A 56,206-nucleotide genomic window follows, 5' to 3' on the forward strand; every position below is an offset into this window, starting at 1 on the left:
GCCGCAGGAAGATCAAATCCCCCGCCAACCTCATGATCACCGGGAGGGGCCGCCGAAACCGGGAGGGGCCGCCGAAACCGGGAGGGGCCGCCGAAACCGGGAGGGCGCTGAAGACGCCGCTGGCCGGTGACCCAACAAGGGGCACCGGCCAGCAAGACGAACACCCGCTCGAACCCGGCCCACGTCAGGTTTCCGGGGAGCCCCGCCCGCGGAGGGATCAAGCCTGACCGCCCGGAGCGGGTGGGGCTCCCCGGAAAACCCAAGGCCGGGACCGATAAATCACACCCCCTTCGGGTGCCACACCGTCTTCGTTTCCAGCAGGCTCGTCATCCGGGCCAGACCGGGGGTGACCGACCAGTCGTGGTCGGCCGGGGCGGGCCGGAGCACCCGCTTCAGGTTCTCCGCCGCCTTGACCTCCAGGTCGGCCGCCAACTCGGCGTCGGTCACCCCGCTGAGGTCGATCGCGTTGACGTCCATGTGTGCGGCGAGCGTCGGCGCGGTCTCGGTGATGCGGCCGGTGAGGATGTTCACCACTCCGCCGGGCAGGTCGGAGGTGGCGAGCACCTCGGCCAGCGTCACCGCCGCCAGCGGCTCGGTCGCCGACGCCGCCACCACCACCGTGTTGCCGGTGACGATCGCCGGGGCGATCACGCTGACCAGGCCGAGCAGCGCCGGGCGCTCCGGCGCGACCACCGCGACCACGCCGGTCGGCTCGGGCGCGGAGATGTTGAAGTACGGGCCGGCGACCGGGTTGGCGCCGCCGTACACCTGGGCGAGCTTGTCGGCCCAGCCGGCGTACCAGACCCAGCGGTCCACCGCTGCGTCCACCTCGTCGCCGGGCACGCCGAGGGCGACGAACTGCTCGCGGCGGCCCTCCAGCATCTCGGCGGCCCGGTAGAGGATCTGACCCCGGTTGTACGCGGTCGCCCCGGCCCAGCCCTTCACGGCGGCGCGGGCGGCGACCACCGCGTCCCGGGCGTCCTTGCGGGAGGCCAGTGACACATTCGAGGACTGCACGAGATACGACCGTCCCGACTCGCTGCGCGGGAACTTCCCGCCGATGAAGAGCTTGTACGTCTTGCGTACGGCGACCCGCTCAGACATTGAGGTACCCCTCCAGCCCGTGCCGGCCGCCCTCGCGACCGTAGCCCGACTCCTTGTAGCCGCCGAACGGCGAGGTGGGGTCGAACTTGTTGAACGTGTTGGCCCAGACGACACCGGCGCGCAGCCGGTCGGCCATCCACAGGATCCGGGAACCCTTGTCGGTCCAGATCCCCGCCGAGAGCCCGTACGGCGTGTTGTTGGCCTTCTCCACGGCCTCGGCCGGGGTGCGGAAGGTGAGCACCGACAGCACCGGGCCGAAGATCTCCTCGCGGGCGATCCGGTGCGCCTGGGTGACGCCGGTGAAGATGGTCGGCGCGAACCAGAAGCCGCGGTCGGGCAGCTCGCACGGCGGCGACCAACGCTCGGCGCCCTCGGCCGAGCCGGCGTCGGACAGCTCGCGGATCCGCTCCAACTGGGCGGCGGAGTTGATCGCGCCGATGTCGGTGTTCTTGTCCAGCGGGTCGCCGACCCGAAGCTGGGCCATCCGCCGCTTCAGGGACTCCAGCACCCGGTCGGCCACGTTCTCCTGAACCAGCAGGCGGGAGCCGGCGCAGCAGACGTGCCCCTGGTTGAAGAAGATGCCGTTGACGATCCCCTCGACCGCCTGGTCGATCGGCGCGTCGTCGAAGACGATGTTGGCGGCCTTGCCGCCCAGCTCCAGCGTGAGCTTCTTGCGGGTGCCGGCGACCGACCGGGCGATGGCCCGCCCGACCTCGGTGGAGCCGGTGAAGGCGACCTTGTCCACGCCGGGGTGCTCGACCAGCGCGCGGCCGGTGTCACCGGCGCCGGTGATGATGTTGACCACGCCGGCGGGCAGCTCGGCCTGCTGGCAGATCTCGGCGAAGAGCAGCGCCGTCAGCGGGGTGGTCTCGGCCGGCTTCAGCACCACCGTGTTGCCGGCGGCCAGCGCCGGGGCGATCTTCCAGGCCAGCATCAGCAGCGGGAAGTTCCACGGGATGACCTGCGCGGCGACCCCGACCGGCTTCGGGTCGACGCCGAAGCCCGCGTGCTCCAGCTTGTCGGCCCAGCCGGCGTAGTAGAAGAAGTGCGCGGCGACCAGCGGCAGGTCGACGTCGCGGGACTCCTTGATCGGCTTGCCGTTGTCCAGCGACTCGAGCACGGCCAGCTCGCGGGAACGCTCCTGGATGAGCCGGGCGATCCGGAACAGGTACTTGGCCCGGTCCCGGCCCGGCATCGGACCCCAGACCTTCTCGTACGCCTTCCGGGCGGCGCGCACCGCGCGCTCCACGTCCTGGGCGCCGGCCTCGGCGACCTCGGCCAGCACCTCCTCGGAGGCGGGGTTGATCGACTTGAAGCTGCCACCGTCGGCGGGATCGACGAACGCACCGTCGATGAACAGCCCGTACGAGGGTTTGAGGTCCACCACCGAGCGGGACTCGGGGGCGGGTGCGTATTCGAACATCGGCTATCAGTCCAGGGTGAAGTAGTCGGGACCGGAGTAGGTGCCGGTCGTCAGCTTGGTGCGCTGCATCAGCAGGTCGTTGAGCAGGCTGGACGCGCCGAAGCGGAACCAGTCCGGGTCGAGCCAGTCCGCGCCGACGGTTTCGTTGACCATCACCAGGTACTTGATCGCGTCCTTGGTGGTCTTGATGCCGCCGGCCGGCTTCACGCCGACCTGCCGCCCGGTGGCGGCCCGGAAGTCGCGGACCGCCTCCAGCATCACCAGGCTCACCGGCAGCGTCGCGGCGACCGGGACCTTGCCGGTGGAGGTCTTGATGAAGTCGCCGCCGGCCAGCATTGCCAGCCAGGAGGCCCGGCGCACGTTGTCGTAGGTGGCCAGCTCGCCGGTCTCCAGGATCACCTTGAGGTGGGCGTCGCCGGAGGCTTCCTTGGTGGCCACGATCTCGTCGTAGACCTCCTTGTAGCGGCCGGCCAGGAACGCGCCGCGGTTGATCACCATGTCGATCTCGTCGGCGCCGGCCGCGACGGCGGCCCGGGTGTCGGCGAGCTTGATCTCCAGCGGCGCCTGACCCGACGGGAAGGCGGTCGCCACGCTGGCCAGGTGCACGCCGGTGCCGCGCAGCACCTCCGCCACGTACGGGACCATCGCGGGGTAGACGCAGACGGCGCCGACGTGCGGGCAGGACGGGTCGGCCGGGTCCGGGCGTACCGCCTTCGCGGCCAGCGCGCGAACCTTGCCCGGGGTGTCCGCCCCCTCAAGGGTGGTCAGGTCCACCATCCGGATCGCGAGGTCGATCGCCTGCGCCTTGGCGGTGGTCTTGATGGAGCGGGTGCCGAGCTGCGCCGCCCGCTGCTCCGCGCCGACCTGGTCCACGCCGGGCAGGCCGTGCAGGAAGGTCCGCAGAGCGGTCTCGGATCGTCCCAGCTCGGAGAGCTCCGACCGGGCCGACGTCGTTGTCGCCGTCATGCCACGAAGTCTACGCACCGGACGGCTGCGTGATCTTGCTCACGTGGTCCCGCTGGGCCGGGGTCCGGCGTGAGCGGCGTCGCTGGTCGGACCGCACCCGCACCGCCCGACCATCGGGACCGGTAGGTTGAGCGATCGTGGATGTACACGTCATTGACCATCCCCTGGCTCAGTCTCGACTGACCGCCATGCGGGACGCGCGCACCGATTCCTCGACGTTCCGGGCGGCGCTGCACGAACTGACCACCATGCTGGTGTACGAGGCGGCGCGCTCCTTCCCCGTCGAGCGGTACCCGGTGCAGACGCCGGTCACCGGCACCGAGGGCACCCGGCTGGCCAACCCGCCGCTGCTGGTGCCGGTGCTGAGGGCCGGCCTGGGCATGGCGGACGCCGCGCTCGGCCTGCTGCCGGAGTCCTCGATGGGCTTCGTCGGCCTGGCCCGGGACGAGGAGACGTACGAGCCGCGCGCGTACATGGAGTCGCTGCCCCGGGAACTGGCCGGCCTGCCGGTGCTGGTGCTCGACCCGATGCTGGCCACCGGTGGTTCGCTCGAGCACTGCTGCCGGTTGCTGGCCGACCGGGGCTGCACCGACATCACCGTGCTCTGCGTGCTCGCCGCGCCGGTCGGCATCGAGCGGCTGGAACGCTCCGGCCTGCCGTTGCGCCTGGTCACCGCCTCGATCGACGAGGGGCTCAACGACCGGATGTTCATCGTCCCCGGCCTCGGCGACGCCGGCGACCGGCAGTTCGGCGGCATGCCCCGGTTCTGAGTCGTACACCCCGGTCGGTGCCGGGTCCGGCGGGTCCGCACACGGTGGTGCGCGGACCCGCTACCGTCTCCGGCCATGACTGGTGTTGCGCTCGCCGAGGAACTGCTGCTCCTCGCCTACGACGACACGACCGGCAAGGCGACGATGCCGCGGATCAGCCTGGACCTGGGCATGGCCGCCGCGGTGCTGGTCGAGCTGGCCCTGGCAGGCCGGATCGCGTACGCCGACGGTTCCCTGACCGTGGTCGACCCGACGCCCACCGGCGAGCGGGTCACCGATGAGGTGCTGGGCCGGATCGCCGCGGACACCCCGCACACGCCGGCCTCGTGGGTGCAGCGCCTGCGGCACGGCCTGCGGGACCGGATCCTCGGTGACCTGTGCGAGCAGGGTGTGGTCCGGGACATCGACGAGACCGAACTGGGCTTCATCCACGTGCACCGCTACCCGGTGGTGGACGCCTCCGTGGAGGCGGACAGCCGGCAGCGGCTGGCGGAGGCGCTGACCGGCGCGGCGGCGCCGGACGAGCGGACCGCCGCGTTGGCCACCCTCGTCGTGGTGCTGCGAATGGAGTCCGCCCTCGGGGTCAGCGGCGAGGCCGCCGCCGACGCCCGCCGCCGGCTGGAGGAGATCTCCACCGGCGCCGGGTTCTCCGGCGAGGTCAGCATCGACGACTCCGTGGTCCGCCCGTCGGTGGGCCTGGTCGTCGCGGCCCTCGGCCGGGCCGTCGACCAGGCCCTCGGCCCGCGCCGCTGACCGTCGGGTCGACCGACCGACCCCGCACCGTGTGTGCCCTTTGCTCTGCACCCACCGAGGCACCACCGAGCCCTGCACCCACGGAAGGCCTACCGACCGACGGTTGACTGGCGCTTCCGTGGGTGCAGAGCAAAGGGCGGACTTGGTGGTGTTGGTGGTGGTGGGTGAGTGGGTGCGGCGGGGCTCAGATGCCAAGAGCGGCGCTGACCTCGGCGCGCAGCGCGGCGACGGCCGACGCCGCTCGGGTGCGGGCAGCCGCGACGTCGCCGTCCGTGACCGGCTCCACCACCTCCAGGTACGCCTTGAGCTTCGGCTCGGTCCCGGACGGGCGGATCACCACCCGGGCCGCCCCGGTGCGCAGGATCACCACGTCCGCCTCGGGGAGCAGGTCCTGGGTGCTGTCGACCGGGTGTCCGAGCAGCGTGGTCGGGGTGGCCGCGCGGATCCGGGCCATCGCGTCGGCGATCTCCCGCAGGTCATCCACCCGGACGGAGAGCTGGTCGGTGTGGTGCACGCCGAACTCGGCGGCCAACTCGTCCAGTCGATCCGTCAGCGTGCGGCCCTGCGCCTTGAGGCCGGCGGCCAGCTCGGCCACGGTCAGCGCGGCGGTGATGCCGTCCTTGTCCCGGACGTGGTCCGGGGCGACGCAGTAGCCGAGCGCCTCCTCGTAGCCGTAGACCAGCGGCGCGCTCCCGCCACCTGCCCGGACGATCCACTTGAAACCGGTCAGCGTCTCGTCGTAGGCCAGGCCCCGTGCCGCGCACATCGCCCGCAGCAGCGACGACGAGACGATGGTGGTGGCGTACAGCCCGGTCACCCCGCGACGCATCAAATGGTCGGCGAGCAGCGCCCCGACCTCGTCGCCGCGGAGCATCCGCCAGCCTGTCGCGCCGTCGCGAACCACCACCGCGCACCGGTCCGCGTCCGGGTCGTTGGCGATGGCGAGGTCCGCGCCGGTGGAGTCGGCGAGCGCGATCAGCAGGTCCACCGCCCCCGGCTCCTCCGGGTTGGGGAAGGACACGGTGGGGAACGCCGGGTCCGGCTCGGCCTGCTCGGGCACCACCCCGGGCACCGGGAAGCCGGCCCGGGCGAAGGCGGCGGTGAGCACCGCGGCACCCACCCCGTGCAGCGGGGTGTACGCCACCGTCAGGTCCCGCGGCCCGTCCGGCGCGATCACGGCGGTGGCCCGCTCGACGTACGAGGCGACCAGGTCGTCACCGAGCACGTCACCGGGCCGGCCCAGCGGCACCTCGGTCAGCGGACCCACCGCCCGGATGGCGGCCTCGATGCCGGCGTCGGCCGGCGGGACGATCTGCGCCCCGGCGCCCAGTTCTCCGCCCAGCTCCGCGCCGAGGTAGACCTTGTAACCGTTGTCCTGCGGCGGGTTGTGGCTGGCCGTGACCATCACTCCGGCCACGGCGCCGAGCTGGCGCACCGCGTACGCCAGCACCGGGGTGGGCAGCGGGCGGGGCAGCAGCAGCGCCGGCCGGCCGGCCCCGGTGGCCACCTGGGCGGTCCGCTCGGCGAACTGGCGGGAGCCGTGCCGGGCGTCGTACCCGATCACCAGGGGACCGGTGCCGCCCTGGGCGGCGAGCCAGCCGACCAGGCCGGCGGCGGCCTGCGTGACCACGGCGAGGTTCATACCGTTCGGGCCGGCGCGCAGCGGGCCGCGCAGGCCCGCGGTGCCGAAGGTCAGCGGACCGGCGAACCGGTCCGCCAGCTCCGGCGCGCTCGTCGGCAGCCGGTCCAGCACCGCCGTCAGCTCGTCCCGGCTGGCCGGGTCGGGGTCGTCGGCGAGCCAGCGTCGGGCTTGCTCGCGAATGTCGTCGATGTCAGTGGTGTCCGCCGCCATGCCTCTTGATAGCACGGCGGCGGATCACCACTGTCGGTTCCCTCCGGCTCAGCCGTTCCCGGTGAGCTGGAACGTCCGCACCATCTCGTCGAAGATCGGCTTGCTCTCCGCGAACTTGGCGTCGTTCGAGGAGAGGTAGAACGAGTAGACCTTGCCCTCGGTGACCACGCCGCGCCAGATGCCGTGCCGCTGCGTGTCGCCCTCGCCGCAGGTGTACTCGAACTCGGCGGCCGGCTTGCCGGCCAGGTCCTTCTCGGCCATCGCGATCCGGTTGTACGGCTTGGGGCACGACTTCGCCTTCTTGAGACCGCCCTCGGCGACCTCGGCCCAGCGCATCGAGGTGGTGCTGAAATCCTCGGTGAGGACGCGCACCTTTCGGCTGCGGTCCTCCGGGTCGACGTAGTCGAAGTAGACGCCGCCGGTGGCCTTGGTCCAGCCCTTCGGCACCATGACCTCGATGCCGCGGGCCGCGTGCTCCTGCATCTCCATAGCCGGACCGGCCGCGGCGGACTGTGTGGGCTGCGCCTGCGGGGTGGTCGGGGCGGGGTCGTCGCCGCCGCTGGTCAACGCGACCACGCTGAGCAGCAGCACCAGGGCCAGCCCGCCGGCCGCGGCGAGCTGCACCTTGCGCGGCCAACCCTTGACCGTGGTGACCAGTTGGCCTCCGGTGGCGCGGACCTTGTCCAGTGCCCCGGCGCCGCCGGACGTCGCGGGCGTGGCCCAGGGCTGGCCGGTGCCGGGCACCGACCACTGGTTGCCGCCGCCGTACGTGCCGCCGATGCGCTGGGTGGCCTCCGGCGCGCCGCCGTAGCCGACCTGCTGGGTGGCGTCGGGCCGGCTGCCGTAGCTGACCCGCTGGGTGGCGTCCGGGTGTCCGCCGGCGTCCACCCGCTGGGTGGCGTCCGCCGGGCCGCCGTAGGTGCGCCCGGCGGCGGGTCGGCCGGGGACGGGCATCGCGCCGGTGGGCGTGTGCAGCGGGCCGGCCAGCGCGTCGGCGCTGGTTTCGTCGAGCCCCGTGGTGCCGGCCGCGGTGGCGGGCTGCGGGCGTTCGCCCCGGCGCAGCGACGCCAGGCGGTCGGTCAGGGACTCGCCCGGGGCCAGCATCGCCCGGCCGCCGATCTGGCTGTCCGGCTTCGGCTCCGGCGGAGCCGGCGGGGCGAAGGGCGCCGGGCGCTGCTGCACCGGGACCACGGCGTACGGGTCGGTCACCGAGTGCACGGCGGTGGCGGTGCTGCCCAGCGGGCCGGCGAGCAGCTCGCGCAGCATGGCCCGGGAGGTGTGCACGTCCAGCCGGCGGGCCGGGTCCTTCTCCAGCAGGCCCATCAGCACCCGGGTCAGCGGGCCACTGCGCTGCGGCGGGGCGGGCGGGTCCTCCACCACGGCGTGCATGGTCTCGATCGGATCACCCTTGTCGAACGGAGGCCGCCCCTCGACCGCCGTGTACAGCGTCACGCCCAGCGAGAACAGGTCGCTCGGCGGGCCGAACTCCTGACCCATGGCCCGCTCGGGCGAGATGAAGTGCGGCGAGCCGAGCACCATGCCGGGAGTGGTGAGCTGCACGTCGGTGGGCATCCGCGCGACACCGAAGTCGGTCAGCACGCAACGCCCGTCGGCGCAGATCAGCACGTTGGCCGGTTTGACGTCGCGGTGCAGCACGCCGATCGCGTGCGCGACCTCCAGCGCGCCGAGCAACGCAATGCCGATCTTGGCGACCGCGCGGGGCGCGACCGGCCCGTCCTCGATCACCATGTCGGCGAGGCTGCGGGCGTCCAGCAGCTCCATCACGATCCAGGGCCGGCCGGCCTCGGTGACCACGTCGTACACCTGCACCACCGCGGGGTGCTGGATGGCGGCGGCCGCGCGGGCCTCGCGCAGCGTGCGCTCGTACATGGCGTCGCGGTCGCTGGGGGCCAGCCCCGGGGGCAGGACGACCTCCTTCACCGCCACGTCACGGCGCAGCAGGGTGTCTGTGGCGCGCCACACCGTGCCCATGCCGCCGTTGCCCACCGAGGACCGCAGCGAGTACCGGCCACCGATGGTGGTGCCGGGCGCCGCACGTCCGTTGGCGGGACTTACCTGTCCGCCGCTCCACGTCGGGATCTGAGTCACAGAAAAGCCACCGGGGGAAATCGAGGGGGGCTGGGACACAACCCCCCTATCTTGCTGGTTCCGACGCCCGATGCGAAAGCCGACGCGACGGACGTTTATCGAAGTCAACAGAACGTGCTCTGTCCTTCACGTCCTGTCGACCGGTCGGGACGCACTGTGCGGTATCCCTCACCCGACGACACGCCCGCGCGTCCTACCATCCGGGGATGAGTGAACGGCGGTCAAGCGAGTCCGGTTTCCCGATCAAGGGCGTCTACACGGCGGCCGACCTTCCGGAGGACCTGGACTCCCGGCTGGGCGGTCCCGGCGAGTTCCCGTACACCCGGGGGGTCTACCCCACGATGTACACCTCCCGTCCGTGGACCATGCGCCAGTACGCCGGCTTCGGCACCGCCACCGAGTCCAACGCGCGGTACCACCAGTTGTTGCGGGCCGGCACGATGGGTCTCTCCGTCGCCTTCGACCTGCCGACCCAGATGGGGTACGACTCGGACGAGCCGATCGCGCACGGCGAGGTCGGCAAGGTGGGCGTGGCCATCGACTCCATCGAGGACATGCGGCTGCTCTTCGCCGACATCCCGCTGGACAAGGTCTCCACCTCGATGACCATCAACGCGCCCGGCTCGGTGCTGCTGTTGCTCTACCAGCTCGTCGCCGAGGAGAACGGGGTGCCGGGCTCGGCGCTCAACGGCACCATCCAGAACGACATCCTCAAGGAGTACATCGCCCGGGGGACGTACATCTTCCCGCCGAAGCCCTCGCTGCGCCTGGTGGCCGACACGTTCGCGTACTGCCGCAAGGAGGTGCCGAAGTGGAACACCATCTCCATCTCCGGCTACCACATGGCCGAGGCCGGCGCGACGCCCGCGCAGGAGATCGCGTTCACCCTGGCCAACGGCGTGGAGTACGTCCGGGCCGCGCTGGCCGCCGGGCTCGCGGTGGACGACTTCGCGCCCCGGCTGTCGTTCTTCTTCGTGGCCCGTACGACCCTGCTGGAGGAGGTGGCGAAGTTCCGCGCCGCCCGCAGGATCTGGGCCCGGCTGATGCGGGACGACTTCGGTGCCAAGGATCCGAAGTCGATGATGCTGCGCTTCCACACCCAGACCGCCGGCGTGCAGCTCACCGCCCAGCAGCCGGAGGTGAACCTGGTCCGGGTCGCGGTGCAGGGGCTCGGTGCGGTGCTCGGCGGCACCCAGTCGCTGCACACCAACAGCTTCGACGAGGCGATCGCGCTGCCCACCGAGAAGGCGGCCCGGCTCGCGCTGCGTACCCAGCAGGTGCTGGCGTACGAGACGGACCTGACCTCCACCGTCGACCCGTTCGCCGGCTCGTACGTGGTGGAGGCGATGACCGCCGAGATCGAGGCCGCCGCCGTCGAGCTGATGGAGCGGGTGGCCGACCACGGCTCGGCGGTGGACGCGATCGAGGCCGGGTTCCAGAAGCGCGAGATCGAGCAGTCCGCGTACCGGATCGCCCAGGAGATCGACTCGGGCGAGCGGGTGGTGGTCGGCCTCAACCGGTTCGCGGTCGACGAGGAGGAGCCGTACGAGCCGCTGCGGGTCGATCCGACGATCGAGGCGGCGCAGGCCGAGCGGCTGGCGCGGCTGCGCGCCGAGCGGGACGCCGACGCGGTGGCGCGGGCGCTCGCCGACCTGCGGGCCGCCGCCGATGGCACGGACAACGTGCTGTACCCGATGAAGGAGGCGCTGCGGGCCCGCGCCACGGTGGGTGAGGTCTGCGGGACGCTGCGCGAGGCGTGGGGGCTGTACCGGCCCACCGATCGGTTCTGATCGGCCGATCGGCCGTTCTCGCAGGTCAGGGCGGGTTTGTTCGGCTCGGGTAGAGCTACAGTCGAAAGCGGATCCCCCACCGGCCGGGCCGAGGGCGGCGTGGCCCCCGACGGTGTCCGGGGTGTGTCCACCAGGTTTGGGGGTACCCCGACCGGGTGAACGGGGACGCACACCCTGTGCGGTCACGACGGACGGGCGCGTGTGAGCGTCTTTTCCGGCTCGTTGCGGAGCGTGGTCGGCTTATTGTCGGAGTGTCAGTTCATCCCCCCGACTAATGCGACAATTCGCAACGTGGGCCCGCGAGTGGCGCCGAATTCGTGACCGCCGAGATCGGTTACGCGTTGTAGGAGGTGAGGGGCAGATGACGGCGTTCGACCGTGATCTACCTGCTGTCCCGCGCATCTCCGAGCGCCCTCAGCAGGGCATACGTGACGCTGTGCGCTCTGATCATCACCGTAACGAGGTTGCGCAGCGTCACCGCCGGAGGTCTAGGCTGTCTGCTGTCCCCGATGATCCATCCATCTCTAGTGATCGAGAATTCGACGTGACGAGTGCGTTGACGCTGCCCACCGGCAGCCAGCTGGCGTCGTCCTGGCCGGAGCTGCCGCCCGGGTCCCAGCCCCTGCCCCGCGACCTGGACCACCTCCTCGCGCTCCGGGTACCCGGGCTGATCGCCACCCGCCGTCACATCCACTCGCACCCCGAGCTCTCCGGCACCGAGTTCGAGACGGCCGCCCTGATCGCCCGGGAACTCTCACTGGCCGGGCTGAACCCGCGCCTGCTGCCCAAGGGCAACGGCGTGATCTGTGACGTCAACGGCCGCCCGGACGGACCGGTCATCGCGCTGCGCGCCGACATCGACGCCCTGCCGCTGGACGACCCCAAGGACGTGCCGTACCGGTCCACGGTGCAGGGCGTCTGCCACGCCTGCGGGCACGACGTCCACACCTCGATCCTGCTCGGCGTCGGCATGCTGCTGGCCCAGCTCGCCGACCTCGGCGAGCTGGACGGCCGGGTCCGGCTCATCTTCCAGCCGGCCGAGGAGATCCTGCCCTGCGGCTCGCTGGAGGTCATCGAGGCCGGCGGCCTGGACGACGTGGCGCAGATCTTCGCGCTGCACTGCGACCCGAACCTGCCGGTGGGTCAGGTCGGCCTGCGGGTCGGCCCGATCACCGCGGCCGCCGACAACGTCACCGTCCGGCTCAGCGGCCCGGGCGGGCACACCGCCCGCCCGCACCTGACCGTCGACCTGGTCGACGCGCTCGGCCGGCTGATCACCGAGGTGCCCGCGCTGGTCAGCCGCCGGGTGCCGGCCAACAGCGGGCTGCTGCTGGTCTTCGGCCACGCCTCGGCCGGCACCCGCTACAACGTCATCCCCTCCGAGGCGTCCGCGTCCGGCACCCTGCGGGTGATGGATCGCGACACCTGGGAACAGGCTCCCAAGATCGTGGCTCAGGTCGTCCGGGACGTGATCGCGCCGACCGGCGCGACGGTCGACCTGGAATACCTGCGCGGTCGGCCGCCGGTGTGCAACGACGCACGGGCCATCCAGGTGCTGACCGGCGCCACCGCCGCCGCGCTCGGCCCGGACGGGATCGCCGAGACGCCGCAGAGCATGGGCGGCGAGGACTTCTCCTGGTACCTGGAGTACGTCCCCGGCGCCCTCGCCCGGCTCGGCGTCGGCCGCTCCGGCCCCAACGTCGACCTGCACCGCGCGTCCTTCGACGTGGACGAGGGAGCCATCCCGGCTGGCGTACGCGTCATGGTGCAGACCGCGCTGCGGGCACTGGCGGCGGTGCGCTGACCGGAGCGACCAGCGCCGGGGCCTTCTTCCGCCGGCGCAGGACCAGCAGCAGCGCCGCCAGCGGTACGCCGAGCGCCACCAGCCAGGGCAGCAGCGCTCCCAGCACGGTGAGCAGGACGGCCAGCGAGGCGACGAACGCCTTCCAGCCGCCCTTCAACCCGTACAGGAATCCGGTCTCGGTCTTCTCCTCGGCGGCCTTCGCCGCCGGTCCGGCCAGCGACACGGTGATCGTGGAGAGGGCTGTCAGGTCGGCCAGTCGCCGCTTCTTGGCCTCCAGCGACGCCAGGTCGGCCTCGCGGCGACCCAGCTCGTTCTCCAGCGACACCAGGTCGGCGATCGAGGTGGCTCGGGCGAGCAGCCGGCGGGCGCTGTCCACCCGGGCCCGCTGACTGGCGATCCGGGCGTCGAGGTCGACGGTCTCCTCGGTGACGTCCTGGGTGCTGATCTCCCGGCTCTCCTGCTTGCCGAGCTTTGCGATCTCGTCCACCACGCCGGCGAACTTCGCTGCCGGCACCCGCAGCTGCAACTCCGCCACCGCGTCGGCCTCGGCGCTGCGCCGCTGGTCGCCGCCGATGAAGCCACCCGCCCGGGTGACCGCGGCGGTGACCTCGCGGGCGGCGGCGTCCACATCGTCCACCTGCACCCGCATGGTTCCGGTGTAGATGATGGCCCGCTGGTCGACCCGCAGGTCCGGGGCGCCGGCTCCGGCCGCCTCCGGCGCACCGGCGGCACTGTCCCTGTCCGCCGCGCCGCCGTTCGCGGCCGGCGCCTCGGCCGCCGTGCCCGCCGCGTCCTGCGCCCCGCTGTCGCCGGCACCGCACCCGGTCACCCCGAGGACCGCCACCAGTGTTGTTGCCGCCAGCAGTGCGCCGCGGCGCCGTCCCACCCGTTCGTCCATCCCCGCTCCCATCGTCGTCAGCCGGTGTGGCGATACCTCGGACGCGGCGCGCTCGTCGGCTGGTTCCGGCAGACTGCGCTGAGGACGTCACGATTCGATAATCGAGGAGTCACGATGCGGCTCACCAAGTACGCCCACTCCTGCATCCGGGTGGAGCACGACGGGGGAGTGCTCGTCGTCGACCCCGGGGTGTTCAGCGACCCGGCAGCGTTGGACGGTGCGGACGCGGTGTTGATCACCCACGAACACCCCGACCACCTCGACGTGGCGGCGGTGCACCTGCAACTCGACCGGCGACCGTTTTCGATCCACGGACCCGCCTCGCTCGCCGGCACCCTGGGCGACGCCGCCGAGGCGTTGCGTCCGGTCACCGCCGGTGAGTCGTTCACCGCCGCCGGGGTGGCCATCCGCGCCTACGGCGGGAAGCACGCGGTGATCCACCCGGACATCCCGGTCGTGGACAACCTCGGCTTCCTGATCAACGACGTGGTCTACCACCCGGGCGACGCCCTGGTGGTGCCGGAGGAGACGCCGGTCGACACGCTCTTCGCGCCGATCCACGCACCCTGGTCGAAGTTCTCCGAGGTGCTCGACTTCATCCGGGCCGTCGCCCCGCGCCGGGCGTACGCGCTGCACGACGCGTTGCTCAACGACACCGGTCTGGGCGTGCTCAACCGCCAGTACTCGGCGATGTCCGGCACCGAGTACCAGCGTCTGGAGCCCGGTAGCCGGGTGGACGTCTGAGGCCATGCCCGGCCCCTCCCCGGAGCTGGTGCAGCAGCTCTACCGCACCCCGCCGGAGCGGTTCGTGGCCGCCCGGGACGCCGCCGTGGCCGAGGCCCGCCGCGCCGGCGACCCGTCCACCGCCCGGCAGTTGGCCCGGCTGCGCCGTCCCACGGTCGCCGCCTGGCTGGTGAACCTGCTCGCCATCCACCGCCCCGAGCTGGTCGCCGACCTGGTCCAGCTCGCCGACGCGCTGCGGTCCGCCCAGCGGGAGCTGCGCGGGCCCCGGCTCCGGGAGCTGTCCGCGCAGCGCCGGGCGGTGGTCGGCGCCCTGGTCGCCGAGGTCCGCAAGCTCGCCGCGGCGGAGCCGGACGCGCCGCCGGCCGGCAAGCTGCCGTTGGCCGAGGTCGAGGCGACCCTGAACGCGGCGCTCTCCGACGCTGAGGTCGCCGAGCAGGTCCGGTCCGGGCGTCTGCTGCGGTCGGCCACCTACGCCGGCTTCGGCGAGGTGCCCCGCCCGCAGCTGCGGCTGGTCACCGGCGACGACGAGGAGCAGGCCGCGGAACGCCCGGCCCGCCGGCCCGGCGCCCAGCGGACCGGCCCCGAGGCGGCCCCCCGTACCGACCGGGCCGCGGAGCGTGCCGAGCGGGCGGCCCGGGCCGAACGGGCGCGGCAACGCCGGGCACTGGACCGGGAACTGGCCAGGGCACGGACCGACCAGGAGCGGGCGGAGGCCGAGTTGACCGAGGCGACCGGGCAGGAGCGGGACGGCGCCACAGCGCTCGACGAGATCGAGACCGAGCTGGCCGAGCTGGAGCGGCGGCGGGCGGTCGCGGAGCAGGATCTCAGCCGGGCCAAGCTGGCCCGGCGTGCGGCCGAGCGGGCCGTCACCGTGGCCCGGCGACGCGCGGGTGAGGTGGAGGCGGCGGTCGAGGCGTTGGCGGCCGAAGAGGGGGATGCGGACCCGGGCGGTGGCCCGGCAGACTGACCATCGATGGATGACGACGAGTGGCCGGGCCGCCCCGGGCCGGCGATCCCGGGTCCGGAAGCCGCCGTGGCCGGCGGATCGAGGCACCCGAGGGTGGCGCTCGGATGACACCGGAGCAGGTCGCCGCCGCCAGCAAGCCCGTCGCGCTCGACCTGGGCGACGGATTCAGCCGGTGCCCGACCACGCTGCGCCGGGCACGGCTGCTCGGCATCTCCGGCTGGGCCTTCTACATCAGCGGGCGGGCCGGCGCACTCGGCGACGTACGGGCCGAGACGGCCGCCGCGGCCCTCGGCTTCCTCGCCCCGGATGCGGTCGCCGACGGTTGGGACGCGGCCGCCCGGGTCGTCCGGCCGGCCGAGGTCGCCGCCGCGAGTCTCGCCGAGTGCTGCCGGTGGGGCGCGCAGCGGCTGGGTGCGCTGCACAGCGTCGAGCGCCTGGCCGGGCTGGTCGAGCGGTCGGTGGCGGCGGCGGACGCCAGTGGCATGCCGCTCTTCGCCGCGTGGCGGGCCATGCCGCTGCCGGATCTCTCCCCGGGCGCCCGGGCCGCCGCGGGGCTGCGGCTGCTCCGCGAACACTTCACCGGCGCCTACCTGCTGGCCGTACGCGCCGCCGGGATGACCCCGCTGGAGGCGGTGCTGGCCGGGCCGGAGGGAGAGGCCGGTGCGGTGGCCTGCGGCTGGCCGCCGCCGTACCCGCCGATCGGGCCGCTGGTGCGTCGGCGCCTCTGGGCGGAGGCGGTCACCGACCGGCTGGCCGCACCGGCGTTCGCGGCGCTCGGCCCCGCCGACGGCATCGAGCTGGTGGAGCTGCTGCACCAGACCCGCACCGACCTCACCGTCCGCTGAAGGAAGCCGGCCGAAAATGGGCGGCGCCGGCGGCGCTCGGCTGCCAGGATCACCTGCCGTGACTGTTCCCGCTGGCTGGACCCTGCGCCGGCCCACCCTCGACGACGTGCCGGCGATCCTCGCGGTGGTGCACGCCGCCGACACCTTCGCCATCGGTCATCCCGACTTCGACGCTGAGGACGTCGCCGAGTCGCTGACCGCCCCCTTCTTCGACCCGGCTCGCGACTCCTGGTTGGCGGTGGACCCGGACGACACCGTGGTGGGCTGGGCGACCGTCGACAACCCGACCGGGGTGGGCCGGGAGTTCGTCGAGGTGTACGTCGATCCGCAGCGGGCTGCCACGGTCCGCGCGCCCCTGCTGGCCCGGCAACTGGACCGGGTCGCCGAGCGGGCGGCCGAGCGGGGGCTGCCCGGACTCACCGTCCGCTGCGCGGTCTTCGAGCCGGAACGCGACTGGGAACGTGACCTGCGTGCGACCGGGTTCACCCTGGCCAAGCGGTACGTCCGGATGCGCCGCACGCTGGCCGACCTGCCCGCCGAACCGCCCCCGCCGCCCGGGGTGACGGTGCGACCGGTCCGCGCGGACGACGAGGCCGAGCTGCGGGAGTTCCACCGGATCCAGGACACCGCCTTCCGTGACACCCCGGACCACGAGCCGCTGTCGTACGAGCGGTGGCGCGCCCGGATCGGCGACCTGACCGCCTGGGACGAGTGGTTCGTCGCCGAGGTCGACGGGGTGGTGGCGGGCGCGTTGCAGTCCTCGGATCAGGCGCTCGACCAGCAGGAGGGCTTCGTGCGGAGCCTGGCGGTGCTGCCCGCGTACCGCCGAAGGGGGGTGGGCGCCGCGCTGCTGCGTCGCGCCTTCGCCCGCTACGCCGAGAAGGGCCGGCAGGCGGCGGGCCTGGGGGTGGACCTCGCGAACCCGACCGCCCCGCTGTCGCTCTATCGGGCCGTGGGCCTGCGGGAGACCCGGTGGACCGACATGTACCAGCTGGTCGTCCCGGCCGCCGGTGTGTGATTGACGACGCCGGTCGGGCCCGACGGACGGTCCGGCCGGCGGCGGTAGCAGACTGGGAGCGTGCGACAGCCTCTAGGCGGACGCGGTGCCGGTGGGGCGGGAACGCAGCTCGGTGACGTAGTCGTCCGGCGCGCCCGCCTTCTCGGCGGCGTTGGCGATCTCGGAGAGATACCACGAGGTCGGCAGGCCGCCCTCGTACCCGTCGAAGACGTAGATCCACGCGGTCACGTCGCCGTCAAGGGTGGAGACCCGGACGTGCAGTTTGCGGTACGTGCCGGCCGTCACCCCCTCGATCTCGTCGAGCTGGGCGGCGTCATACGGGTGGATGTCGTAGAGCGCCACGAAGACCCGGTCACCGGGGGACTCGACCAGGGTGCTCACCGCGCCCTCCCAGCCGATCACGTCCGCCCCGGCGAAGGTCAGCCGCCACCCCTCCAGCCAGCCGACGCCCACCATCGGCGAATGCGGGCAGTAGGCGCGCATCCGGGCGGGATCCAGGTTTGAGCCGTAGGCGGCGTGATGACCCACGGCGATGACGATAGCCCGGCTGGCGGGTGGGGGAGAATACGACTGTGCGTGTCGGGTGCGTTCGGGAGAAGAAAGTCACTGTGAGCATCGAGGAAGGGCAGACGCTGTGAGCCGGATCGTGATCATCGGCGGGGGGCCGGCCGGGTACGAGGCGGCGCTGGTCGCCGCCCAGCTCGACGCCGATGTCACCGTGGTGGAGGCCGACGGCGCGGGCGGGGCCTGCGTGCTCTCGGACTGCGTTCCCTCGAAGACCTTCATCGCCAGCTCGGGGGTGGTCACCGGCTACCGGGACACCGAGGAGTTCGGCGTGCACTCGGACGGCCTGGAGGCGGTCACCGTCGACGCGCGGGCGGTGCACGACCGGGTCAAGCGGCTGGCGCTGGCGCAGTCCGCCGACATCCACGCCAAGCTGCTCAAGGCGGGGGTCACCTTCGTGGCCGGCACCGCCCGGCTGGGCGAGGACGCTCTCGGCCACACCCACCGGGTCGTCGTCACCCCCGCCGACGGCGGGGAGGAATACTGGATCGACGCCTCCTCGGTGCTGGTGGCCACCGGCTCGACGCCCCGCCAGCTGCCCACCGCCGTGCCGGACGGCGAGCGCATCCTGACCTGGCGCCAGGTGTACGACCTGCCCGAGCTGCCCGAGCATCTGATCGTGGTCGGCTCCGGCGTGACCGGCGCCGAGTTCGCCAGCGCGTACCTGGCGATGGGGGTCCAGGTCACCCTGGTCTCCAGCCGCGACCGGGTCATGCCGCACGAGGACGCCGACGCGGCCTCGGCCATCGAGCGGGTGTTCCGCAACCGGGGCATGAGCATCCTCAACAACTCCCGGGCCGACGCGGTCCGGCGTACGGCCGACGGCGTCGAGGTGGAGCTGTCCGACGGCCGTAAGGTCGCCGGCTCGCACGCCCTGATCGCGGTCGGTTCGATCCCGAACACCGCCAACCTGGGCCTGACCGAGTACGGCGTGGAGCTGGGCCGGGGCGGCTACGTCACGGTCGACCGCGTGTCCCGGACCAACGTGCCCGGCATCTACGCCGCCGGCGACTGCACCGGTGTGCTGCTGCTGGCCAGCGTCGCCGCCATGCAGGGCCGGATCGCGATGTGGCACGCCCTCGGCGAGGCCGTCCGCCCGCTGCGGCTGCGGACCGTCGCGGCGAACGTCTTCACCGACCCGGAGCTGGCCACCGTGGGCGTCTCGCAGGACGAGGTGGACGCCGGCAAGGTGCCGGCCCGGCAGGTGATGCTGCCGCTGTCGGGCAACGCGCGGGCCAAGATGGACGACCTGTCCGACGGCTTCGTGAAGCTGTTCTGCCGCCCGGCCAGCGGCCAGGTCGTCGGCGGTGTGGTGGTGGCCCCCAAGGCCAGCGAGCTGATCCTCCCGATCACCATGGCGGTGGAGAACAACCTGACGGTCAACGAGCTGGCGCAGACCATCACCATCTACCCGAGCCTCTCCGGCTCGATCACCGAAGCGGCCCGCCAGCTCATGCTCCACGAGCTGGAGTAACGGCCCAAGGAGTGACGGGCGTCCGGGTTTGGGTTAGGGCGACGGTTACCAGGACGGCTACCTCGGTGAGGATGAGCAGGCGTTCGGCCAGGCCGATCAGCAGGCGGTCACCGGGGTAGGCGGACCAGATCATCGCGGCCGCCAGGGCCAGGCTGAGCAGGACGAGGGTGCGCAGCGTCCGGGCGGCGGGGACCAGGTCGGGGCGACGGGCGAGCAGCCAGCCGGCGGCCGGCAGCGCCAGGAAGGCGACCACCGAGGCGTACCGGTGCAGGTAGGCGGCGGTGGTCATGGCGGTGCCCGGCTCGTTCGTCGGCACCACCGCGGCCAGCAAAAGCCCGGCCACCCACGCGCCGAGCAGCAGCTCGACCGGCCGGCTGGGCCGTGGTGGCCGGGCGCGGCGCAGCCCGAGCAGCAGCGCCACGGTGGCGAGCGCGAGCACCACCATGGCGACGTCGATGACGCCGCCCCGGTCGGAGACCGCGAAATCGCTCACGGTCAGCGCCCACGGGTTGAGGTCGTCGTTGACTTCGAGATGGCCGATCACGGTCAGCAGCGCCGCCAGGGCGATCCCGCCGAGGGCGAGCAGGCCGGTGCTCCGGGTTCCAGGCATGCCTCAGCCTGTCGCCGACAAGACCCGAGCCGGATCCGGGACGGCCACCGAAATCGTCCCGGGGGACCACCCCTAGAGGCACCCGGGTGAGGGGCCGCTCGACCCTCAGTCGAGGGGAATGTCGGCCGAGGCGGCGGCTCGGGCGTGCCGTGCGCTGACCAGGGTCATCGCCCATCCGGCGGCGGCGAAGCCGGCCGCCGCCGCGGTGGCGATGATGGCCAGCCGCCAGGCCGACTCGGTCAGCGCGGTGCCACCCAGGTGGCCGACCAGCGCGCCGTAGGTGGCCCAGCCCAGCGCGGCCACCGCCTCGTAGAGCACGAACAGCCGGTACGGGTAGCGGCTACGGCCGGCTGAGAAGCAGGCCGCCATCCGACCGCCCGGCACGAACCGGCACAGCAGGATGACCAGCGGCCCGGGCTGCCGTAATCCCTGGGTGACCCGGCTGGCGACCCGTCGCGCCCGGCTCAACTCGGCGTGCCGGGGGGCCCGCCGGTCCGGTGCGCCCCGACCTAGCAGGTAGCAGGCGAGATCGCCGGCGAAGACGCCGAGCGCGCCGACGGCGATGGTGACCGGCAGGCTGAGTCCGCCGTAGACGGTGAGCGCACCGCTGGTGATCATGACGATCTGGGTGGGAATCACCGGGACGAAGGCGTCCGCGATCAGCAGACCGAGCAGCACGAGGTACGCCCACGTCGGCGATGCGACGTCTGTCAGTAGTTCGGGCACGCGTGCCACCTCGCCGGATGCGGCCGATTGGGTGTCTCGAGCCTGACGGCGTGTCCGGCGTCACGGTGGACAGCCCCACCCCGCCGTGACCGTCGACACGACTGGGCCACCCAGGTACAACGAGGCGAACGGTCCTCGGGTGACGGTTCGGCAGCCGTCCCGCGCGGCCCGCACAGGTCGGCGGATCGGCGTTCGTCGGCGTACCGTTGTCCGCGCGGCCCCAGCACCGTCGGGTCCCCCGTTCCTGACGTTCCGGGCCGCCCAGGGCCGCCGGCGGGTCCCGCGCCGGCGGCCCGCCCTTCCCTCCGCCGCGCCAAATCCGGGTGCGTCCCCGATCGCTCCAGGGGTACGGTCGCCGCATGCGCAGCGCGGTAGTGGAGACCACGACGCCGGGTGTCCCCGGCGCGCCGCTCTGACGTAACCACCGTCAACCAGGCCCCGGGGCGATCCGCCCCGAGGGCCGCGCGGCGTTCGGTGTCCAGGTCGCCTCCGGGTCGTACCCGATCCAGGAGCACGACATGATCGACCACCGCAGGCTCGGCCGGGAGCTGGACCTCTTCGTCTCCGACCCGCTGGCCGGCGCCGGCCTGCCGATCTGGCTGCCGGACGGCGCCGCCGCCCGGCACGCCGTCGAGGAGTACGTCCGTGAGCTGGAACGCCGATCCGGCCACCAGCACGTCTACTCGCCGCCGCTGGGCAAGCGCGAACTCTTCGAACTCTCCGGCCATCTCGGCTACTTCGCCGACGACATGTTCCCGCCGATGCGGCTGAGCGCCGACGACGAGTTCGTGCTCCGGCCGGCGCTCTGCCCGCACCACGCGCTGGTCTTCCGGGCCCGGGGCCGCTCCTACCGGGAGCTGCCGCTGCGGATCGCCGAGCTGGGCGGGATGTACCGCTCGGAGCGTTCCGGCGTGCTCGGCGGGCTGTCCCGGGTGCGCGCCATCTCGCTCAACGACGCGCACACCTTCTGCGCCCCGGACCAGGTGGGCGACGAGGTCGTGGAGATCCTCGGGCTGATCCGCGCCGCGCACGCCGCGCTCGGCGTCCGCCCGGCCGGCTTCCGGCTGTCGCTGCGCGGGCCGGGCGAGAAGTACGTCGGCGACGACGCGCAGTGGGCCCGCGCCGAGGAACTGCTCCGGGGTTCGCTGGCCGGGGTGCCGTACGTCGAGGCGCCGGGGGAGGCCGCCTTCTACGGCCCGAAGATCGATATCCAGATCGTCGACGCAGCCGGCCGGGAGTCGACCATCTCCACCATCCAGTTGGACTTCGACAAGCCGGAACGGTTCGACCTGTCGTACACCGACTCGGACGGCAGCCGGCGACGGCCCGTCATGGTGCACCGCAGTCTGGTCGGCAGCATGGAGCGGCTGTTCGCGTACCTCATCGAGGTGCACCAGGGCGCCTTCCCGGCCTGGTACGCGCCGGTGCAGCTGGTGCTGCTGCCGGTGGACGACGGGCAGGCCGGGGCGGCGGCCGAGCTGGCCCGACGGGCCGTCGCCGCCGGGCTGCGGGTCGAGGTCGACGTCGCCGGCTCGCTGGGCGCCCGGATCCGGGACGCGGCCCGCCGCCGCGTCCCGTACCTCGGGGTGCTCGGTTCCCGGGAGGCGGCCGACGGACGCCTCGCCCTGCGCCTCCGCGACGGCCGCACCCTGGACCCGATGCCCGCCGACGCCGCGCTCGCCCTGATCGGCGGGCAGGTCGCCGCCCGCGCGGCCGACCTGCTGCCGACGGACTGACCCACCCGCCGGTCGAGGGCGGACCGTCGTCGCTGTTCGCACGGCGATCCGCCCTAGATCGACGCGGGCTGGGGGACGGCGGTGGCGGCCGGGTCGTCGGATTCGTCGTCGACCGCGGCGCCGGTGAACTGGGAGCGGTACAGCTGGTGGTACGCGCCGTGGGCGGCGAGCAACTGCTCGTGGGTGCCCTGCTCGACGATGCGACCGTTCTCCATCATCAGGATCAGGTCGGCGTCGCGGATGGTGGAGAGCCGGTGCGCGATGACGAAGCTGGTCCGGTCCGAGCGCAGCGCCGCCATCGCCCGTTGCAGCAGCACCTCGGTGCGGGTGTCCACCGAGCTGGTCGCCTCGTCCAGGATCAGCAGGGACGGCTCGGCGAGGAACGCCCGGGCGATGGTGATGAGCTGCTTCTCGCCCGCGCTGACGTTGCTGCCCTCCTCGTCGATGACCGTGTCGTAGCCGTCCGGCAGGCTGCGGACGAACCGGTCGACGAAGGTGGCCCGGGCCGCGGCGAGGATCTCCTCCTCGGTCGCGTCCGGCCGGCCGTACGCGATGTTGTCCCGGATGGTGCCGCCGAAGAGCCAGGTGTCCTGGAGCACCATGCCGATCCGACCCCGCAGGTCGTCGCGGCGCATGGTGGTGATGTCCACCCCGTCCAGGGTGATCCGGCCGGCGTCCAGCTCGTAGAACCGCATCACCAGGTTGACCAGGGTGGTCTTGCCGGCGCCGGTCGGGCCGACGATGGCCACCGTGTGCCCCGGCTCGGCGACCAGCGACAGGTCGTCGATCAGCGGCTTGTCCGGCTCGTACCGGAACGAGACGTGCTCGAACTCGACCCGGCCGTGCGGGTCGACGACCCGGGCCGGCTGGACCGGGTCGGGGCTCTGCTCGTCGGCGTCGAGGACCGCGAAGACCCGCTCGGCCGAGGCCACTCCGGACTGGAGGAGGTTGGCCATCGAGGCGAGCTGGGTGAGCGGCTGGGTGAACTGGCGGGAGTACTGGATGAACGCCTGCACGTCGCCGAGGCTCATCGCGCCGGACGCGACGCGCAGCCCGCCGACCACCGCGATCGCCACGTAGCTGAGGTTTCCGATGAACATCATCGACGGCATGATGATCCCGGAGATGAACTGGGCGCCGAAGCTGGCCCGGAACAGCTCCTCGTTCTTGGCGTTGAACGCGGCCTCCACCTCGCGCTGCCGGCCGAAGACCTTCACCAGCTCGTGACCGGTGTAGGCCTCCTCGATCTGGCCGTTCAGCTCGCCGGTGTGCTTCCACTGGGCGATGAACTGCTGCTGGGAGCGCTTGGCGATGCGCTGGGTGACCAGCACCGACAGCGGCACCGCGACCAGGGCCACCAGGGCCAGCAGCGGCGAGATCCAGAACATCACGCCCAGCACGCCGACCACGGTCAGCAGCGAGGTGAGCAGCTGGCTGAGGGTCTGCTGGAGGCTGGTGGAGATGTTGTCGATGTCGTTGGTGACCCGACTGAGCAGTTCGCCGCGGGGCTGCCGGTCGAAGTACGGCAGCGGCAGTCGGTTGAGCTTCTCCTCCACCTCGGCGCGCAGCCGCAGCACGGTGCGCTGGACCACCCCGTTGAGCAGCCAGCCCTGCCACCACGACAGCACGCTCGCCGCCAGGTAGAGCCCGAGCGCCAGCAGCAGCACCCGGCTCAGGGCGCTGAAGTCGATGCCGACGCCGGGGATGACGTCCATCCGGGCCAGCATGTCGGCGAAGCTGTCGTTGCCGCTGGCCCGGGCCGCCGCGACGGCCTGCTCGGGGGTGGTGCCCGCCGGCAGTTGCCGGCCGATCACCCCGTTGAAGATCAGGTCGGTGGCGTGGCCGAGGATCTTCGGCCCGGCCACGCTGAACCCGACGCTCACCACGGCGAGCGTGATGATCGCGGCCAGGTGCAGCCGGTGCGAGCGGAGCCGGCCGAGCAGCCGCCGGGCGGACGGCCCGAAGTTCATCGACTTCTCGGCGGGCATCCCGGCGCCCGCCCAGGGCGGCCCGCCGCCCTGGCGTCCGGGGGGCAGCCGCTTCGGCGTGGGCTCCTCGCCGGCCGGCTTCTGCGTGGGTACGGCCGCGGTCCGCGGCTCGTCGGGCTCGCTCATGCCGGCACCTCCGTCGTCTGCTGGGAGGCCACGATCTCGGCGTACGTCGGGCAGCTCTCCAGCAACTCCTCGTGTCGTCCCACTCCGACGACCCCCCCGTCCTCAAGCACGATGATCTGGTCGGCGTCGACGATCGTGGAGACCCGCTGGGCCACGATCACCACGGCGGACTGCGCGGTGACCGGGCGCAGGGCCGCCCGCAGCCGTGCGTCGGTGCCGAGGTCGAGCGCGGAGAACGAGTCGTCGAAAAGGTAGATCTCCGGCTGCCGGACCAGCGCCCGGGCGATGGCCAGGCGCTGCCGCTGCCCGCCGGAGACGGTGCTGCCACCCTGGGCGATCGGGGCGTCCAGCCCGCCGGGCATCTGGGCCACGAAGTCCCGGGCCTGGGCGATCTCCAGTGCCGTCCACAGCTCGTCGTCGGTGGCGTCCGGGTTGCCGTAGCGCAGGTTGCTGGCGACCGTGCCGGTGAACAGGTACGGCCGCTGCGGCACCAGGCCGATGCGCCGCCACAGCTCCTCGGGCGCCAACTCCCGTACGTCCACCCCGTCGACCAGCACCGCGCCGGCGGTGACGTCGACCAGGCGGGGGATGAGCGACAGCAGGGTGGTCTTGCCCGCGCCGGTGCTGCCGATGATCGCCGTGGTGGTGCCGGGGGTCGCCCGGAAGGAGATGTCCCGCAACACCGGCTCGACCGCCCCCGGGTACTGGAAGCGCACCCCGCGCAGCTCCAGCTCGGCCCTGGTGGGCGGCTCGGCGACCGGCTCGGCGGCCGGGACCACCGAGGAGTCGGTGTCCAGCACCTCGACGATCCGCTCGGCGCAGACCGCGGCCCGCGGCACCATCATCAGCATGAAGGTGGCCATCATGACGGCCATCAGGATCTGCATCAGGTACTGGAGGAAGGCGGTGAGCGCGCCGACCTGGATCGCGCCGGCGTCCACCCGCTGCGCGCCGAACCAGAGCACCGCCACGCTGGAGACGTTCAGCACCAGCATGACCACCGGGAAGATCAGAGCCAGCAGTCGACCGGTACGCAGCGCGGTGGCGGTCAGGTCGGCGTTGGCGACGGCGAAGCGGTCCGTCTCGTACGGCTCGCGGACGAAGGCGCGCACCACGCGGATGCCGGTGATCTGCTCGCGCAGCACCCGGTTGACCGTGTCGATCCGGGTCTGCATCAGCCGGAAGCCCGGCACCATCCGACGGATGATCATGCTGAGCGCGGTGGCCAGCACCGGCACGCTGACCAGCATCAGCCAGGAGAGCCCGATGTCCTCCCGGAGCGCCATCACCACACCGCCCACGCTCATGATGGGCGCGGCGACCAGCATGGTGCAGCTCATCAGCACGAGCATCTGCACCTGCTGCACGTCGTTCGTGTTGCGGGTGATCAGCGACGGTGCGCCGAACCGGGCCACCTCGCGGGCGGAGAAGCGGTTGACGTGCCCGAACAGGGTCGCGCGGACGTCCCGGCCGAAGCCCATCGCGATCCGCGCGCCCAGGTACACCGCGGCGATCGAACAGATGATCTGGATCAGGCTGACCAGCAGCATCCAGCCGCCGATGCGCACGATGTAGTCGGTGTCGCCCCGGGCCACGCCCCGGTCGATGATGTCGGCGTTGAGGCTGGGCAGGTAGAGCGACGCCATGGTGCCCACGAACTGGAGCAGCACCACCGCCGTCAGCGGTCGCTGGTAGGTGCGCAACTGGTTGCGCAACAGTCGGATCAGCACGCCGTGTCCTTCGCTTCGGTAGGGCGTCCGGTCATCCGCGGGTCGTCCCCGCTGCCGATGACCTCGAGCAGGAAGTCCCGGATCACCTGTGCCTTCGCGGGGTCGGCGTCGACCGAGGTGAGCGGTCTTCCGGAGTGCATCAGCGTGGTGAGCGCCGCCACCCGCTCCCGGCCGGCGGGCGTGATGGCGAGCCGGACGCTGCGCCGGTCGCTGTCGTCACGCTGCCGCTCGACCAGCCCGTCGCGGGCCAGCGTGTCCACGATGCCGGTCAGGGTCGCCGGGCGCACGAAGCCCTTCTCGGCGACCTCGCGGTGGGGCAGCTCGCCGTGCCGGGCGAGCGTCATCAGGGTCACCATGCCGGCCTGGGTGAGGCCGTGCTCCTCGGCGAGGTAGCGGTTCCACCGCTGCCCGACGAGGTGCCCGGCCACGACCAGCAGTCGGCCGAGCGGCACATCCTGGAGAGTGACGAGGTCCACGGCAAGCAGGTTAGCCTCCTGATAGTCAGGGACCAAACGAAATAGCCACCGCGGTGGTTACGAACACGATCTGCAGAGCCGTGCGCTGGCCGAGCGGGGTGACCGGTCTCCCGGCCAGGGTCAGCTTCCGGCGGGCGGCCGAGACGTTGGCCGGGAACATCGCGAGCATCAGCAAACCGAGCCCGGCGGCGGCCAGGCGGGCGGTCGCGGGGATCAGCAGGCCCACCGCGCCGACCAGTTCCAGTACGCCGGTGACGGTGACCAGCAGGTCCGGGCGGGGCAGGCCGGTCGGGACCATCGCGATCAGGTCGGTGCGGCGCTGCCCGGCGAAGTGCGCGACGGCGGTCAGCGTGAACATCAGGGCCAGGCCGATCCGTAGTGCGGGGTGCCAGCCGTCGAGCGCGGTGACGCCGGCGAAGCCGGTCACGCGGGCTAGTGCGGTGCCGACCAGCAGGGCGATCAGGGGTGCCATCGAAGTCCTCCTCGTGAACTTGTCAGTGGCAAGATTGCCTCGACGAGTGCCATCTTGTCAATGGCAAGATAGGATTCGGGCATGACCGGACCGCGCGCCTACCATCACGGCGACCTGCGCCGCGCCCTGCTCGCCGCAGCTCTGGATGCCATCGAGGAGGTCGGGCCCGCCGCGCTGAGTCTGCGCGATCTCGCCCGCCGGGCCGGTGTCTCGCACGCCGCACCCGCCCACCATTTCGGCGACAAGGCGGGCCTGCTCACCGCGCTTGCCGCCCAGGGCTTCGACCTGCTGGCGCAGAAGCTGGTCAACGCGGACGACGTGCTGGAGGCCGGGGTCGCGTACGTCGACTTCGCCGTCACGCACCGCGCGTACTTCGAGGTGATGTTCCGGCCCGAGCTCTACCGGGCCGACGACGCCGAGCTGATCGCGGCCCGGGAGCGCTCCGGCGCCGCGCTCCGTTCCGGGGTGGCCACCCTGCCCACCGGAGCCGCACCCGCGGACACCGACCGGGACGCGCTCGCCGCCTGGTCGATCGCGCACGGCTTCGCCACCCTCTGGCTGGCCGGCGCGCTGCCGGAGCGGGTGGGCGACGACCCCCGCACGGCAGCCCGCGACGTCCTGCGCCGCCTAGCCCGGTAACCACCCATCCACGGCGTCGATCATGGAGTTGTGGTGGGCGATTCGCCGGTCGCTGCCCGTTCTGGGCGGCACCACAACTCCATGATCGACCCGGGTGGGGGTCACCAGCTTGTGGGGAGGGGCATTCCCTCGGTGAAGCCGGCGGCGCTCTGCACGCCGACGATCGCTCGCTCGTGGAACTGCGTGAGGTCCCGGGCGCCGGCATAGGTGAAGGCGCTGCGCACCCCGGCGATGATCTCGTCGATCAGGTCCTCGACGCCGGGCCGGGCCGGATCCAGGTACATCCGCGCCGAGGAGATGCCCTCCTCGAACACCGCCTTGCGGGCCCGGTCGTACGGGCTGTCGTCGGCGGTACGGGCGCTGACCGCCCGCGCCGAAGCCATCCCGAAGCTCTCCTTGTACCGGCGACCGTCCGCGTCGGTGTACAGGTCGCCGGGGGACTCGTAGGTGCCGGCGAACCACGAACCGATCATCACGTTCGAGGCGCCGGCGGCGAGCGCGAGCGCCACGTCACGCGGGTGCCGCACGCCGCCGTCGGCCCACACGTGCCGACCGAGGTCGCGAGCCGCCGCCGCGCAGTCGAGCACGGCGGAGAACTGCGGACGGCCCACGCCGGTCATCATCCGGGTGGTGCACATCGCACCCGGGCCGACGCCGACCTTGATGATGTCGGCGCCCGCCTCGACCAGGTCGCGTACCCCTTCGGCGGTGACCACGTTGCCGGCCGCCACCGGCACCCCCGGGTCGAGTTTGCGGACCGCCTGCAGCGCGGAGATCATCCGCGCCTGGTGGCCGTGCGCGGTGTCCACGACCAGCGTGTCCACCCCCGCCTCCAGCAGCGCGGCGGCCTTGCCCGTGACGTCCCCGTTGATCCCGACCGCCGCCGCGATGCGCAGCCGACCCCGGTCGTCCACCGCCGGCGTGTACAGCGTGGCCCGCAGCGCGCCCTGGCGGGTCAACACCCCGACCAGTCGGCCGTCGGCATCCACCACCGGGGCGAGTCGGCGCCGGCCCGCGGAGAGCCGGTCGAAACCGGTACGCGGGTCCGCGTCCGCCGGGACGGTGTGCAGCTCGGTGGACATCACGTGCCGCAACTGGGCGAACCGGTCCACGCCGATGGTGTCCGCCTCGGTGACCACGCCCAGCGGACGGCCGGCCTCGTCCACCACGATGACCGCGCCGTGCGAGCGCTTCGGCAGCAGGTGGATGGCGTCGCCCACGGTCTCGGTCGGGCCCAGGGTGATCGGCGTGTCGTAGACCAGGTGCCGCTGCTTGACCCAGCCGACGACGTTCGCCACGACCTCGATCGGGATGTCCTGCGGGATCACCGCGATCGCGCCCCGCCGGGCCACCGTCTCGGCCATCCGCCGGCCGGCGACCGCGGTCATGTTCGACACCACCAGCGGGATGGTGGTGCCGGTGCCGTCGCCGGTGGAGAGGTCGACGTCGAGCCGGGAGCCGAGGTCGGAGCGGGCCGGCGCCATGAAGACGTCGGTGTAGGTCAGGTCGTGCGCGGGGACCGCGCCGTGAAGGAACTGCACCCGGCCATCATTCCCGCTCGTGGCTCATCCAGCCGCCTGTGGTCATGGAAAACACTCCCGCCGCCGTCCTGCGCGAGCGGCGGCGCGCCCGATCAGCCCAGCAGAAGCGCCACGGCGAGCCCGGCCATCACGACGGCGATGACCGCGTCCAGCACCCGCCAGGCGGTGGCACGGGCGAGCAGCGGCGCGAGGCGCTGCGCGCCGGCGCCGAGCGCGGTGAACCAGACCACGCTGGCCAGGGCGGCCCCGGCGCCGAAGACCCAGCGGTTCGGGTGCTGCTGTGCCACCCCGCCGAGGAGCAGCACCGTGTCCAGGTAGACGTGCGGGTTCAGGTAGGTGAAGGCGGCGCAGGCGAGCAGGGTGGCCCCGAGCGTGGCCGGCGGCCGCTCGGTGGGCAACAGGGCGCCGGGGCGCAGGGCGCGGCGGGCGGCGAGCGCCGCGTAGCAGAGCAGGAACGCCGCGCCGCCCCACCGGATCGCCGTCAGCACGCCCGGCCGGCCCGTCACCAGCGTGCCGACCCCGGCGACGCCCGCCGTGATCAGCAGAGCGTCCGACACGGCGCAGGTGAGCACCACGGGTACGACGTGTTCGCGGCGCAGGCCCTGACGCAGGACGAAGGCGTTCTGGGCGCCGATGGCGACGATCAGGGCGATGGAGATCGAGAAGCCGGCGAGAGCGGAGGTGAGCACGGATCGACGCTAGGTGCGCGGGCCAGCACCAGTCCAACTAAAGTTTCTCAAGCAACATAAGCTCTGCTGATGGACGGTCTCGACTCGGCGCAGTTGCGGACGCTCGCCGCGGTGGTCGCGGAGGGCAGCTTCGAGGCGGCGGCGCGGCTGCTGCACGTCACGCCGTCGGCGGTGAGCCAGCGGATCAAGGCACTGGAGGAGACCGTCGGCCAGGTGCTGGTCCGCCGGACCCGACCGTGCGTGGCGACCGAGGCGGGACGGCCCCTGCTGCGCCTGGCCGGCCAGCTCACGCTGCTCGAACGGGAGGCGCTGGCCGATGCCCGCGGTCCGCTGTCCGGCGGCGGCCGCGTCCGGGTCGCCGTGGTGGTCAACGCGGACTCGCTGGCCACCTGGTTCCCCGCCGCCCTGGCGCGACTGCCGCAGCGGGCCGGGCTCTCCTTCGACCTGCGGCAGGACGACCAGGACCACACCGCCGAGCTGCTCCGGGACGGGTCGGTGACGGCGGCGGTGACCGCCCAGCGGGAGGCCGTGCAGGGCTGCCGGGTGCTGCGGCTCGGCGCCATGCGCTACCGCGCGTTGGCCACGCCGGAGTTCGCGGCGGCCCACTTCGCCGACGGGTTCAGCCCTTCCGCGCTGGCCGGGGCGCCGCTGGTCGTCTTCGACCGGAAGGACCGGGTGCAGCACCGCTTCATCCGGGCGGTGGCGGGCCGCCCGCTCGACCCGCCGGTGCACTACGTGCCGTCGGTGCCGGCCTTCAGCGAGGTGATCCGGCTCGGGCTGGGCTGGAGCCTGGTGCCGGAGCAGATCGCCGAGGCCGATCTGGCCGCCGGCCGCTGTGTCGACCTCGCGCCGGGCCGACACCTCGACGTCCCGCTCCACTGGCAGCACTGGCGGCTGGAGTCGGACGTGTTGAACGCCCTGACCACCGCCGTCCGCGCGGTCGCCGCCGAGACCCTCCGCTGACCGCCTGAACCGCCCGCCCGCCCGGCGCGTCGCGCCGACCGCCCGCCGGAAGGATCCGTCAGGGGACCTCCGGACAGCTCAGGCGATGGTGCAGATCGCCGCGCCGGCGGTGATCACGGCACCCACCTCGGCGGTGAGGCCGCTGACCGTGCCGGCCTTGTGGGCGTGCAGCGGCTGCTCCATCTTCATCGCCTCCAGCACCACGACCAGGTCACCCTCGGCCACGGTGTCGCCGTCCGCCACCGCGATCTTGACGATCGTGCCCTGCATCGGTGAGGTGAGCGTGTCGCCACCGACCGGTGCGCCGGCCTTGGCCCCGCCACCGCGCCGGGTCGGCTTGCGGGAGGCGGGCGCTGCGGTGGTCGTACCCCCGCCGAAGCCGGCGGGGAGGCTGACCTCCAGCCGCTTGCCACCCACCTCGACCACGACGGTGTCGCGCTCGGCCGGCGCCTCGGCGGCGCCGGCGGCGGCGGCGAACGGCGGCACGGTGTTGTGGAACTCCGTCTCGATCCACCGGGTGTGCACGGTGAACGGCTCAGCGGTGAACGCCTCGTCCCGCACCACCAGCCGGTGGAACGGCAGCGCGGTGGCCATCCCGTCGATCACCATCTCGTCCAGCGCGCGGCGGGCCCGCTCCAGCGCCTCGGTACGCGTCTCACCGGAGATGATCACCTTGGCCAGCAGCGAGTCGAAGTTGCCGCCGATCACGTCGCCGGCAGAGATGCCGGTGTCCACCCGGACACCGGGGCCGGTGGGCAGTCGCAGCGCGGTGACCGTGCCGGGGGCGGGCAGGAAGTTGCGGCCCGGGTCCTCGCCGTTGATCCGGAACTCGATCGAGTGCCCGCGCGGCGTCGGGTCCTCGGTGATGCGCAGCTTCTCGCCGTCGGCGATCCGGAACTGCTCGCGGACCAGGTCGATGCCGGCGGTCTCCTCGGTCACCGGGTGCTCGACCTGGAGCCGGGTGTTGACCTCCAGGAAGGAGATGGTGCCGTCCACGCCGACCAGGTACTCGACCGTGCCGGCGCCGTGGTAGCCGGCCTCACGGCAGATCGCCTTGGCGCTGTCGTGGATCTGTGCACGCTGGGCGTCGGTGAGGAACGGCGCGGGCGCCTCCTCGACCAGCTTCTGGTGCCGCCGCTGCAGGGAGCAGTCCCGGGTGCCGACCACGATCACGTTGCCGTGCTGGTCGGCGAGGACCTGCGCCTCGACGTGCCGGGGCTGGTCCAGGTAGCGCTCGACGAAGCACTCGCCCCGGCCGAACGCCGCGACCGCCTCCCGGGTGGCCGACTCGAACAGCTGGGGAATCTCCTCCATGGTCCGGGCCACCTTGAGACCACGCCCGCCGCCACCGAAGGCGGCCTTGATGGCGACCGGCAGCCCGTGGTCGACGGCGAACGCCATCACCTCGTCCGAGCTCTCCACCGGGTCCGGGGTGCCGGGGACCAGCGGCGCGCCGGCGCGCTGGGCGATGTGCCGCGCGGTGACCTTGTCACCCAGGTCGCGGATCGCCTGCGGGGTGGGGCCGATCCAGGTCAGCCCGGCGTCGATGACCGCCTGGGTGAAGTCGGCGTTCTCGGACAGGAAGCCGTAGCCGGGGTGCACGGCGTCGGCGCCGGCCCGGGCGGCCACGTCGAGCAGCTTGTCGATGCGCAGGTACGTCTCGGTCGCGCTGTCCCCGCCGAGCGCATACGCCTCGTCGGCGAGCGTGGCGTGCAGGGCGTCGCGGTCGGAGTCCGCGTACACCGCGACACTGTCCAGGCCGGCGTCGCGGCAGGCGCGGATCACCCGGACGGCAATCTCGCCGCGGTTGGCGATAAGTACCTTGCGCACCTTCGTGGCTCCTCCCGGCAGGTTACTGACCGGGAGTGTATCGGCCGACCTGGTGACCCTAACGATCGCTCAGTGTGGGATGCCGCACTGTCCCGCCACGGTTTAGTCAAACTTGGCTATTACGCTTGTCGGGTGTCTTCGACTCGGATGATGATCCTCGGCCTGGTGCGGTGGATGCAGCCCGTGCACGGCTACGACGTGCGCCGTGAGCTGCTGAGCTGGGGTGCCGACAAGTGGGCGAACGTGCAGCCCGGCTCGATCTACCACGCCCTGCGCAAGCTCACCGAGGAAGGCCTCATCAGAGCCGTTGCCACCGAGCAGGTCGGCGCCCGTCCGGCGCGTACGACGTACGAGGTGACGCCGGTGGGGGAGGACGAGTTCCAGACGTTGCTGCGCGGCTTCTGGTGGGGCCTGTCCGAGCCGCTGGACCCGTTCTCCGCGGCGTTCGGCTTCCTGCCGGCGCTGCCCCGCTCCGAGGCGGCGGCGGCGCTGCGGAACCGGGCCAACCTGCTGCGCGCCAACGTCGCCTCGATGCGGGCCTCGTTGGAGTCCGACTGGATCCGTAACAGCAAGCCGGTGCACGTCGGTTGGATGTTCGAACTCTGGGTGGCGCGGGCGGAGGCGGAGTTGAGCTGGTGCGAGCAGGTCGCGGACCGGGTCGAGTCCGGTGTGTCGTACCTGCCTGCTGAACTGGAGAACGCCGAGGGCTGGTCGGCCTGGAGGGAGGGTGGAGCGCCACTCGACTCCGACGCGGAATAATCAACGTTGACCAAAAAAGCTATATCGCGTTAGCCTGCTCGCGGCACAGCGGGGAGTGCGCCGTCCGGCGTCGTCCCCCTCGACGGCCGGCTGCCGCCGGCCCGGACGACCAGGAGCAGAGATGATCGAGACCAGGGGGCTGCGGAAGTCGTTCCGCTCCCGCGCGGGTCGAGAGACGAAGACGGTGGACGCCGTGCGGGGCGTCAACCTTGAGGTCGCCGAGGGCGAGATCTTCGGCTTCCTCGGCCCGAACGGCGCCGGTAAGACCACCACGCTGCGGATGCTCGCCACGCTGATCGAGCCGGACGGGGGCGAGGCCACCATCGCCGGCGCCGACCTGCGCAAGGCTCCGGCCGAGGTGCGCCGCCGGATCGGCTACGTCCCGCAGGGCGGCAGCACCTGGGACGAGTCGACCGCCCGCGAGGAACTGGTGCTGCACGCCCGGATGTACGGCATCGGCAAGGCCGACGCGCAGCGGCGCGCCGCCCGCGCGCTGGACGCCTTCCAGCTCACCGAGTACGCCGACCGCAAGTGCAAGACCTACTCCGGCGGCCAGCGCCGACGGGTGGAGATCGCGCTCGGCATCATCCACGAGCCGAGAATCGTCTTCTTGGACGAGCCGACCACCGGCCTCGACCCGCAGAGCCGCGCGCACATGTGGGACGAGATCCGGCGGCTGCGCCGGGACGGGATGACCGTCTTCATCACCACGCACTACCTGGACGAGGCCGACGCGCTCTGCGACCGGATCGCGATCATGGACAACGGCGAGGTGGTGGCGGAGGGCACTCCGGCCGAGCTCAAGCGGGAGATCTCCGGCGACGTCGTGCTGGTCGGCCTCGACCTGGCCGTCACCCCGCAGGCCGCGCAGGCGCTCGACGGCGAGCCGTACGTCAACAAGTTGGAGACCGCCGACGAGGGCGGCCTGCGCCTCTACGTCGACGAGGGCGCCACCGCCATCCCGCAGGTGCTGCGCAGGCTCGACCAGGCCGGGCTGGACCTGCGCTCGATCGAGCTGCACCGGCCCAGCCTGGACGACGTCTTCCTGACCAAGACCGGCCGCTCGCTGCGCGAGTCCTGACCATCCCGGAGACGACTCATGAAATTCGCCCGTGACACGTGGCTGATCTTCCAGCGGCAGACCCAGCTCCTGCTGCGCAACCCGGTCTGGGTCTTCGTCGGCGTGTTCCAGCCGGTGATGTACCTGCTGCTCTTCGCCCCGCTGCTCAAGCCGGCGCTGAACGCGCCCACCCAGGCCGCCGCCTACAAGATCTTCGTACCCGGTCTGCTGGTGCTGCTGGCCATCTTCGGTGGCCTGTTCCAGGGCTTCGGCCTGATCGCCGAGCTCCGCGCGGGGGTCATCGAACGCTCCCGGGTCACCCCGATCAGCCGGCTCGCCCTGCTGCTCGGCCGCTCGCTGCGCGACGTGGTCTCGCTCATCGTGCAGGCGGTCATCATCACCCTGCTGGCGCTCCTGTTCGATCTGCGGGTGTTCATCGGGGACCTGCTGCTCGCGTACCTGATGCTGGCCCTGATCGCGCTGATGACCTCGGCCGTCTCGTACGGCGTCGCGCTCAAGGTCAAGAGTGAGGACGCTCTGGCCCCGCTGATGAACACGGTGGCGCAGCCGGTGCTGCTGCTCTCCGGCATCCTGCTGCCGTTGACCTTCGCACCCGGCTGGTTGCAGGCCATCGCCGACTGGAACCCGTTCTCCTGGGCGGTCGACGGCACTCGGGCGCTGTTCGCCGGTGACCTCGGCAGCGACAAGGTCTGGCAGGGTCTGACCATCACCGCGGTGCTCGCCGCGGCGGGGGTCGTCTGGGCCGCACGCCAGTTCGCCCGCAGCGTCCGCTGAGGCTGGCTGACCGGGTTCCTACTTGATCAACACGAGTTCCTGGAAATCGGGGTGTCCTGTGTAGCGGGACACCCCGATTTCCGTGGTTCAGCGGTTGTCAGCGCACCCGGGCGAGGGTCAGACCGTCGGCGACCGGCAGCATCACCGGGTCCACCCGCACGTCGGCCAGCACCTCGTCGTTGAAGGCGGCGATGGCCCGGTCGCCGGCGTCCTGCGGCGCGATCACCCGCCCGCCGCGCAACACGTTGTCGACGGCGATGACCCCACCGGGACGCATCCGGGGCACCAGCTCCGCCCAGTAGATCGGGTAACCGGTCTTGTCCGCGTCGATGAACGCGAAGTCCAGGTGCCGCTCGTGCGGCAGCTCGCGCAGCCGGTCCCCGGCCGGACCGATCCGCAGGTCGATCCGGTCCTGCACACCCGCGCGGGCCCAGTAGCGCCGGGCGATCCCGGTGAACTCCTCGGAGATGTCGAAGCAGGTCAGCCGCCCGCCCTCGGGCAACCCGCGGGCGATCGCCAGCGACGAGAGCCCGGTGAACGTGCCGACCTCGACGGCCTGCCGCGCGTCGAGCAGCCGGGTGAGGAAGGTCAGGAACGCGGCCTGTTCCGGAGCGACCTGCATCGTGGCGTGCTCCGGCAGCACCGACCGGGTCTCCTCGGCCAGGTCCCGGATGATCTCGTCCGGCGGGGCGCCGTGCGCGACCAGGTAGGCGTGCAGCTCGTCGGTGAGCGGGATCGATTTGGTGGTCATGACCGGACGTTACCGAGCGGCTCGACCGACTGGCCGCCCGGCGCGACCTTCGTCCACAGATCCGTGATCCGCAGGTCCAGCTCGGCGAGGAGGCGGCGCAGCAGCGGCATCGACAGGCCGACCACCGTTCCCGGGTCACCCTCGATCCGCTCCACGAACGGCCCGCCCAACCCGTCGATGGTGAACGCGCCGGCCACCGCCAACGGCTCGCCACTGGCCACGTACGCGGCGATCTCGTCGTCACTGATGTCGGCGAAATGGACGGTGGTCGAGGCGACCGCCTCGGCACGCCGCCCCGCGACAACGTCGATCAGGCAATGCCCACTGTGCAGGACCCCGCTGCGCCCCCGCATCCGCAGCCAACGCCGGGTGGCGTCCGCCGAATCCGCCGGCTTGCCGAGGATCTCCCCGTCGAACCCGAGCACCGAGTCGCAGCCGATCACCAACGTCCGCTGGTCGGTCGCCGGGCTCAGCCGGGTCAGCACGGCCTGTGCCTTGAGCCGAGCCAGCTCCAGGCACAGCTCCTCGGCTCGATCGGTCACCACCAGAGACTCGTCCACCCCGCTGACCAGCACGTCCGGCTCGATGCCGGCGGCCTGGAGTAACTTGCGACGGGCAGGGCTCGCCGAGGCGAGCACGAGACGGAGCGGCAGGGAAGCAGACACCCGACCGACGTTACCGGCTGACCGTTCCCACCACGAACATCCGACCCGCACGCTCCCCGGGCGGCGCCTGGCGCTCAGCGGAGGTTGATCCACTCCACATCACCGACATCGCGCTATCCCACCCCCGCGGACACCCCCACATCGCCAAAACGGAGTCGATCACGGGCCGTCGACCGGTCACCGACTGATGCGGGGCGGCGGATCGTCGCCACGCCGCCTCCGCCGCACCAGCAGCGCCCATCCGACACCGGCAGCCACGATCACCCCGAGCGTGGCCAGGCCGCGTACCGCCGCGCCGCCGTCGTCGCCCGGCCCAGCGCCGGTCGCCGTGGTCGGGCCACCACCGGCCGGCGCGCTCGCCGACCCGAAACCCACCGGGGGTACGTCTGCCGTCAGCGCCGCCACCAGATCGATCACGCCATAGCCGTACTCGTCGTCGCGCCCGGGCGGACCCTTGTCGATGGCCGTGGCCGTCAGGCGGTGCGCGACCTCCTGCGCGGGCAGGTAGGGGTACTTGGACCTGATCAAGGCCGCCGCCCCCGCCACGATCGCCGTCGCGTCGGAGGTGCCGGTGCCTTTGCGGTACTTGCCGTTGATGCTCGTGCTGTAGATGTCGACCGCCGGCGCAACCACGTCAATCTCTGGGCCGGTCACCGAGACAGCAGCATGGTTTCCATTCCGGTCGACGCCGCCCACGGCTATAACCCCGGGGTGCCGAGCGGGGTAACCGACTGTATGTGCCCCGGGCGCGTTACCCGCCCCGGCGACCACGACCACATCAGCCAATAATGCATTCGTGACCGCCTGTTGAAGCCGAGCGCTAGCACCGCCAACGATTGAGACGCTAATGACGTCAGCGCCGTGGCTGACCCCGAACTCGATCGCCGCAGCTAGTGCGTCTGTATCGCCGTCTTGGCCGGGCGGTGAGCAGAAAATTGGCAGGACCTTCGCCTTAGGTGCTATTCCGAGGGCACCTGTGCTCCCCGTGCCATCTGCGGCGATTAAACCTGCCATGGCGGTGCCGTGGCCGTCCCGATCCTCTCGTCCATCGCCGCTGCCTCCAGCTATTACGTCTGTTCCGGCAAGGAGGTTTTTTCGCAAGTCTTGGTGGGGGGCTACGCCACTGTCGGGGACAGCAACGACTACACCATCGCCTTGACTGATTCGTTGTGCATCGGCAACCTTTAGGAAGGGCAGATGCCACTGCTCGTCATGGTCTTGGTGAGCTTGCGCTTGTGTTGCCGGTACGGCTCCTCCTGTGATTACTGCCAGAGTCACCAAAAGGAGAAGCCTGAGACGGAACCTCACCGACGGAAACCGATAGCGGGTCCAGGGTCTATTGGGCCATCGTCATCGGGCGGAAGTACTACGGGGGCTACTCCTTGCTCAGTCTCCCAAGGATGATCTGGGTCCCAGCGGCGGGGCTCGCCGGTGGTATCAAGAGAATCGTCGGGCCGTGTTCGACCCGGGGTGGCGCCCATGCTTTGGCCCGCTCCGAAACCGGGGGCGCCGCCAAGGGGAGGACCGCCGTTTACGCCGCCGAGGCTGCGCCGTGCGCCAGGCCGAGAACCTGCGCCTCCCGTCGGTGCGGTGCCAGCCCCACCGCCTCCGATGACGCCTCCGACGGGGTTGATCCGGCGTGGTGGGATCGAACCTGCACTAGGTTGACCCAGTCCTGAACCTGGTGTCCCCCCAATCAAGCCGCCAGGGGGCATCGATCGGGGCGCCGGGGAGATGCCACCGCCCTTGGCTCCGCCGGGGGCCGATCCTCCCGCTGTACTACGCGGCGCAGGCGTTTGTGGGCGTTGTGGCGCGGGGCTCGTTATTGGCCCCGCGGGTGGCAGTCCGAAGCCAGGCGCTGAATTGACAGGCCCTGGGAGGGGAGCGCGGGACACGTCCTGGATTGGTGCGATCGAACCTGCGATAGCGCTACCGAGTACGGGACCGACCCCGGTCGCAGTCGACAGCCGCTCGGGCTGATGTCCATTTGCGGAAGGTGCGCTGATTGATGCTCTTCCGGTTCCCGACATGGGTACCGGCACGATTGGAGGGATGGTAGGAGCTGCGTCTCCGGTTGTTGTGGCGACTTGTTCATCAACCCTCGGGGCCGGCCTTGGTGGAGGTTGGCGGAGGGTGGCTTGGGCTTGTTGGAGTTCGCCACTGAGGTTGAACATCATGCCCCGCGCCCGCGCGTTCAGCCCCTCCAGTTCCGCATCCGTGACCGGTGACTGCGTGACCCGGCTGCCCATGACCGCTTTCGGGTCGGCCGCCGTCGCCTCGTACGCCTGCTTCTGTTGGAGCTTGGTCGCGTACTCCTCATGGACCTTGCGAAGCTCGGCGCGGGTGGTGCCGATGGCCTGGGTGGCGGCGGAGAGCGCGGTGTAGTTGGCGGCGGCGGCGTCGTGGGTGTGCCGCACCTTGTCGATCAGCTCGTCGAGTTGGGCGAGGTAGGTGCGGGACGCGGCGCTGGTCTCGGGCGGCCACGCCTCGGCGAGGCCGCGCCGGTACTCGTGGAGCCGGCCGAGGTGGATCTGGGCCAGGTCGCAGACCTTGCGCCAGCCGGCGACCTGCTTCCAGTGGTTGGCGGTGTCGTGGTCCTGTAGGCACGCCCACATGCTGTTGACGTCCATCAGTTGCCAGTCGGTGACGCCGGAGGTGCGGCCGCTGCCCCGTTCGATCACGGCAGCACCACCGGCCGGTCGCCGTCGGGGCCGGTCGGGTCGGGCAGCATCGGCGTCGGGCCTCCGGGCAGGACGGTCCCCGGGTCGGCGAGCGCCCGTTGCACGTCCACCACGCGGGCGGCCGAGAAGGCGTCGGCGTCGGAGTACTGGGTGGCGACGCGGTCGGCGACGGCGGCCAGGTGGCCGGTGGCGCCTCGGACGGCGTACACCATGTCGGCGGTGGCCTGCTGCGTCTCGTGGTGGGCGTGCAGGAAGGTGACCAGCTCGATGAAGGCGTCGCACGGGTTGGGCAGTTGGGCGGACATGTCGTCGGCGATGTACGACAGGTGTGGCGCGTAGTTGCGTTCGACCTCTGCGGCGAGCCGGTCGGCGAACTCCCGGAGCTGGCGGATGTCGGCCTCGATGCCGCCGTAGTTGCGCAGCCAGGGGGTTGGCCGGTCCTCTTCGGGGATCATCGATCCTCCCTACCCGTCACGGCACCGTTTCCCTGAGTGAGGTTAACGGCTGGGAGCGACGCTGGCAGCCCCCGCGCGGCGGTTCGGGTCAGCGGGGCAGACCGGCGGAGCGCCATCCGCCCGGGCCGGCCGTGAGCGTCGTGCCGGCCGGTCGAGCGCTGCGCGCCCAGGCGGACGCGGCCGCCGGCGCGGGGGCGGCGGCCGGACGGGACCGGAGGACGATCGCCCCCACCAGGGCGGCCAGTTCCTCGGCGGTGGGCACGCCGCGGACGACCCGGAACAGCGGCTCTTCGGCAGACATGACGCCAGGGTACGCGCCGCGAAGTTACCGGGAACGCAGAGTGGCGTGCCGGCGGTGTGACGATCAGCGGGTCCGGGTACCGTCTCACCGATGTCGAACGCGCTTCCCCAACTCGTCGCTGACCGATACCGGCTTCTGTCGCCGCTCGGCCAGGGCGGCATGGGTCGGGTGTGGAAGGCGCGCGACGAGGTGCTGCACCGGGACGTCGCCATCAAGGAGTTGGTGCCGCCGCCCGGCCTCACCGACGAGGAGCGCCGCGAGATGCGGGAGCGCTCGCTGCGCGAGGCGCGGGCCATCGCCCGGCTCAACCACGTCAATGTGGTCCGCATCTTCGATGTTCTCCGCACCGATGGCGATCCGTGGATCGTCATGGAGTACGTGGCGTCGAAGTCGTTGCAGGACACCCTCGCCGAGGACGGACCGGTGACGCCGGCCCGCGCGGTGGAGATCGGCCTGGGCGTGCTGGGCGCCCTCAACGCGGCGCACAAGGCGGGCGTCATGCACCGCGACGTCAAGCCCGGCAACGTGCTGCTCGGTGACGACGGTCGGGTTGTGCTGACCGATTTTGGTCTCGCGACCATCCCGGGTGACCCGAACGTCACCCGCACCGGCATGGTCCTGGGTTCGCCCGCGTACATCTCTCCGGAGCGTGCCCGGGAGGGCACCGCCGGGCCGGAGGCCGACCTGTGGTCGTTGGGCGCGACGCTCTACGCGGCGGTGGAGGGCAAGTCGCCGTACGCGCGGCCGTCGGCGATCGCCACGCTGGCCGCGCTGGCCACCGAGCCGATGCCGCCGCCGAAGAACGCCGGTCCACTCAAGCCGGTGCTCAACGGCCTGCTGCGCAAGGACCCGAACGAGCGGATCAACGCCGAGGTGGCGGAGCGGCTGCTGCGGCGCGCCGGGGGCAAGCGGGCGCGCAGCATCTCGCTGCTGGATGGCGTACGCCGGCCTGGGCCGAACGGCCCGCGCGAGCCGCGCCCGCCGCTCGTGCCGGCGCCGCGACCCGCCGAGGAGCGCGCCGACCGCCCGGTGTCGCCGCCGGCTCCGCGGACCCCGCCGGTCGCCGCGGCCGAGACCTCCACGAGTGACGCCACGCCGACGGCCGTCGTGCCCTCCGGGCCGGACGCCGACCCGACCGCGCTGGTGCCGGCGCCGGCCGAGCCGACCGCCGCCATCGACCGTCCGGACACCGCCGACGCCGAGCCCACGGCGGGCGTCGCGGCAGCGTCCGGCGCAGCATCCGACGGTACGACGGACACCGACGACGAGCCGACCGAGGTCGACGGTCCGCCGGTGGCCCCGGAACAGCGCAAGCCGCCGACGCCAACGTCGGTCATGCCCCCGGTCGGCCCGGCCGGGCGCGCGGCGGTGCCGCTGTCGGAGGGTACGAAGCCGAACAACACCCGACGCAACCTGCTGATCGGGGCCCTGGTGGCCCTGCTGCTGATCGGCCTCGTGGTGATCGTGCCGAAGCTCGGCGGTGGCAACGACGAGGACACCCCGCAGGCCGAGCCGACCGGGGCTGCTGGGGCGTCGGCGCCGGCGCAGACCACGGCTCCGGCGGCGCCTCCGCCCACCAGCAGCGCTCCGAGTCCCACGCCGTCGGCAACTCCCTCGGTCGACCCGAACGCGTTGCCGCCGGGCTGGAAGCTGTACGAGGGGTCGACCTTCTCCATCCCGCTCCCGCCGGGCTGGAGCGGCGGGCAGACCAACTCGGACACGGCCATCTTCCGGCAGAACAACGGAGTGGGCGAGATGTTGGTCCAGTGGACCCCCAGCCCGAAGAAGGACGCTGTGGCCGACTGGAAGAGCATCGAGAGCGACCGCAAGAATCTGGTCAACAACTACCAGTTGGTGGGCGCCATCAGGAGCTGCAACTGGTACCGGACCTGCGCCGACTGGGAGTGGTTGGAGACTCGGGACAACACCCGCATCCACGTGCGCAACCGGGGCTTCGCGACCGCCAGCAACCGGGGCTACGCCATCCGCTGGGAGGTGGCGGAGAAGGACTGGCAGGCCAACCTCGCCAACTTCGACCAGATCGTCAAGGGATTCAAGCCCGACCGGGTGAACTGATCCACGGGATTCGCACCGGTACGAAACTGATTCGCATGACCTTCCGTCGTCCGGGGTATCTGACCTTCGACGACGGAAGGAGGTACGACATGAGTTACCGACGGAGGGACGCCCGGCCCCGGCTGGCACTGTGGATGCTCGTCGCGCTCGGCGATGCGGTCCTGCTGCTGGTCAGCGTGGGAGTCTGGGCGCTCATCGCGCTGCTCAGCGTCGTGGCCATTGCCGTCTGCGGGGTTGCTGCCTGGCGGCTGACCCGGCGGAGTGATCTGGTCCGTGAGGACGCTCCGGTCGTGGTGCCGGCGATGAGCCGACGGCGGGCCTGACCCGTACCGGTGACGTGGCGGCAGCCGGACCGATTGTCGACCGTGAGGTGACAGCCGATCCCGCTGCCGCCAACCAGCCTCCCCAGGCGGATCAGGCGGAACGGCCCGTCAGGGCGTGTTGTTGGCCAGTGCGATCAGCCGCGACCGGTCGCCGTTCCAGTAGTTGCGGTCCACGTTGCCGCTGATCCCGGAGACGGCACCGGTGCTGGTGTACTGCCAGAAGCTCCACACCGGCGCGCCGGCCGGCAGGGCACCGGGCGTGCTCGCCCAGCGGGCCAGCCAGAGCGGGTGGTTCGCCCACGGGCCGGTCCAGCTGCCGGTGCACTGGTTCCAGAAGCTGGTCGTGGTGTAGATGACCGCGTAGCGGCCGGTGCGGGAGCGGTAGGTGTTCAGGAAGTCCTGGACCCAGTTGCGCATCCCGGTGGTGCTGAGGCCGTAGCAGTAGCCGCCGGCGTACGGGTTGGCCTCCAGGTCGAGCGCTGCGGGGAGGGTCCGGCTGTCCGCCGACCAGGCGCCGCCGTTGGAGGCCAGGTAGTTGGCCTGGGTCGAGCCGGCGGAGATGTTCGGCCGGGCGAAGTGGTACGCCCCGCGGATCACCCCGGCGTTGTACGCGTTGACGTAGTTCGCGTTGAAGTTCGGGTCCTTGTAGCTGGTGCCCTCGGTGGCCTTGATGAAGGCGAACTGGATGCCGGCGTTGCGCACGCTGGTCCAGTTGATGGTGCCCTGGTAGCGGGACACGTCCACACCGGGCGTGGTGGCGGCGGCCGCCGGACCGGCGGTCGCGACCAGGGTCGCCGCCGCGGTGGCGAGGAGGGTGAGGCCGGCCGCGAGCACGCGGCGCAGCGGTGATCTGGTACGGGCCATGGCTGCCTCCAAGGACGTCGGTCTATTGACGCCCATCTTTGGAGGTAAGTGCCCTAGATCGCAAGAGTTGCTGAAGAAACTTTCATCGACGGGGGTCTGTGGGTGCTGAACGTCGCGATGGGATGGCTCAGCGTAGGGCGGCGGGGTCGAGCTGCCAGCGGAACGGCTCCACGATGGTCAGCACCTCGCCGGGCTTGGCCACCTGGTCCTCGACGTAGTGCTCGCCGTCCAGCCGGTACAGCCGCAGCGAGTGACCGTCACCGTCCTGCTCGACCAGCAGATACCAGGGGATCCGCGCGATGGCGTAGAGCTGCATCTTGACCAGCCGATCGGCGGCGGCATCACCCGGTGAGACGACCTCGCAGACCAAGAGGACCTCGGGCGCCTCCACGACCGTGCCCTCGTCGTCGGTGTCCGCCACGACCACGTCGGGGATGACGATCCGGTCGACCCCGAGCCGTACGTTGACCGCCTCGAAAACGAGGAGACTGTGCGGCCGCGCCGCTGGGCGCAGGCTGTCGACGAGGTTCCACGACACCAACTGATGCCGCTTGCTCGGGGCAGGGCTCACGATCAGGCTCCCGTCGAGCAGCTCGATCCGGTCCGGGGTCTCGCTCAGGGCGAGGTAGTCGGCCTCGGTCCAGAGCCCGACGTGGTGTCCCAGCGGTTCCGCACTCACCGGCGGCCACCTCCCGCTCCGCTCGCCACCCGATCAGTCTCACACGATACGAGCCGGTGGCCCGGGACCGACACTGAACGCCGCCGGTAGGCTCGCGCCCCATGATGTCGATCGACGGGCTGGGCGACCTGTGGGACACGCTGTTCGGCGCGCAGCCGGACCCGCCCCCGCTGCTGGTGCTGCTGACCGCGGCCGTCGCGCTGGTGGTGGTCAGCACCCGGCTGCCGTGGCGGATCGCCCGTAACGCCATCACCATTGCGCACGAGGGCGGGCACGCCCTGGTCGCCCTGCTCACCGGCCGCAAGCTGCGCGGGATCCGGTTGCACTCGGACACCTCCGGCCTGACCCTCTCGGCCGGCCGGCCCAGTGGGCCGGGCATGATCCTCACCCTGCTCGCCGGCTACGTCGCCCCGCCGCTGGTCGGGTTGGCCGGCGCCTGGCTGCTCGGCGGCAACCGGATCACCCTGCTGCTCTGGGTCGCGGTGGCGCTGCTCCTCGCCATGCTGATCATGATCCGCAACGCTTTCGGCGTGGTGTCGCTGCTGGTCACCGGCGCCGTGGTACTCGCCGTCTCCTGGTACGCCACCCCGCAGGTGCAGGCCGCGTTCGCGTACACCGGGGTGTGGTTCCTGCTGCTCGGCGGAGTGCGGCCGGTGGTCGAGCTGCAACAGCTGCGCTCACGCGGCCGGATGCCGGCCTCCGACGCCGACCAGCTCGCCGGGCTGACCCCGTTCCCGGCGTTCTTCTGGGTGCTCCTCTTCGCCCTGGTCAACCTGGCCGCTCTGGTCGCGGGCGCCCTGCTCCTGGCAGGCCCGTTCCTCACCAGCCTGGGAGCAGAATGAGTGCCATGCGATACGTGATCATCGGGGCGGGCGCGGTTGGCGGGACCATCGGTGTACGGCTGGCGGAGGCCGGCCGGGACGTGACCCTGGTGGCCCGGGGCGCGCACCTGGACGCGATCCGCGAGCGGGGTCTGACCCTGCGCCAGCCCGACGGCGAGGTCACCGCCCGGCTCGCCGCCGTGGACGGCCCCGGTGACCGCCCGCTGCCGGCCGACACGGTGCTGATCCTCACCGTGAAGTCGCAGGACACCTCGGGTGCGCTGGCCGCCTGGGTGGACGCGCCGGTGGCCGGTGGTGGTACGGCGGGCGAGCGGCTGCCGCTGGTCACCGCGCAGAACGGGGTGGCCAACGAGCGGGCCGCGCTGCGGCTCTTCGCCGACGTGCATCCGGTGTGCGTCTGGCTGCCGGCCACCCACCTCGACCCGGGCGTGGTGGTGGCCAACGGCTACCCGCACCCGGGAATGCTGCACGTCGGGCGGTACCCGGCGGACGTGGACGACACCGACCGGGCGATCGCCGCCGACCTGACCGCCGCCGGCTTCGTCGCACCGGTCCGGCAGGACGTGATGCGCTGGAAGTACGGCAAGCTGCTCGCCAACCTCGGCAACGGCCTCCAGGCGCTGCTCGGTCGGGACATCCCGGACGCGCTGGCCGAGCGGGTACGCGCCGAGGGCGTCGCCGCGCTCACCGCCGCCCGCATCGCGCACACCTCGCCGGACGAGGAGCGGGCCGAACGCGGCGACCGGGTTCAGCAGCGCGCGGTCGCGGGTGCGGACCGTTCCGGCGGCTCCACCTGGCAGAGCCTGGCCCGGGGCACCGGCTCGACCGAGGTCGACCACCTCAACGGTGAGATCGCGCTGTTGGGCCGGCTGCACGGCGTACCGACGCCGGCCAACGTGGCCGTGCAGCGCGCGGTACGCCGGGCGGTCCGCGAACGGATCGGGGCGGGCGCCTTCCCGCTCGCCGAGCTGGAGAAGATGATCGCCTGAGCGGGGCAACCGACCGCCCTGCCCGGCGCGTGTTCCCTGCGACCGACACGGGGAGGTAGCGGGTGCCGGACGTCGACGGGTTCGACGAGTTCTACCGTGGGAGCCGGCAACGGCTGCTCGGTTTCGTCTACGCGCTCACCGGTGATCGGATCGAGGCGCAGGACGCCGTGCAGGAGGCGTACATCCGGGCGTGGCAGCGCTGGTCGACGGTCAGCCGGTACGACGACCCGGAGGCGTGGGTGCGGGTCGTGGCCAGCCGGATCGCGGTCAGCCGGTGGCGCAGCCTGCGCAGTCGTGCCCGCGCGTACCTGCGGCACGGGGCCACCGAGACCGTCCCCGGCCCGGGCACCGACACCGTCGAAGTGGTCGCCGCGCTGCGCCGGCTGCCCGAGGAGCAGCGCACGGCCATCGCCCTGTACTACCTGATGGGCATGCCGGTCGCCGAGGTGGCACGGGAGACCGAGGCCCCGGTGGGCACGGTCAAGGCCCGACTCTCCCGGGGGCGTGCCGCGCTCGCCGGGCTGCTCGCCGTCTCTGATCTGGAGGAGGCTACCGATGCGTGACGACCTGGCATTCGTCGAACGGATCCACCGGGACCTGGGAGACGTGCGATGGCCCGAGCCGCAGGAGATCCGGGCCCGGGCCCGGCGGCGCAGTCGGCGGACCGGGGCACTCGCGGCGACGGCCGTGCTGGTGATCACGGGGGCATCGGCCGTCGCCGTGGTCGGCAACGGTCGTGGACCGACGCCACCCCCGGTGGCCGCCTCGGCGAGCCCGACCGCACCGGTCCGGGGCGAGATCGCCGTCGACTCGCTGCTGCAAGCGTCCGACCTGGCTCAGCCGGCGCAGGTGCGGCTCAGCCAGTCGGGGTTGGGGGAGATGGTCGTCGTCGAGGACATGCTGGGTTACTGCCGCAAGGAGCAGGGATTGGCCCCTGCCTGGCAGACGTCCCGCTGGTCGCGGGGGCTGACCATGCTCCGGAAGCCCGCGGCGGCCGCCGACGCCGGCCCCGATGACTTCCTGCTCAGTCAGGATCTGTACCGGGTGACGCCGGAGGTGGCCGGGTCGTTCTTCGGCGACCTCGACAGGCTGGTGGCTCCCTGCGCCGAGTGGCACCGGTCCGGGGCGTACGAGGTCGCGGGACGCAAGGGAACCGGGGTGGTGACAGACCAGTGGGCGGTGGTCCAGCGGGACTTCGCCGGCGACGGGTCCGCCATGCTGCGCCACACCGTGTCGCAGCCCCGTGACCAGAAGACCGGCAGCGCCATCGGTGGCGAGTCCCCGCCGACCAGCACGGCGGTGGTGCGGGTGGGTGACCTGATCACCGTGCTCACTCTGGGAGAGGACGGCCCCGAGCCGGAGCTGCGCCGCCTGGCCGTGGTGGCGGCGCGCCGGATGTGCCTCGCCGCCAACCCGTCCTGCTGACCGGAACGGGTTGGCGGATCAGGGGACCACGACCGCGTCAGAGCGGGATGTTGCCGTGCTTCTTCGGCGGAAGGGTCTCGCGCTTCGTGCGCAGGACGCGTAGCGCGCGGACGATCTGGGTCCGGGTCTCGTGCGGCGGGATGACCGAGTCGATGTATCCGCGCTCGGCGGCCACGTACGGGTTGGCCAGGGTGTCCTCGTACTCGGCGATCTTCTCGGCCCGAACCGCAGCCGGGTCCTCGGCGCCGGCCAGCTCCGAGCGGTAGAGGATGTTCACCGCGCCCTGCGCGCCCATCACCGCGATCTGCGCGGTCGGCCAGGCGAAGTTCAGGTCCGCGCCGAGATGCTTGGAGCCCATCACGTCGTACGCCCCGCCGTACGCCTTGCGGGTGATCACGGTGACCTTGGGGACGGTCGCCTCGGCGTACGCGTAGATGAGCTTGGCGCCCCGGCGGATGATGCCGTCCCACTCCTGGCCCGTGCCGGGGAGGAAGCCGGGCACGTCCACGAAGGTCAGCACCGGAATGTTGAACGCGTCGCAGGTGCGGACGAACCGGGCGGCCTTCTCGGAGGCGGCGATGTCCAGGGTGCCGGCGAAGTGCATCGGCTGGTTGGCCACCACGCCGACCGGGCGCCCCTCGACGCGGCCGTAGCCGACCACGATGTTCTGCGCGTAGAGCGGCTGGACCTCCAGGAACTCCCCGTCGTCGAGGACGTGCTCGATCACCCGGTGGATGTCGTACGGCTGGTTGGCCGAGTCCGGGATCAGCGTGTCCAGTTCGCGGTCCTCGTCGCTGATCGCCAGCTCGGCGGGAGCGTCGAGGACCACCGGCTCGTCGAGGTTGTTCGACGGCAGGTACGACAGCAGCGCCTTGACGTAGTCGACCGCGTCCTCCTCGTCGGTGGCGAGGTAGTGCGCGTTGCCGCTGCGCGAGTTGTGCGTACGCGCCCCGCCCAACTCCTCCATGCCGACGTCCTCGCCGGTCACCGTCTTGATCACGTCGGGGCCGGTGATGAACATGTGCGAGGTCTGGTCGACCATCACGGTGAAGTCGGTGACCGCCGGGGAGTAGACCGCGCCGCCGGCGCAGGGGCCCATGACCAGCGAGATCTGCGGGATGACGCCGGAGGCCCGCACGTTGCGGAAGAAGATCTCGCCGTAGAGGCCGAGCGAGACCACACCCTCCTGGATACGCGCCCCGCCGGAGTCGTTGATGCCGACCACCGGGCAGCCGATCTTCATGGCCAGGTCCATCACCTTGACGATCTTCTCGCCGAAGACCTCGCCGAGGGAGCCACCGAACACCGTGAAGTCCTGGGCGAAGACGCAGACCTGCCGGCCGTCCACCGTGCCGTAGCCGGTGACCACACCGTCGCCGTACGGCCGGTTCTTCTCCAGCCCGAAGGCTGTGGACCGGTGCCGGGCCAGCTCGTCGAGCTCGACGAAGGAGCCCTCGTCGAGCAGCATCTCGATCCGCTCGCGGGCGGTCTTCTTGCCCCGGGCGTGCTGCTTCTCGACCGCGCGCGCCGATCCGGCGTGCACCGCCTCGTCGACCCGGCGCTCCAGGTCCGCCAGCTTGCCCGCGGTGCTGTGGATGTTGGTCCCGGTCTCGGTAGTCACCCAGGGAATATAACGATGGTTCAGGCCGGCGCCGCTGTGCAGTACGCCTCAGTGCTCCTGCGACCACCGCCGTAGGCTGACGGGATGCCGGGTTCCCCGTACACCGATCTGGACCGCCCGCCGCTCTCGGCGGCCCGGCTGGGGCGCGCGTTGGTCGCGCCGCACGGCCCGTGGTCCCGGCTGGAGCTGCGGGCAGAGACCGGCTCCACCAACGCCGACGTTGCCGAGGCGGCCCGGGCCGGTGAGCCGGAGGGTCTGGTCGTGGTCGCCGAGCGGCAGACCGCCGGTCGCGGCCGGCGCGGTCGCGTCTGGCAGTCGCCGGCACGGGCCGGGATCACCACCAGCGTGCTGCTGCGGCCCGGCGAGGCCGTGCCGGACCGCGGTTGGCCGGCGGCGCCGCCCACCGGGTACGGCTGGCTGCCGCTGCTGGCCGGCGTCGCGCTGGTCGAGGCGGTGGCCCGGCTGGCGGAGCTGGAGGCCACCCTGAAGTGGCCCAACGACCTGTTGATCGGCGACGCGAAGTGCGCCGGCGTGCTGGCCGAGGGAGTGCCCGGGCGCTCGCCGGACCACCCGCCGGCGATCGTCCTGGGTATCGGGCTCAACGTGACGCTGCGCGCCGACGAGCTGCCGGTGAACCCGACCGGGCTGCCGGCGACCTCGCTGCAACTGGCCGGCGCGGCGGCCACCGACCGGGATCCGCTGCTGCGGGCGTTGCTGCGCGCGCTCGCCGACTGGTACGACCGCTGGCGCTCCGCCGGCGGGGACGCGGTGGCCAGCGGCCTCCGCGACGCCTACCTGGCGGCCTGTTCCACCGTCGGCCGTGAGGTGCGGGTCCTGCTGCCCGGCGGCGACGACCTGACCGGCACCGCCACCGGCGTGGACCCGGACGGTCAGCTCCTGGTCACCACCCCCACCGGCGACCGTGTCCTGGCCGCCGGCGACGTCCTTCACCTCCGGTGAAAGAAACGGTCCCCGGCTGACACAACCCACTCCGCGCGGCTGATCCGCCGGGGCTGTTGGACCGGTTACGGTCTGCGCGTCGGAAAAATGGCGATGGAGGTTCCCGTGGCGTTCCCCGAAGACGTGCTCACCGAGGACGAGCACGTCGTGCTGCACCTGCACCCGCACTGGAAGGCGTTGATCCGGCCGATCGCGGTGCTGGTGCTGGCCGTCGCGGCGGTGGTCGCCGGCGTGCTCCTGCTCCCGGCGGGCGGCGGTGGCTCCATCGCGCTGGCCGTGATCGGAGTGGTCGCCCTGGTCGCCGTGCTCTGGCTCGGGCTGTGGCCGTTCCTGGTCTGGCGCACCACGCACTACCTGTTCACCAACGAGCGGGTGCTGCTCCAGCAGGGTGTCTTCTCGCGGGACCGCCGGGACCTTCCGCTCACCCGGATCAACGACCACTCCATGAACCAGCGTTTCATCGAGCGGCTGCTGGGCTGCGGCACGCTGACCATCGAGTCCGCCGGAGAACGCGGCCAGTCGGTGCTCGCCGACGTCCCGGGGGTCGGCCAGGTGCAGACCACCCTGTACGAGCTGGTCGAGGCTCAGCACGACAAGCACTCGCTGGGCGACGGGGAGATGCGTGACATCCTCGCCGACATGCGCGAGGGCAAGCCGCTGCGGGACACCACGACCTGATCCGGACTTTCGCGACCGCCCCGGCCACCGCGCCGGGGCGGGTCAGGCGGGTGGTGCGGCCCCGGACGGCTACGTGTCGGACGGCTCCGTGTCGGACGGTTCGGACCCGGGCCGGGGTTCGGCCGGGCGCAGCGCGAACCAGCCGCGGAAGCGGGTCCGCAGCACCTCCTGTTCGGGCCGGTCGTCCGCGCCGAGGCGAAGCATGGTGCCGGTGAGGCTGACGGTGCCGAGGCCCGGGCGGGCGGTGGACGGTCGAGCGCCCATCACGTCGACCCGGACGGCGAGCCGGTCACCGGCGCGCACCGGGGCGAGCCAGCGCAGCTCCTCCAGGCCGGGGGAGGCGTCCGCCGCCGCGCGGGACAGCAGGTGGTCGACGTACGCCCGCATGAACAGGCTGACCGTGTAGAAGCCGCTGGCGATGAGACCGCCGTGCCGGCTCGCTTCGGCCAGCTCCGGGTCGACGTGGTACCACTGCGGGTCGAAGCGGCGGGCGAAGGCAACCATCTCGTCGCCGTCGACCGTGACCACGCCGAGGTCGACGGTGAGCCCCGGGACGAGGTCCTCGAAGAACAGCTCGGCGCGTGTCCCGGTGCCGGAACGGGCTGCGGGTGGTGTCACCGGCGGGGCGCGCGGCGGGTGCCGGCGTGCAGCTCCGCGGCGAGTTCCGCGTCCAGGTCTGCGGAGAAACCAGCGCTCAACGGCGTGGGCCTGCCCTGGGTGGGAGCGCCGATCGGGCCGGGTGTGGACGCCGGGCGGTCGCCGGTCTCCGACTCCTCCAGCTCGGAGACGGATTCGGCCAGCTCGGCGACCGGGTCCATCTCGGCCATCGTGTCCCACTCGTCGCGCGGGATGCTGTGCCAGGTCGGCTCGGCCTTCGCCTCGGCCTCGGCCGGGACGACGGGCTGGAAGACGAAGGTCCGGTACGACCAGAACCGGAACAGGGTGGCCAGCAGCACGCCACCGGTCTTTGCCACGTTCAGCGCGAGCAGCCCGTGCACGCCGAGACCGTACTTGGCGGCGGCCAGGACGCCCAGCTCAATGAGCAGGCCGGTCGCGTTGAAGAGGAAGAACAGGACGTACTCCCGCCGGAGCGCCGATTTCGGGCGATCCCGGTACGTCCAGTGACGATTCATAAGATACGACGTGATCGTGGCAACGATGGTCGCGATCACGGTGGCCTTCAACTGACCATCGGCAAAGACGGTGAGTGCAAGGACATTGAACACCGCGTAATTGATGACGGTGTTGATGCCGCCGACGATGCCGAATTTGAGCGCCTCGCGGATGAACTTCTGCCAGCGCTCAGGCAGCAGACGGACAAGACGCATGCGAAACACCTTAGGGCAGTCGGTGAAGCCGGCGATCACCGGCCGGACGAGGTGGGCGGCAGGTCACGCCCCGTGGTCTCGGTCGTGCTTCACCTGCGGAACGGTCCGGGTTCCCGCTTCGACGAAGACGAACCGCCGGTAGGACCAGAATCGGAAGAGCGTGCCGAGGCCCGTGCCGACGATGAAGCTGGCGATGTTGTCGGCCAGCGGCGTCTGGAACACCTCTGGCCAGATGCTGCCGAGCCCGTAGCGGCTGATTGCGAGGCAGGCCACCGCGATGCCGAGGCCGACGGCGTTGAAGAAGAAGAAGAGCGCGTACTCCCGGGCGGGGTTGTTGCGCTGGCGGTGCCGCCAGGTCCAGAACCGGTTGCCGACGAAGGCGAGGGTGGCCGCGATGATGGTGGAGATGGTCTTCGCCGTCACCTGTTCGACGCCACGAGCGGTCGTCAGGTAGTTGAACAGGGCGAAGTCGACGAGGAAGGCGATGCTGCCGACCGTGGCGAACTTGCTCAACTCGCGGACGAGGTGACCGAAACGGTCGAGCAGTGCCCGGATCAGACCCGGCCGGGTCTGCCGGGGACCCGGTTGCTCCCCGGTCATCGTGGCGGCCACGGGCCGAGCCTACCGGCTGGTGACCAGTCAGCGGGGTAGCAACGGCGAGCAGGCGTGGTCGCTCGTGCCGGTTGTGCGCGGGGTGCGTCGCTGTTGGACGCAGCGTAACCAATCGGAGGACTGACGCGCCCCGGAACGGGAATCCACGCACCGGTCGGCGGGGCCGGTTCGCCGCCCGACCGCAACTCACGTCGGCCGGGGTGCACAACAAAATTTGCGTGAAACTGCGCGGGAAAGCGGGTAATAGCTCTGAATGCCGCAGCGTAGCCGTACCTTGTGCAGTTCTTCACAACCAGTCCCACTGACTCGGAAGGCTGCCCGGTTTACGCTGAGGCCAATCCCAGGTTTCCACGAAGGCGACGCATCGCGCCGCTGAGACTCGTGCATCCCATAGATCGGTCAGCGTCGACCACAAGGAGATGTGTCATGGTTGCTCCGGCTGTTGTGCGGGGTATCGATCAGGCCCCGACGTCCAATCCGAAACTGCTCGCCTGGGTCCGTGAGGTCGCGGAACTGACCACCCCCGACCGGGTCGTTTGGGTGGACGGGTCCGACGAGGAGTGGCGCCGCCTCACGGATGAGCTGGTCGAGGCCGGCACCCTGATCCGGCTGAACCCGGAGAAGAAGCCCAACTCGTTCTACGCGCGCACCGACCCCACGGATGTCGCCCGGGTCGAGGAGCGCACCTTCATCTGCTCCGTCGACGAGGCGGACGCCGGCCCCACCAACAACTGGATGGCGCCGGCCGAGATGAAGCGGACGATGACCGAGCTGTACCGCGGCTCGATGCGCGGTCGCACCATGTACGTCATCCCGTTCGTCATGGGCCCGGTCGAGGCCGAGAGCCCGATGTTCGGTGTCGAGATCACGGACAGCCCGTACGTGGTCGCCTCGATGCGCATCATGACCCGGATGGGCGCCCGGATCCTCGAGGCGATGGGCGACGACGCGGACTTCGTGCACGCGCTGCACTCGATCGGCGCTCCGCTCGCGCCGGGCCAGCAGGACGTCGCCTGGCCGTGCAACGAGACGAAGTACATCTCGCACTTCCCGGAGAGCCGGGAGATCTGGTCGTTCGGCTCCGGGTACGGCGGTAACTCGCTGCTCGGCAAGAAGTGCTACTCGCTGCGGATCGCCAGCGTGATGGGGCGCGACGAGGGCTGGCTCGCCGAGCACATGCTGATCCTCAAGATCACCTCGCCGGAGGGCAAGGTCTACCACATCGCCGGCGCGTTCCCCTCCGCCTGCGGCAAGACCAACCTGGCCATGGTGGAGCCGACCATCCCGGGTTGGAAGGTCGAGACCATCGGCGACGACATCGCCTGGATGCGGTTCGGCCAGGACGGTCGCCTCTACGCGGTCAACCCGGAGTACGGCCTCTTCGGCGTCGCGCCGGGCACCGACTGGAAGACCAACGCCAACGCGATGCGCACGCTGGACCGGGGCAACTCCATCTTCACCAACGTGGGCCTCACCGACGACGGGGACATCTGGTGGGAGGGCATGGGCGAGCCCCCGGCGCACCTGATCGACTGGAAGGGCAACGACTGGACGCCGGAGAGCGATGCCCTCTCCTCGCACGCGAACAGCCGGTTCTGCACCCCGATCACGCAGTGCCCGATCCTGGCCGAGGACTACTACGACCCCAACGGCGTGCCGATCGACGCGATCCTCTTCGGCGGCCGCCGCAAGGACACCATCCCGCTGGTGACCGAGGCGCGGGACTGGGTGCACGGCGTCTACATGGGGGCGACGCTCTCCTCGGAGACCACCGCCGCCGCGTCCGGCGCGGTCGGCGTGGTGCGTCGGGACCCGATGGCGATGCTGCCGTTCATCGGCTACAACGCCGGTGACTACTTCCGGCACTGGATCGAGATGGGCAAGGGCACCGACGGCGACGCGGCCAAGCTGCCCAAGATCTACTACGTCAACTGGTTCCGTAAGGACCCGGAGGGCTCCTTCCTCTGGCCGGGCTTCGGCGAGAACTCCCGCGTGCTGAAGTGGGTCGTCGAGCGGATCGAGGGTCGGGCCGACGCGGTGGAGACTCCGATCGGCATGGTTCCGGCGCCGGACGCGCTGGACGTCGAGGGTCTGGACATGACCCCGGAGGACGTCCGGATCGCGCTCAAGGTCGACCCGGACGAGTGGCGCAACGAGCTGCCGATGGTCACCGAGTGGTTCGAGAAGTTCGGTGACAAGCTGCCCGGCGTGCTCTGGGCCGAGCTGGACGCGCTGCGGGCCCGCCTGGACGCCGAGCAGCCGCAACGGTAGGTGTGAACACCGCCCCCGCCGGGCATCATCGGATCCCATGAGGACGGCCGCCGAGACCGAGGTCCGGCGGCCGTCCGCCGTCCGGGTGCTCACCGTCCTGCTCGCGACCACCGCGGCGGCCACCGTCGTGGTCGAGCTGCTCAACTGGTGGTACGCCCCAGAGCAGGGCTTCGGGTTGGCGGTGCGGACCGGCTGGGCGATGCTGCGCTCGTTCGGCTTCCTGCTGCTGATCGGGCACGTCCGGCGGGGGCGCACGGTCGCCCGCCCGTTCGGGCTGATCCTCGCGGTCACCACGATCTTCGCGGTCGGGCGGCTGATCGTGCCCCGGCATGGAGTGCCGCCCCTGCCCGGGTTGCTCGGCTTCGCCGCGCTCACCGCGCTCTGCGCGGCGGTGGTCTGGCTGCTCTACCGCTCGCCGGCGCTGGCCGGGCACCTGGTCCGGCACCGACCGCGGCTGGTGATCGACCGGGGCGGCATCTCCTGGCGGGAGATGCCGCCGCGTCGGCCGGAGGCCAGTGGCTGGCTGTTGACCAGCCGGGTGGCGGCGTTCACCTACAGCCCGCTGATGCTGGTGCCGGCGCTGGTGGCCGGCGGATCCATCCTCGACGGTCGCCTGACCGCGGTGCCGGCCGTGCTGCTCTGGATCGGCGCCGGGATCACGGCCAGCTACGCGGTGCTGTTCTGCACCGCGTTCCTGATGCGCGGCAAGCACTGGGCGCGCGGCCTGCTGGTCGTCGTCACGGTGGCCGTACTCGCCGTGGACCTGCCGCTGTGCTGGTGGCTGCTGGGCGTGGACGGCCTGGTCCGCGACGGCGGCCCGCTGCTCGCCGCCGCCGCCCTGACGATGTACGGCCTACAGCGCGCGGCCCGCGCCGAAGGCGCCGCCACCCCGGCCTGACCCGCGCGGCCCCCGGCCCGGCTACCGCACCGACTGGTCGGTCGCCCGGCGAGGATCCGCCCGGTGGCGGCCGGTCCGATGAGCGCGATACCTCAGGGTCATAAATATGACTCTGAGGTATCGCGCTCTCTCGCCTGCGAGGGTCGGGCAGGTCTGACGCCCCGGCGCACGGACCGGCGGCGTGGCAGCGGCCGGGAGCGTTGGTCTCCGACCGCCGCGAGGTCGGGCAGGTCTGACGCCCCGGCGCACGGGCCGGCGGCGTGGCAGCGGCCGGGAGCGTTGGTCTCCGACCGCCGCGAGGTCGGGGGGTCTGACGCTCCGGCGCACGGGCCGGCGGCGGGGGCTGCGGCCGGCAACGTCGGCCTCCGACCGCGGACCAGTCGCGAAGGCGGCTGCGGCACGCACCTGTACGGCATGAAAGGTCGGCGTGCCGGAGCCTTTCGGCCGGATCGGGCGCCTGGTGTCGGCCGACCCGGGCGGGCAGGAGGCAGGATGGCGGGTGGCGTCGGTCACAGCGACCGGCGGCGCAGGCGGATCGTCGGCGGGGCCGGACCGGCCGCGCCGCA

The 56,206-nt window shown here is 71.9% G+C and carries 53 protein-coding genes; 26 read left to right on the forward strand and 27 right to left on the reverse strand.

What is annotated here, in order from left to right; translation table 11 throughout:
- Positions 1-279: 279 nt before the first annotated feature.
- From EAD89_RS19240 to deoC, 3 genes are read right to left on the reverse strand one after another with little or no spacing between them, the layout of a single operon-like run.
- Positions 280-1,104, reverse strand: a complete 825-nt coding sequence (locus EAD89_RS19240; RefSeq protein ID WP_121652705.1) for an aldehyde dehydrogenase family protein — start codon at positions 1,102-1,104, stop codon at positions 280-282.
- Positions 1,097-2,527, reverse strand: a complete 1,431-nt coding sequence (locus EAD89_RS19245; RefSeq protein ID WP_121676713.1) for an aldehyde dehydrogenase family protein — start codon at positions 2,525-2,527, stop codon at positions 1,097-1,099. The genes EAD89_RS19240 and EAD89_RS19245 overlap by 8 nt, the downstream gene beginning before the upstream one ends.
- Positions 2,528-2,533: 6 nt before the next feature.
- Complete coding sequence (deoC, locus tag EAD89_RS19250) at positions 2,534-3,493, reverse strand: deoxyribose-phosphate aldolase (protein ID WP_121652707.1); 960 nt, start codon at positions 3,491-3,493, stop codon at positions 2,534-2,536.
- 137 nt (positions 3,494-3,630) lie between these two features.
- On the opposite strand from deoC, the gene upp reads away from it, so the two are divergent.
- Together upp and EAD89_RS19260 are read left to right on the forward strand one after the other, a co-directional pair.
- Complete coding sequence (upp, locus tag EAD89_RS19255; RefSeq protein WP_121652708.1) at positions 3,631-4,263, forward strand: uracil phosphoribosyltransferase; 633 nt, start codon at positions 3,631-3,633, stop codon at positions 4,261-4,263.
- Positions 4,264-4,338: 75 nt separating this feature from the next.
- A complete protein-coding gene (locus EAD89_RS19260; protein ID WP_121676714.1) occupies positions 4,339-5,016 on the forward strand; it encodes a GPP34 family phosphoprotein in 678 nt (225 codons plus the stop codon).
- Between the two features lie 184 nt (positions 5,017-5,200).
- Here EAD89_RS19260 and EAD89_RS19265 read toward each other — a convergent pair whose 3' ends face one another.
- Together EAD89_RS19265 and EAD89_RS19270 are read right to left on the reverse strand one after the other, a co-directional pair.
- Positions 5,201-6,868, reverse strand: a complete 1,668-nt coding sequence (locus tag EAD89_RS19265; RefSeq protein ID WP_121652710.1) for a phospho-sugar mutase — start codon at positions 6,866-6,868, stop codon at positions 5,201-5,203.
- Between the two features lie 48 nt (positions 6,869-6,916).
- Positions 6,917-8,977, reverse strand: coding sequence for a serine/threonine-protein kinase (locus EAD89_RS19270; RefSeq protein WP_121676715.1), 2,061 nt, complete (start codon positions 8,975-8,977; stop codon positions 6,917-6,919).
- 206 nt (positions 8,978-9,183) lie between these two features.
- On the opposite strand from EAD89_RS19270, the gene EAD89_RS19275 reads away from it, so the two are divergent.
- Positions 9,184-10,767 (forward strand): methylmalonyl-CoA mutase, encoded by a 1,584-nt coding sequence (locus tag EAD89_RS19275; RefSeq protein ID WP_121653362.1) that lies wholly within the window; start codon positions 9,184-9,186, stop codon positions 10,765-10,767.
- Between the two features lie 544 nt (positions 10,768-11,311).
- On the forward strand, positions 11,312-12,571 hold the full coding sequence (locus tag EAD89_RS19280; protein ID WP_121653363.1) for an amidohydrolase: 1,260 nt from the start codon (positions 11,312-11,314) through the stop codon (positions 12,569-12,571).
- On the opposite strand, the gene EAD89_RS19285 is transcribed toward EAD89_RS19280, so the two are convergent.
- The gene (locus tag EAD89_RS19285) at positions 12,528-13,490 is read right to left on the reverse strand and encodes a DUF4349 domain-containing protein (RefSeq protein WP_199733563.1); all 963 of its coding nucleotides are present in this window, start codon (positions 13,488-13,490) and stop codon (positions 12,528-12,530) included. The two genes, EAD89_RS19280 and EAD89_RS19285, sit on opposite strands and share 44 nt — an antisense overlap.
- A gap of 93 nt (positions 13,491-13,583) precedes the next feature.
- On the opposite strand from EAD89_RS19285, the gene EAD89_RS19290 reads away from it, so the two are divergent.
- From EAD89_RS19290 to EAD89_RS19305, 4 genes are all read left to right on the forward strand, one after another.
- Entirely contained in the window at positions 13,584-14,213 is a 630-nt protein-coding gene (locus EAD89_RS19290) for an MBL fold metallo-hydrolase (RefSeq protein ID WP_121653365.1), read from the forward strand.
- 4 nt (positions 14,214-14,217) lie between these two features.
- Positions 14,218-15,180, forward strand: a complete 963-nt coding sequence (locus tag EAD89_RS19295; RefSeq protein ID WP_121676717.1) for a hypothetical protein — start codon at positions 14,218-14,220, stop codon at positions 15,178-15,180.
- A 104-nt stretch (positions 15,181-15,284) separates the two neighbouring features.
- Positions 15,285-16,025: a hypothetical protein gene (locus EAD89_RS19300; protein WP_121653367.1), complete on the forward strand. Its 741-nt coding sequence runs from the start codon at positions 15,285-15,287 to the stop codon at positions 16,023-16,025.
- 58 nt (positions 16,026-16,083) lie between these two features.
- Positions 16,084-17,043: a GNAT family N-acetyltransferase gene (locus EAD89_RS19305; RefSeq protein ID WP_121676718.1), complete on the forward strand. Its 960-nt coding sequence runs from the start codon at positions 16,084-16,086 to the stop codon at positions 17,041-17,043.
- 72 nt (positions 17,044-17,115) lie between these two features.
- On the opposite strand, the gene EAD89_RS19310 is transcribed toward EAD89_RS19305, so the two are convergent.
- Complete coding sequence (locus tag EAD89_RS19310; protein ID WP_121653369.1) at positions 17,116-17,571, reverse strand: gamma-glutamylcyclotransferase; 456 nt, start codon at positions 17,569-17,571, stop codon at positions 17,116-17,118.
- A gap of 106 nt (positions 17,572-17,677) precedes the next feature.
- Between EAD89_RS19310 and EAD89_RS19315 the strand changes: the two genes are divergently transcribed.
- Positions 17,678-19,081 carry an NAD(P)H-quinone dehydrogenase gene (locus EAD89_RS19315; RefSeq protein WP_121653370.1) on the forward strand — a complete coding sequence of 468 codons (1,404 nt, stop codon included), beginning with the start codon at positions 17,678-17,680 and terminating at the stop codon, positions 19,079-19,081.
- Here EAD89_RS19315 and EAD89_RS19320 read toward each other — a convergent pair.
- Positions 19,059-19,691 (reverse strand): DUF998 domain-containing protein, encoded by a 633-nt coding sequence (locus tag EAD89_RS19320; RefSeq protein WP_121676719.1) that lies wholly within the window; start codon positions 19,689-19,691, stop codon positions 19,059-19,061. The two genes, EAD89_RS19315 and EAD89_RS19320, sit on opposite strands and share 23 nt — an antisense overlap.
- Positions 19,692-19,796: 105 nt before the next feature.
- Positions 19,797-20,417, reverse strand: coding sequence for a DedA family protein (locus EAD89_RS19325; RefSeq protein ID WP_121653372.1), 621 nt, complete (start codon positions 20,415-20,417; stop codon positions 19,797-19,799).
- A gap of 518 nt (positions 20,418-20,935) precedes the next feature.
- On the opposite strand from EAD89_RS19325, the gene thrS reads away from it, so the two are divergent.
- Positions 20,936-22,153 carry a threonine--tRNA ligase gene (gene thrS / locus EAD89_RS19330; protein WP_121676720.1) on the forward strand — a complete coding sequence of 406 codons (1,218 nt, stop codon included), beginning with the start codon at positions 20,936-20,938 and terminating at the stop codon, positions 22,151-22,153.
- Positions 22,154-22,206: 53 nt separating this feature from the next.
- Here the strand turns inward: thrS and EAD89_RS19335 are convergent, their stop codons facing one another.
- From EAD89_RS19335 to EAD89_RS19350, 4 genes are read right to left on the reverse strand one after another with little or no spacing between them, the layout of a single operon-like run.
- A complete protein-coding gene (locus EAD89_RS19335) occupies positions 22,207-24,267 on the reverse strand; it encodes an ABC transporter ATP-binding protein (RefSeq protein WP_121676721.1) in 2,061 nt (686 codons plus the stop codon).
- Positions 24,264-25,997 (reverse strand): ABC transporter ATP-binding protein, encoded by a 1,734-nt coding sequence (locus EAD89_RS19340; protein ID WP_121653375.1) that lies wholly within the window; start codon positions 25,995-25,997, stop codon positions 24,264-24,266. The genes EAD89_RS19335 and EAD89_RS19340 overlap by 4 nt, the downstream gene beginning before the upstream one ends.
- Positions 25,991-26,473 carry a MarR family winged helix-turn-helix transcriptional regulator gene (locus EAD89_RS19345; protein WP_121653376.1) on the reverse strand — a complete coding sequence of 161 codons (483 nt, stop codon included), beginning with the start codon at positions 26,471-26,473 and terminating at the stop codon, positions 25,991-25,993. Before EAD89_RS19345 ends, EAD89_RS19340 begins: the two co-directional genes overlap by 7 nt.
- 25 nt (positions 26,474-26,498) lie before the next feature.
- The gene (locus EAD89_RS19350; RefSeq protein ID WP_121676722.1) at positions 26,499-26,945 is read right to left on the reverse strand and encodes a DoxX family protein; all 447 of its coding nucleotides are present in this window, start codon (positions 26,943-26,945) and stop codon (positions 26,499-26,501) included.
- A gap of 81 nt (positions 26,946-27,026) precedes the next feature.
- Between EAD89_RS19350 and EAD89_RS19355 the strand changes: the two genes are divergently transcribed.
- Positions 27,027-27,584 (forward strand): TetR/AcrR family transcriptional regulator, encoded by a 558-nt coding sequence (locus EAD89_RS19355; RefSeq protein WP_121676723.1) that lies wholly within the window; start codon positions 27,027-27,029, stop codon positions 27,582-27,584.
- Between the two features lie 101 nt (positions 27,585-27,685).
- Here EAD89_RS19355 and EAD89_RS19360 read toward each other — a convergent pair whose 3' ends face one another.
- Both EAD89_RS19360 and EAD89_RS19365 read right to left on the reverse strand, forming a co-directional pair.
- Entirely contained in the window at positions 27,686-29,125 is a 1,440-nt protein-coding gene (locus EAD89_RS19360; protein ID WP_121653379.1) for a GuaB1 family IMP dehydrogenase-related protein, read from the reverse strand.
- A 92-nt stretch (positions 29,126-29,217) separates the two neighbouring features.
- Positions 29,218-29,814 (reverse strand): LysE/ArgO family amino acid transporter, encoded by a 597-nt coding sequence (locus EAD89_RS19365; RefSeq protein WP_121676724.1) that lies wholly within the window; start codon positions 29,812-29,814, stop codon positions 29,218-29,220.
- Between the two features lie 69 nt (positions 29,815-29,883).
- On the opposite strand from EAD89_RS19365, the gene EAD89_RS19370 reads away from it, so the two are divergent.
- Entirely contained in the window at positions 29,884-30,777 is an 894-nt protein-coding gene (locus EAD89_RS19370) for a LysR family transcriptional regulator ArgP (RefSeq protein ID WP_121676725.1), read from the forward strand.
- A 78-nt stretch (positions 30,778-30,855) separates the two neighbouring features.
- On the opposite strand, the gene EAD89_RS19375 is transcribed toward EAD89_RS19370, so the two are convergent.
- The gene (locus tag EAD89_RS19375) at positions 30,856-32,607 is read right to left on the reverse strand and encodes a biotin carboxylase N-terminal domain-containing protein (protein ID WP_121676726.1); all 1,752 of its coding nucleotides are present in this window, start codon (positions 32,605-32,607) and stop codon (positions 30,856-30,858) included.
- 147 nt (positions 32,608-32,754) lie between these two features.
- Between EAD89_RS19375 and EAD89_RS19380 the strand changes: the two genes are divergently transcribed.
- The 3 genes from EAD89_RS19380 to EAD89_RS19390 all read left to right on the forward strand — a co-directional run bounded on the left by EAD89_RS19380 (position 32,755) and on the right by EAD89_RS19390 (position 35,221).
- Positions 32,755-33,366: a PadR family transcriptional regulator gene (locus EAD89_RS19380; protein WP_121676727.1), complete on the forward strand. Its 612-nt coding sequence runs from the start codon at positions 32,755-32,757 to the stop codon at positions 33,364-33,366.
- 121 nt (positions 33,367-33,487) lie between these two features.
- Entirely contained in the window at positions 33,488-34,447 is a 960-nt protein-coding gene (locus tag EAD89_RS19385) for an ATP-binding cassette domain-containing protein (RefSeq protein WP_121676728.1), read from the forward strand.
- A gap of 18 nt (positions 34,448-34,465) precedes the next feature.
- Positions 34,466-35,221 (forward strand): ABC transporter permease, encoded by a 756-nt coding sequence (locus EAD89_RS19390; protein ID WP_121653385.1) that lies wholly within the window; start codon positions 34,466-34,468, stop codon positions 35,219-35,221.
- A gap of 97 nt (positions 35,222-35,318) precedes the next feature.
- Here the strand turns inward: EAD89_RS19390 and EAD89_RS19395 are convergent, their stop codons facing one another.
- From EAD89_RS19395 to EAD89_RS19405, 3 genes are all read right to left on the reverse strand, one after another.
- Entirely contained in the window at positions 35,319-35,972 is a 654-nt protein-coding gene (locus EAD89_RS19395; RefSeq protein WP_121676729.1) for an O-methyltransferase, read from the reverse strand.
- Positions 35,969-36,637 (reverse strand): nucleoside triphosphate pyrophosphatase, encoded by a 669-nt coding sequence (locus EAD89_RS19400; protein ID WP_121676730.1) that lies wholly within the window; start codon positions 36,635-36,637, stop codon positions 35,969-35,971. Before EAD89_RS19400 ends, EAD89_RS19395 begins: the two co-directional genes overlap by 4 nt.
- Before the next feature lie 177 nt (positions 36,638-36,814).
- A complete protein-coding gene (locus EAD89_RS19405) occupies positions 36,815-37,900 on the reverse strand; it encodes a S8 family serine peptidase (RefSeq protein ID WP_233578833.1) in 1,086 nt (361 codons plus the stop codon).
- A 1,055-nt stretch (positions 37,901-38,955) separates the two neighbouring features.
- On the opposite strand from EAD89_RS19405, the gene EAD89_RS31365 reads away from it, so the two are divergent.
- A complete protein-coding gene (locus tag EAD89_RS31365; RefSeq protein ID WP_158610760.1) occupies positions 38,956-39,240 on the forward strand; it encodes a hypothetical protein in 285 nt (94 codons plus the stop codon).
- A 74-nt stretch (positions 39,241-39,314) separates the two neighbouring features.
- Here the strand turns inward: EAD89_RS31365 and EAD89_RS19415 are convergent, their stop codons facing one another.
- Positions 39,315-39,773 carry a hypothetical protein gene (locus EAD89_RS19415; RefSeq protein ID WP_121676732.1) on the reverse strand — a complete coding sequence of 153 codons (459 nt, stop codon included), beginning with the start codon at positions 39,771-39,773 and terminating at the stop codon, positions 39,315-39,317.
- An 88-nt stretch (positions 39,774-39,861) separates the two neighbouring features.
- A complete protein-coding gene (locus tag EAD89_RS19420) occupies positions 39,862-40,074 on the reverse strand; it encodes an acyl-CoA carboxylase epsilon subunit (protein WP_121653391.1) in 213 nt (70 codons plus the stop codon).
- Between the two features lie 90 nt (positions 40,075-40,164).
- Here EAD89_RS19420 and EAD89_RS19425 point away from each other — a divergent pair, with 90 nt between their 5' ends.
- Positions 40,165-42,150 (forward strand): serine/threonine-protein kinase, encoded by a 1,986-nt coding sequence (locus EAD89_RS19425; protein WP_121676733.1) that lies wholly within the window; start codon positions 40,165-40,167, stop codon positions 42,148-42,150.
- Between the two features lie 89 nt (positions 42,151-42,239).
- Positions 42,240-42,473 (forward strand): hypothetical protein, encoded by a 234-nt coding sequence (locus EAD89_RS19430; protein ID WP_121676756.1) that lies wholly within the window; start codon positions 42,240-42,242, stop codon positions 42,471-42,473.
- 108 nt (positions 42,474-42,581) lie between these two features.
- On the opposite strand, the gene EAD89_RS19435 is transcribed toward EAD89_RS19430, so the two are convergent.
- Positions 42,582-43,337, reverse strand: a complete 756-nt coding sequence (locus EAD89_RS19435; RefSeq protein ID WP_121676734.1) for a GH25 family lysozyme — start codon at positions 43,335-43,337, stop codon at positions 42,582-42,584.
- 127 nt (positions 43,338-43,464) lie between these two features.
- Positions 43,465-44,016, reverse strand: coding sequence for a Uma2 family endonuclease (locus EAD89_RS19440; RefSeq protein ID WP_121676735.1), 552 nt, complete (start codon positions 44,014-44,016; stop codon positions 43,465-43,467).
- Positions 44,017-44,117: 101 nt separating this feature from the next.
- Between EAD89_RS19440 and EAD89_RS19445 the strand changes: the two genes are divergently transcribed.
- From EAD89_RS19445 to EAD89_RS19460, 4 genes are all read left to right on the forward strand, one after another.
- Positions 44,118-44,858, forward strand: coding sequence for a M50 family metallopeptidase (locus tag EAD89_RS19445; RefSeq protein ID WP_121676736.1), 741 nt, complete (start codon positions 44,118-44,120; stop codon positions 44,856-44,858).
- Positions 44,859-44,863: 5 nt separating this feature from the next.
- On the forward strand, positions 44,864-45,847 hold the full coding sequence (locus EAD89_RS19450; protein WP_121676737.1) for a ketopantoate reductase family protein: 984 nt from the start codon (positions 44,864-44,866) through the stop codon (positions 45,845-45,847).
- 62 nt (positions 45,848-45,909) lie between these two features.
- The gene (locus tag EAD89_RS19455; protein WP_121654445.1) at positions 45,910-46,410 is read left to right on the forward strand and encodes a SigE family RNA polymerase sigma factor; all 501 of its coding nucleotides are present in this window, start codon (positions 45,910-45,912) and stop codon (positions 46,408-46,410) included.
- Positions 46,403-47,272 carry a hypothetical protein gene (locus tag EAD89_RS19460; protein WP_121676738.1) on the forward strand — a complete coding sequence of 290 codons (870 nt, stop codon included), beginning with the start codon at positions 46,403-46,405 and terminating at the stop codon, positions 47,270-47,272. Before EAD89_RS19455 ends, EAD89_RS19460 begins: the two co-directional genes overlap by 8 nt.
- A gap of 37 nt (positions 47,273-47,309) precedes the next feature.
- On the opposite strand, the gene EAD89_RS19465 is transcribed toward EAD89_RS19460, so the two are convergent.
- Positions 47,310-48,893 (reverse strand): acyl-CoA carboxylase subunit beta, encoded by a 1,584-nt coding sequence (locus EAD89_RS19465; RefSeq protein ID WP_121676739.1) that lies wholly within the window; start codon positions 48,891-48,893, stop codon positions 47,310-47,312.
- A gap of 84 nt (positions 48,894-48,977) precedes the next feature.
- On the opposite strand from EAD89_RS19465, the gene EAD89_RS19470 reads away from it, so the two are divergent.
- Together EAD89_RS19470 and EAD89_RS19475 are read left to right on the forward strand one after the other, a co-directional pair.
- Positions 48,978-49,853 carry a biotin--[acetyl-CoA-carboxylase] ligase gene (locus tag EAD89_RS19470; protein ID WP_121676740.1) on the forward strand — a complete coding sequence of 292 codons (876 nt, stop codon included), beginning with the start codon at positions 48,978-48,980 and terminating at the stop codon, positions 49,851-49,853.
- Positions 49,854-49,958: 105 nt separating this feature from the next.
- On the forward strand, positions 49,959-50,531 hold the full coding sequence (locus EAD89_RS19475; RefSeq protein ID WP_121654456.1) for a PH domain-containing protein: 573 nt from the start codon (positions 49,959-49,961) through the stop codon (positions 50,529-50,531).
- 69 nt (positions 50,532-50,600) lie between these two features.
- Here EAD89_RS19475 and EAD89_RS19480 read toward each other — a convergent pair whose 3' ends face one another.
- The 3 genes from EAD89_RS19480 to EAD89_RS19490 all read right to left on the reverse strand — a co-directional run bounded on the left by EAD89_RS19480 (position 50,601) and on the right by EAD89_RS19490 (position 52,459).
- Positions 50,601-51,149 (reverse strand): MaoC/PaaZ C-terminal domain-containing protein, encoded by a 549-nt coding sequence (locus EAD89_RS19480; RefSeq protein ID WP_199733561.1) that lies wholly within the window; start codon positions 51,147-51,149, stop codon positions 50,601-50,603.
- A complete protein-coding gene (locus tag EAD89_RS19485) occupies positions 51,146-51,859 on the reverse strand; it encodes a GtrA family protein (RefSeq protein WP_121654441.1) in 714 nt (237 codons plus the stop codon). The genes EAD89_RS19480 and EAD89_RS19485 overlap by 4 nt, the downstream gene beginning before the upstream one ends.
- 63 nt (positions 51,860-51,922) lie before the next feature.
- Positions 51,923-52,459 (reverse strand): GtrA family protein, encoded by a 537-nt coding sequence (locus tag EAD89_RS19490; RefSeq protein WP_121654454.1) that lies wholly within the window; start codon positions 52,457-52,459, stop codon positions 51,923-51,925.
- A 438-nt stretch (positions 52,460-52,897) separates the two neighbouring features.
- Here EAD89_RS19490 and EAD89_RS19495 point away from each other — a divergent pair, with 438 nt between their 5' ends.
- Positions 52,898-54,742, forward strand: a complete 1,845-nt coding sequence (locus tag EAD89_RS19495) for a phosphoenolpyruvate carboxykinase (GTP) (protein ID WP_121676741.1) — start codon at positions 52,898-52,900, stop codon at positions 54,740-54,742.
- Positions 54,743-54,779: 37 nt separating this feature from the next.
- Positions 54,780-55,640 carry a hypothetical protein gene (locus EAD89_RS19500; RefSeq protein ID WP_121676742.1) on the forward strand — a complete coding sequence of 287 codons (861 nt, stop codon included), beginning with the start codon at positions 54,780-54,782 and terminating at the stop codon, positions 55,638-55,640.
- Positions 55,641-56,206: the final 566 nt, after the last annotated feature.

It is taken from the genome of Micromonospora sp. BL4 (genome assembly GCF_003667505.1).
In the GTDB taxonomy this organism is placed as follows: Bacteria; Actinomycetota; Actinomycetes; order Mycobacteriales; family Micromonosporaceae; genus Micromonospora.

What these genes read in the sequence shown, in the direction of transcription:
- EAD89_RS19240 (WP_121652705.1), bottom strand. Translation starts at nt 1,104, where the DNA reads ATGTCTGAGCGGGTCGCCGTACGCAAGACGTACAAGCTCTTCATCGGC.
- EAD89_RS19245 (WP_121676713.1), bottom strand. Translation starts at nt 2,527, where the DNA reads ATGTTCGAATACGCACCCGCCCCCGAGTCCCGCTCGGTGGTGGACCTC.
- deoC (WP_121652707.1), bottom strand. Translation starts at nt 3,493, where the DNA reads ATGACGGCGACAACGACGTCGGCCCGGTCGGAGCTCTCCGAGCTGGGA.
- EAD89_RS19260 (WP_121676714.1), top strand. Translation starts at nt 4,339, where the DNA reads ATGACTGGTGTTGCGCTCGCCGAGGAACTGCTGCTCCTCGCCTACGAC.
- EAD89_RS19265 (WP_121652710.1), bottom strand. Translation starts at nt 6,868, where the DNA reads ATGGCGGCGGACACCACTGACATCGACGACATTCGCGAGCAAGCCCGA.
- EAD89_RS19275 (WP_121653362.1), top strand. Translation starts at nt 9,184, where the DNA reads ATGAGTGAACGGCGGTCAAGCGAGTCCGGTTTCCCGATCAAGGGCGTC.
- EAD89_RS19290 (WP_121653365.1), top strand. Translation starts at nt 13,584, where the DNA reads ATGCGGCTCACCAAGTACGCCCACTCCTGCATCCGGGTGGAGCACGAC.
- EAD89_RS19295 (WP_121676717.1), top strand. Translation starts at nt 14,218, where the DNA reads ATGCCCGGCCCCTCCCCGGAGCTGGTGCAGCAGCTCTACCGCACCCCG.
- EAD89_RS19300 (WP_121653367.1), top strand. Translation starts at nt 15,285, where the DNA reads ATGACACCGGAGCAGGTCGCCGCCGCCAGCAAGCCCGTCGCGCTCGAC.
- EAD89_RS19320 (WP_121676719.1), bottom strand. Translation starts at nt 19,691, where the DNA reads ATGCCTGGAACCCGGAGCACCGGCCTGCTCGCCCTCGGCGGGATCGCC.
- thrS (WP_121676720.1), top strand. Translation starts at nt 20,936, where the DNA reads ATGATCGACCACCGCAGGCTCGGCCGGGAGCTGGACCTCTTCGTCTCC.
- EAD89_RS19335 (WP_121676721.1), bottom strand. Translation starts at nt 24,267, where the DNA reads ATGAGCGAGCCCGACGAGCCGCGGACCGCGGCCGTACCCACGCAGAAG.
- EAD89_RS19350 (WP_121676722.1), bottom strand. Translation starts at nt 26,945, where the DNA reads ATGGCACCCCTGATCGCCCTGCTGGTCGGCACCGCACTAGCCCGCGTG.
- EAD89_RS19355 (WP_121676723.1), top strand. Translation starts at nt 27,027, where the DNA reads ATGACCGGACCGCGCGCCTACCATCACGGCGACCTGCGCCGCGCCCTG.
- EAD89_RS19370 (WP_121676725.1), top strand. Translation starts at nt 29,884, where the DNA reads ATGGACGGTCTCGACTCGGCGCAGTTGCGGACGCTCGCCGCGGTGGTC.
- EAD89_RS19380 (WP_121676727.1), top strand. Translation starts at nt 32,755, where the DNA reads ATGATGATCCTCGGCCTGGTGCGGTGGATGCAGCCCGTGCACGGCTAC.
- EAD89_RS19385 (WP_121676728.1), top strand. Translation starts at nt 33,488, where the DNA reads ATGATCGAGACCAGGGGGCTGCGGAAGTCGTTCCGCTCCCGCGCGGGT.
- EAD89_RS19390 (WP_121653385.1), top strand. Translation starts at nt 34,466, where the DNA reads ATGAAATTCGCCCGTGACACGTGGCTGATCTTCCAGCGGCAGACCCAG.
- EAD89_RS19395 (WP_121676729.1), bottom strand. Translation starts at nt 35,972, where the DNA reads ATGACCACCAAATCGATCCCGCTCACCGACGAGCTGCACGCCTACCTG.
- EAD89_RS31365 (WP_158610760.1), top strand. Translation starts at nt 38,956, where the DNA reads ATGGACCTTGCGAAGCTCGGCGCGGGTGGTGCCGATGGCCTGGGTGGC.
- EAD89_RS19415 (WP_121676732.1), bottom strand. Translation starts at nt 39,773, where the DNA reads ATGATCCCCGAAGAGGACCGGCCAACCCCCTGGCTGCGCAACTACGGC.
- EAD89_RS19420 (WP_121653391.1), bottom strand. Translation starts at nt 40,074, where the DNA reads ATGTCTGCCGAAGAGCCGCTGTTCCGGGTCGTCCGCGGCGTGCCCACC.
- EAD89_RS19425 (WP_121676733.1), top strand. Translation starts at nt 40,165, where the DNA reads ATGTCGAACGCGCTTCCCCAACTCGTCGCTGACCGATACCGGCTTCTG.
- EAD89_RS19430 (WP_121676756.1), top strand. Translation starts at nt 42,240, where the DNA reads ATGAGTTACCGACGGAGGGACGCCCGGCCCCGGCTGGCACTGTGGATG.
- EAD89_RS19435 (WP_121676734.1), bottom strand. Translation starts at nt 43,337, where the DNA reads ATGGCCCGTACCAGATCACCGCTGCGCCGCGTGCTCGCGGCCGGCCTC.
- EAD89_RS19445 (WP_121676736.1), top strand. Translation starts at nt 44,118, where the DNA reads ATGATGTCGATCGACGGGCTGGGCGACCTGTGGGACACGCTGTTCGGC.
- EAD89_RS19450 (WP_121676737.1), top strand. Translation starts at nt 44,864, where the DNA reads ATGCGATACGTGATCATCGGGGCGGGCGCGGTTGGCGGGACCATCGGT.
- EAD89_RS19460 (WP_121676738.1), top strand. Translation starts at nt 46,403, where the DNA reads ATGCGTGACGACCTGGCATTCGTCGAACGGATCCACCGGGACCTGGGA.
- EAD89_RS19470 (WP_121676740.1), top strand. Translation starts at nt 48,978, where the DNA reads ATGCCGGGTTCCCCGTACACCGATCTGGACCGCCCGCCGCTCTCGGCG.
- EAD89_RS19485 (WP_121654441.1), bottom strand. Translation starts at nt 51,859, where the DNA reads ATGCGTCTTGTCCGTCTGCTGCCTGAGCGCTGGCAGAAGTTCATCCGC.
- EAD89_RS19490 (WP_121654454.1), bottom strand. Translation starts at nt 52,459, where the DNA reads ATGACCGGGGAGCAACCGGGTCCCCGGCAGACCCGGCCGGGTCTGATC.
- EAD89_RS19495 (WP_121676741.1), top strand. Translation starts at nt 52,898, where the DNA reads ATGGTTGCTCCGGCTGTTGTGCGGGGTATCGATCAGGCCCCGACGTCC.
- EAD89_RS19500 (WP_121676742.1), top strand. Translation starts at nt 54,780, where the DNA reads ATGAGGACGGCCGCCGAGACCGAGGTCCGGCGGCCGTCCGCCGTCCGG.